Here is a 43,813-nt window from a genome sequence, read left to right on the forward strand (position 1 = left end):
ATATTTTGTTGAACCGCCAAGTCCCGTCCACATTTCGGTTCCGCCTATAAGTTTAGGATAGCCATGATATATCATCATTGCACCTAAACCTATCCGTATAATTAGCAAACCGGTGTTTCTGTAATTGTTTAACTTACTTAAGTATGCCATGTTTTTTATATTTGTTTATTGATAACTGATATTAACCCCATTGGTTTGTACCGATAAATTAATTGTTTTACCCAGTACAAGGCTGCAATTATTGGATATATGCCCTGCCGGGAAATCAAAACAAACCGGATAACTATAATCTGCAACTACATCCATAATAATCTCGGGCAGGGTTTGCCCAAAGGGGATGTCGTTATCCTTCATATCGGTAAAGCCACCCACAATTAAGCCCGTCAGATTTTTAAGCTTGCCTGCGCGTTTCAATGCGTACAGCATACGGTCTGCAGCATAAAGGTATTCGCCAACATCTTCAATAAATAATATTTTATTACTGTAGTCCATATCACTTACCGAGCCGGATATAGCTAAAAGTAAAGAAAGGTTGCCGCCTATTAGTATGCCACTGCTATTGCCAATGCGGTTTTGTGGGGTAGCATCAATTTGATATACTAATTCCTCGCCAAACAAGGCTTTCCTCAGGGTTTCTAATGAATAAGCCGAAGCATCCGGAATATTCAAAGGCATTTGCCCATGTATGCAGGGTAAATTATAATTACTAATGATATGCGAATGAAGCAATGTTATGTCACTAAAGCCTATCAGCCATTTTGGGTTTCTTTGCAGCCCGCTAAAATCAACCATATCTATCATCCGGATAGTACCGTAACCGCCACGTGCGGCTATAATGGCTTTCATGCTATCGTCATCAATAAAGCGTTGCATATCTGCGGCCCTAAATGCGTCATCGCCCGCAAACTGATGGTACGACGCGTGTACAGTATCACCCAGAACAACTTCAAGGCCCCAACTGGTTAACAGGTTCACCGCATCGGTCATGGGTATGGGCAGCTTTTTTGCCGGGCAGGTAATGGCTACCTTATCGCCTTTTTTTAGGTAAGGAATTGGAGTGTCCGAAAGTCCGTTAGTCGGCATAAGTCCGAAAGATTAAATTAAGATTTAAAACTGATTAACTTTCCGTCTTCCGGTCATCGGGGCTTTCCGTCTTACCGACTAAAAAGTTATCTTTGCAAATTAATAAACATCCCTGTTTAATGTCGCAACTTAATAAATTTAAAAGATACACTATAACATCGGCACTGCCCTATGCAAACGGGCCACTGCATATTGGCCATTTAGCGGGCGCATACCTGCCGGCAGATATTTTTGTACGCTACCTGCGGCTGATGAAAAAGGATGTGGTATACATTTGCGGCTCGGATGAACATGGTGCTGCTATTACCATAAAAGCCAAAAAGGAAGGGACTACCCCACAGGCTATTATTGATAAATACCATAACCAGATAAAAAATAGTTTTGAGGAATTTGGGATAGCGTTTGATATTTATCACCGCACCTCATCTGCCATACATCACGATCTTTCACAGGAGTTTTTCCTGAACCTGTATGAAAAGGGGGAGTTTATTGAGAAGTACTCTGAGCAATATTACGATGAGGATTTCGACCAGTTTTTGGCCGATCGTTACATTACCGGCACCTGCCCTGTTTGCAGCTACGATAAGGCCTACGGCGACCAATGTGAAAACTGCGGCACATCATTAAACCCCACAGATCTGATAGATCCTATATCAACTATAAGTAATAAGAAACCTGTTTTAAAACCAACTAAACATTGGTACCTGCCATTAGACAAGTACCAGCCATGGTTAGAGAAATGGATTGACGAGAAAGAGGGTGAGTGGAAAGTTAACGTGTTTGGCCAATGCCGCTCATGGTTAAAATCGGGCTTGCAGCCACGCTCCATGACCCGCGATTTAGATTGGGGCATTGACGTGCCATTAGAAGAAGCCAAAGGTAAAAAGCTTTATGTGTGGATGGATGCGCCTATTGGCTATATATCTGCCACCAAACAATGGGCAATAGATAAGGGCAAAGACTGGCAGCAGTATTGGAAAAAACAAGCCAATACCGAGGATGATGCCTGCCTGATGCACTTCATAGGTAAGGATAACATTGTGTTCCATTGCATCATATTCCCGGCGATATTGAAAGCGCACGGAGATTATATATTACCACAGAACGTACCGGCCAACGAATTTTTAAATTTAGAGGGCGATAAGCTATCGACCTCACGTAACCATGCGGTTTGGCTGCACGAGTACCTGGAAGAGTTTCCGGGGAAGCAGGATGAACTGCGTTACGTGTTAACATCGATATTACCAGAAACCAGCGATAGTGAGTTTACCTGGAAAGATTACCAGGCACGTGTAAATAACGAACTGGTTGCCATTTTAGGGAATTACGTTAACCGCGTAATGATACTAATGCACAAGTACTACGAGGGTAAAGTGGAAAGCGATGGCGCTATTATCGAATTAACCGATGCCAAGGTAAATGACGAATTAGGTGGGTACTATGATGAGCTGGGCAAAAACCTGGAAACCTACCGTTTCCGTGCAGCCCTGCAGAGCGTAATGGATATGGCCCGCTTAGGCAACCGCTACCTTACCGAACAAGAGCCATGGAAAACAATTAAAAGTGACCCTGCGGCCGCCAAAATAGCCTTACATAATAGTTTGATATTGATTGGCCACTTGGCTACCTGCCTGCAGCCATTTTTACCGGCCACGGCAACCAAAATATTTGGTATGTTGAATGTTGATGCCGTAACATTTGATCAGGAAATGGAGTTTGCCAATGGGCATCAATTAAACCCGGCTGCTCTACTGTTCGAGAAGGTAGAGGATGAGGTGATAGACATACAGATCCAGAAATTAGCAGATAAGAAGGCAGCATCAGCCGTGGTGCAGCAACCCATAGTGGCGCCGGCAAAGGCCAATATTACTTTTGATGAATTTGTTGGGTTGGATATCCGTACAGGCACTATCTTAACTGCCGAGAAGGTAGCCAAAACCAAAAAATTACTGAAGCTTACAATTGATACCGGGATTGACCAACGTACCGTAGTATCGGGCATTGCAGAGCATTACGAGCCGGAAGCGATCATTGGCAAACAGGTGAGCATTTTAGTAAACCTGGAGCCCAGAGAGATAAAAGGCATTATGTCGCAAGGGATGATATTGATGGCCGAAAACGCCGAAGGCAAGCTAAGTTTTGTAGCCCCTGCAGACGAAATGCCAAACGGATCGGTGATAAGATAAGTTGATTGTAGATGTGCAAATGTGTTTGACTAACTCATTCAAAATTTGCACCTTTGCATTTCTTAAAAGAACTGGTCCCGTAGTTCAACGGATAGAATAGGAGTTTCCTAAACTCTAGATATGAGTTCGATTCTCGTCGGGACCACTAAATATCCCATATGGGATTTTAAGTCAAAATGTTTTTTTATGAAATGTAAATGCCCACAATCGTGGGCATTTACATTTTGTTGGCAGTTTTTTTTATATTTCGATATGGAGAATGACTGTCGGGAAAAGATTGACATTCAAAGTAATTTATTTACCCTACATTTCATTACGTAAATTAATTCCTTCGGCTGTCTCCGGAACTAAAAATCCATTCCATTTAATATTGTTGCTTGTATGGTTTCTACAGTAGGATGGAAGATACTACTGTATTTTAAAAATGCAGATTGTAGTCACCATTTGCTGTCATCAATTCATCGGCTAATATAGTTGCGCCTCTGTACCTGCATAGTCGGCAAACAGGTTATTGGGCAACCTAATGTCTGATACGAGGTTGTTGGCAGCAATGGTAGGACAACACCCAACAAAGAGCGAGCATTATTTCCCGATAATTTTCTTTCGGTGTACAATTCCCCAATCTGTAAGATTGGTGATGATGGTTTGTAGCGTATCGCCGTGTTCCGTAAGTTCATATTGAACTGATATAGGTTGTGTATCTAAAACGGTTCGTTTTACCAGCTGGTTTATTTCTAATTCCTTTAATTCTTTGCTCAACATTCTGTTAGAAATTCCTTCTATATCATTCAAAATATCGGAAAAACGCCTTTTGCCGTAACAGCAAATAGACGAGATTATAGCAATCTTCCATTTACCGTTCAGCACGTCCATTGAATCTTGAACGGCTCTGATTCTTTTCTTTTGTTCCTGTTGAAACTCTTCTATTTTACATCCCATAATGTTACTTGGTTACACCGATGTTACTGTTATTTATCAGTACAAAGTTACTAAAAATAACTTTAGTAGTCTACCTTTGTCGCTCAATCTTTAAAAAAAGAAATAATGAATAGATTAAAAAATAAAGTAGCAGTTATTACAGGCGGCAATAGCGGCATTGGGTTTGGCATTGCTCAGGAATTTAAAAATGAAGGTGCTGTAGGAGCTATTGTCGGCAGAAATCAGGAAACTTTAGATAGTTCTGTAGCCCAACTGGGAGATGATTTTATAGCCATAAATGCGGATGTAACCAACCTTGCCGACCTGGAGAGAGTGTTTAAAGAAACATCTGAAAAATTTGGTAAAATAGACGTGATTGTAGCCAATGCAGGTGGTGCAGCTACAGGAGCAGCATTTGGCTCTGTGGCAGATATTGGCGAAGCCGACTATGACAAGACAATGGATTTAAACCTGAAAAGTGTTTACTTCACTGTTCATAAAGGACTGCCCTATATGAACGATGGTGGTTCTATTATTCTTATCGGGTCAAATGCAGCGCATCGGGCATATGCGAATTTTACGCTTTATGGTGCTACCAAGGCGGCTGTGATCCATTTTGCAAAAGGATTTTCAAACGACCTTTTAAGTAGAAAAATCAGGGCAAATGTAATATCGCCAGGTACAACAGATACACCGGTATTTGACAAGTTTGTTCCTGCAGAACAACTTGAAGCTGTAAAAAAATACTGGGCAGATGTAATGCCGATAGGCAGAATTGGGCAACCATCTGATATTGGTAAAACAGCGGTTTTCCTGGCTTCTGATGATTCTTCGTTTATGCTCGGTGCTGAACTCCTTGTTGATGGTGGCTTAAGCTATTTGTCTAAATAATTGACCCCATGCTGGCGCGGGTTTATAACCCGTGCCATTAAATAATTAAAATAATTTTCAAAATGAGTAAATCAGAAAACAACGTAGCAAGCTACGCAATTATCGGCTTCGGCAATATCGGCCGGGCTTTGGCTAAGGCGTTTGCCCGCAAAGGCATCGAAGTATCCGTTGCAACCACGCGCGATCCGGAAAGCTTTGCGGCCGATGCGGCTGCGATCGGATCCGGGATCATTCCCACAACACTGGCGGAAGCCGTAAAGGCGGACGTCGTCTTTTTGGCTGTGCGTTTTGAATCGCACCCGGATGTCGCGAAGGCGCTGCCCAACTGGCAGGGTAAGATTATCGTTGATGTGACCAATGCCTACGGCGTGCCCCTTGAGAAGTTGGGCGGACTGCCGTCTGCCAGGTTCGTCGCGCAGGCCTTTACTGGTGGTAGACTGGTTAAGGGCTTCAACCATTTGGTGGCTGCCATTCTTGAACAGGATCCGGCTGTACATGGTGGCAGGAGAGTAGTGTTCCTGGCGAGCGACGATGACGGCGCAGCAGCGGAGATTGGTGTGCTTGCGGAAAATCTTGGCTTCGCGCCAATCAAACTTGGCGGGCTTTCGGAAGGCGGACTCCTTGTGCAGGCGCACGGAAATAGCTGGGGTCAACTGATCTTTAAGGACCTGGTCAAGTTCGACTGATGAATCGTTATCGCAAATTCAATACGATCCTGCCTCGTGGACAAAGGGAACCACAGTCTCAAATCATAAATAGTAGAAATAATGAATAAATTAAAAAACAAAGTAGCCGTTGTTACGGGTGCATCAAAAGGAATAGGCGCATCTATCGCCAAACACTTTGCGGCAGAAGGCGCAAAGGTTGTTGTAAATTATGCTTCAAGTAAAGAAGGCGCAGATAGTGTAGTTAAGGAGATAACCGACAATGGAGGCATAGCCATTTCGGTACAGGCCGATGTATCGAAAGAAGCCGATGTGATCAGGCTGTTTGAAGAAACCAATACGGCTTTCGGCACGTTGGATATTTTGGTAAATAACGCGGTCTTTCAACAATTTCTACCTATTGAACAGGCATCGGTAGAAGCTTTTCATCGGCATTTCAATGTCAATGTTTTAGGCCCTGTACTTACTATTCAGGCATCTTTGAAAGCGTTTGGTGATAAGGGCGGCAATATTATCAATATCAGTTCGGGTGCAAGCAAATCGCCGATGGCAGGAGTTTCGTTATATTCTGCAACTAAAGCGGCATTAGATGCCATAACGATATCCTTGTCGAAAGAACTGGGTGCAAAAAATGTTCGTATCAATTCTATTTTGCCGGGCGCTACAGAAACAGAAGGTGCAACCAGTGCGGGTGTTACTCCTGGTAGTGAGTATGAAAAAATGTTTGTTACCAATACACCGCTTGGTCGCAGAGGCCAGCCCGAAGATATTGCGAAAGCTGCCGTATTTCTTGCTTCCGATGATGCAGCGTGGATTACGGGTGAGCAAATTTCCGTTTCTGGTGGTATGTATGGTTTTTAAATCATAAACTCCAAAAAAATGGAAGACAATGGGACGGAATTATTGGTTGACGGTGGTTTCACCAAAACGCACTAAAATAATTGTTTCAAAATAGTTTTAAACAATTCTCGTCGCCATTTTCGAAATCGGCCTTTATTGTACCGCCACGTCAATTAATAGTTGTAAATCCTCTATAAAATTATTGAAAATTGGAGCCTTTGAGATCACTTGTAAAATAACTTACTGATTATCAGTAAGTTATTTTTGTTTAAAAGAAATTCGAACCTTCCTTTTTATAATAACCGCTTTTTTGACTTAAAATGTCCTTTTCTACAAACCGGTCTGCCAGTTCCGGCAGGAAGCAAGCACAATATTGAATCAAACATAGCTATGCGGGCCGTCAACTTCAAATTCTTCCCTGGTTTTTTCCTATCTTCCCTTCGGCTTTAACATCCATAGTAACCTGACCATGACACAATCACAAATCAACGATCTTTCCGGACAGTATAAACAAATTCCTTCTTTCGCGGAATGGCCCAGCCTAACCTACGGGGCCCGCCTGCTGCCCGACGCTTTTGTGATTGATCTCCGGTTCGATACCACTCCGTATTTCACCGATGCCGGAACCGAAGGCCCTCCCATCAACACCGAAAAGGCCGTTACGGACCTTTACCGGTATTCTGATGTCGAAGACGCTCTTTCCCACGCCCCGCGTCTGCTGTTGGCAGTGCCGGATGTCGCGGCTTGGGACTCGGCCCACCACATCCTGTCTTTTGCCAGGGCCGTGCTGGATGCCTTCTATGCCATGCTCAACGACGGTAGTCGCCCTGAGCCGGTGACAAAATCGATCAGCCTGCCTTCCGCCGCGCTGTCGGGCGAGCTCAAAGGGCTGCGGCCGCTCGCATTGTATCTTTGGGACAGGCCCTGGCGCCCGGATCCTTTCGGGTCAATGCCGACCAGGGGAAATCCTGGCCTTGAGTTCCCTTTCGGTGTCATTCCGGATGCGGAACTCGAAGCATGGATGGCGACGTACGAAAACAAAACGCCCCATGTGAAGATGGGATACTCGCAGAACAACGGGCGAAAAATACTATGGCTGGTGCCTTTCCGGATGGTCGAAGGCGGGTGCTCGCTCTCGGGCCCTGCATTTTTCGGGCTACGGCCCTTATCGGCTACCTTGCAGTCGAGGCCGGATGTGCCGGTGCGGCAATACCTGAGCGGGCAATCGCTCTGGTCGAACGACACGGTCATCGGGAAGCGCTCAGTGAAGGACGTCGACCTCAACATACTGGCCGGAAGCTTCGTCGAAGCGCTCGACCGGCATCCTTCCGATGCCGTCACTGCCGCGCGCCAGGCCGTTGCCAACCAGCGTGCACGTAAGGAGCTCGCGACGCTTTTCACCGACACCGGGCATGAAGCCCTGCTCGCACAGGCCCAATGGTGGCTGCAGGGGTGGCTTGAGGAAAAGTCCGGCCGCGCCAATACGCTGGTAGCAGTGCTTGTTGCGGAACTTGGCGGCGTCGAATCCCCGGCGGGCGTCGGACTGCTGGCGGAAGCCGTCCAGGTCGATGCCGGACAAATACTTGCGGTGTCGCAGGGCTTTCTCAATTTCCGGGAAAACAAGACTTATTTTATCTCTGCCTGCTCGGCTGATACAGCCGACCGTGCCGACCATAAGGCGCTGCCGCTCGAGTGCAGCCTTCGGATCACGGGGGCCGGCAATCCGTTTTACGGAGAAGGCGACATCCGCCTCTACCATCCCGTTACATTGCCGACGAGCAACGGGCCGCTGCTGAAAGCCAGTGTTCCCGTCCTGCTTCAGACCCTGCCCATGCCGCCCCTCATTATGCAACAGCAGGCGCTGGCTTCGGAAGGCGACGCCGCAGCCGATGCGGCAGCAAAGCTGCTCGGATCACGACTGTGGGATTACCGCATCGCCTACGACCGCCAATCAGCCGTCCAGGACACCCTGATCGTGCGGCTCGATACCGGCGATACCGGTGCATCCGTAATGAACGCTACGTCGAGGCCCGACCTCTTCGACGCCCTGGTCGAATTCTCGGAGGCCTATGTGCAGCTGCGCACCGACCTGGAACAGGAAGACGTGATGCCACAGGCCCGCGAATCGTTCGAATGGCTGGCACTGAACGTATGCAATACCTGGATGTATCGCACCCAAATGATGAGGATGAAACAGCAGGCGTCGTATCGCATAGCGGAAGCCGAAGGAGAAGATGGTACATTGCGCGTCGCCATCACCGGGGCCGAAGGGCCGGGCGTGCCGCAGCTGTTACCGCGTTACGAAGGCTACACCGCCGAAAGGACAGGCGAAGACTGGAGGTTTCGTTCCGACGCCACACAGCGCTACCTGTCCTTTGCCGACCGCAACTGGCACTTGCGTAGTCTGGTTTTCGAAAAGCTGGATGTACTCGGGGTCGAAAGCGCCCGCGCCGAGTTGGCGCTCGAGCGCAACCTGCTGCCGGTTGACGGAAAGACGCCGAACCCCGACTTCGCCCTTCACACCGGGTTCATGGGCCCGGGTGCCGCCGCCGCGCCTTTCCTGGCCGCACCGGATCCGATCGACATATCGGGTTTCGGCCAAACGCTGGCCAAACGCATCGAGGGGTTTTTCGCCCGACTGTTCGGCGACACGACCGGTCGCTGGCTGCGGTTGACCGTCTCGTATAGTTATGAAGCTATTGCCGGGGCCGGAATACCGGTGACCGTGCCGGTGCTGCTGTTACCGAAAGAGGCATATGCCACAGGACTTGCCGCCAGTGTCGCCACCGCCATCGACGAATGGAAGCGGCGACACATGCCCGACGAGCCTCAAAGCGGCGCGTTCTTCGAACTCGATCTGACCGTGTTCGGGGTGTTGGAGCAGAGGGGTGTTTTGAGGGTTAGAGGCTCGATGCATCACCTACCTACAACGCAACATGTATAAGCCTTAACATATGTCGAGATCAATGCGCTCTAATTCGACAGCATTTTAGCTGTTCAAAACTGATTCTATTTGACCTCATATTAAAATTGTCCGACATTTATACTGTTGCCCACCTAAACGGTTTAATCAACGGGTCCGACAACACTAATACGGCTTCGGTGGACCACACAGATAAGTAAAAGCCTTTAGATGGAAATCTAAAGGCTTATTTAGTTAGATTTCTTTTTTTATTTAGTGGTGCGGTGATAGCATCGACCACAAGCTGAAGTTAAACCATCAAAATTCATATTATATGTTTAAGAAAGTTACTAATCTATTATTGCTGGCGGTTGTTTTAATGGTAACCCCGGCTATAGCTGCTATAACAATTACACGTGTGGAACCGGCCAACTGGTGGGTAGGCATGAAAAAATCTGAATTCCAGATCCTGGTTTATGGGCCCAATATTGGCAAGTCAATGGTAGTGATCAATTACCCGGGGGTAACTTTAAAACAAGCCGCTAAGGTGGAAAGCCCCAATTATATGTTTTTATACGTTAATGTGGCCAAAGGCGCCAAGCCGGGGATGGTACCTATAAAATTTACCAACGGGCAGGATAAATTTACTTATAGTTACCCGCTAAAAGCCCGTACCGATAAAAGTGGCGCGTTGGGCTTTAACGCATCGGATGTGTTGTACCTGATAACGCCCGATCGTTTTGCCAACGGCAAACCCGAAAACGATAACTGGGACGATGTAACCGTTAACCGCGAAAACCTCAATGCCCGCCATGGCGGTGATTTGGAAGGTGTAGCTAAAGAGCTGGATTACATGAAAGACCTGGGTATTACTACGGTATGGCTTAACCCTATCCAGGAAAATAAGATGCGGGGCGGATCGTACCACGGCTACGCCATAACCGATTTTTATAAGGTAGACCAGCGATTTGGCAGTAACGAGGAATTTCGCGAATTGACTAAAGCTACCCACCAAAAAGGCATGAAGATGGTAATGGATATGGTGCTGAACCATTGCGGTAGCTCGCACTGGTGGATGGCCGACCCGCCATCTAAAGATTGGATAAACAACAAAGGGGTGTTTTTGCAAACCAACCACGCTACCGTATCGGTTATGGATGTGCATGCTTCACAAACGGAAAGAAGCACGTTTCAAAACGGCTGGTTTACCCGTGGTATGCCCGATTTAAATCAAACTAACCCGCACCTGGCCACTTATCTGATACAAAACAGCATTTGGTGGATAGAGTACGCCCGTATTGACGGTATCAGGCAGGATACTTATTCGTATATGGATTTTGATTTTCTTACGCGTTGGAATAAAGAGGTGTATGCCGAGTATCCCAACTTTAACATAGTTGGCGAAACCTGGTATAAAAAAAGCACCTCATCTGCATGGTGGCAAAAACATTCTATCCTAAGCAAAAGAGATCCGTTCCTGAAAACACCTATGGATTTTTCATTGACGTTTATATCGCAAAAAGCTTTTGATAGCAAGGCCGATAACGGTTACCTGGGTGATATTTTTGAAGACATAGCCCAGGATTTTATCTACGCCAATCCTTATAATGTGCTTACTTTTTTAGATAATCATGACCTGAGTCGCTTTAACAGGAAAGAAGACACGGATTTAAAACGCTATAAACAAGGCCTTGCATTTTTGCTGACCATGCGTGGCATCCCGCAGTTATACTACGGTACCGAGATATTAATGAGCGGTACTAAGGAAGAAGGCGACGGGAGTTTACGTAAAGACTTCCCCGGCGGCTGGCCAGGCGACAAAAGTGACCAATTTACTAAGGCTGGCCGTACAGATTTGCAGAACGAGGCCTGGGATTATTTACAAAAACTGCTGCAATGGCGCAAAACTAACGATGCCATTACTAAAGGTACCATGATGCATTATGAGCCTAAAAACGGCATTTATGTGTATGGCCGCACTAAAGGTAATCACACCGTTATGGTGATATTAAACAGCGCCATAACCGATGAAACCGTAAAAATGGATCGTTTTACGGATATTATTGGCAAATATACTACCGGCAAAGATGTGATAACAGCCAAAACATTCCCGCTTAGTAATACCATCACTATACCTGCGAAAGGTGAATATGTATTGGAGTTAAGCAATTGATCAAATATAAAAAGGCATATCATATATACGCTGGCGGCGTTTGAATAACACCTACAGCCAAGGCTTATGAACACTGGTGATTTCTTGAAGTAAAAACAGTCAAAAAGGACCTTTAAAGCATATTGGACCGATAGGGTTCGATAGCGTAGAACCATATTAAGGCGAAGCATTAAAAGGTGCTTCGCCTTTGTTTTTAAAATAGTGTCTGATCACATAACGTAGTTTTCTTTCAAATCGTAATGATATCCAATTCTTTGGCTTTGTTGCACATTTTCAGCCGTTTATCAAACCCCTTTATTCTTTTATCAAATTAAATCGCTGTATTTTAGATAAGTAATTTTGCCTGCCTCTGGTAGGATTTTCTAGAAGGAACCACCAATTTATTAAACCGATAATTAATAAGAAAAAAATGGAACAGCAAACTAACCAACCATCGCCTGAAAACATTATGAAGATTGGCACAGGCTTTTGGGCCTCAAAAATTCTTTTGACTGCAGTGAGTTTTCAATTATTCACCAGGCTTGCTGAAAAGAAAACTATGATGGCTAAAGATGTCAAAGACATTTTAGAGCTTAAATGCACAGACAGGAATGTTTATGATTTTTTAGATGCTTTAACCGTGTTTGGTTTTTTAAAGCGTGAAGGTATTTTGGATACAGCTATTTATTCAAATACTTTGGACTCGGATACATTTTTAGATAAGAACAAACCATCATATATTGGAGGCATCCTTGAAATGATGAACAATCGTTTATATGGATTTTGGGGCAACTTGGGCGAGGGGCTGCTTACCGGGCTTCCGCAAAACGAAGCAAAAAGGAGCGAGGATTTCTTCGGTTTAATATACAAGGACCCTGAAAAATTAAAAGAATTTACCAATGCCATGAGCGGGATCCAAATGGGTAATTTTACGGCCTTTGCTCAAAAATTTGATTTTACAAAATATAAAACGCTAATTGATGTAGGCGGTTCGGCCGGGTTGCTATCACTTATGGTTGCAAAGCATAACCCTCATATGCATTGTACAAGTTTTGACCTGCCACCGGTTGAGCCTATTGCAAACGCTACCATACAGCAATTCGGGTTATTAGATCGCGTAAAAGCTGCAAGCGGCGACTTCTTCACTATGCCAATACCCAATGCAGACGTTGTTGTAATGGGAAATATCCTGCATGATTGGAACGAAGAAAATAAAATATCATTAATGAGAAAAGCTTATGATGCACTTCCCGCCAACGGAGCATTTGTGGCTATTGAAGGCATAATAGATGATGAAAGAAAGCAAAACGTTTTTGGTATGATGATGAGTTTGAATATGCTTATTGAAACAGGAACAGGATTTGATTACACATTTGCCGACTTTAACAGGTGGGCCAATATAGTCGGGTTTAAATCAACCTCACTTCTTCCGTTAGCAGGACCATCAAGTGCGGCAATAGCATACAAATAAAAGGAACAGTATAGGGTATGATTATAAAAGCCTTTTAGATAAAACTCTGAAGGCTTTTTTATCGTTACAGTGATCAAGTATGCTAAACTAATCTCTAAATGGATTTTATTGTAACCGCTATCATCATTATTTGTGTTGTTATTTGGCTTGTAATAGCTAGTAAGAATAAATCGAAATTTGGAATAAACTTAAAAAGGGTTTACTGCCCTGTCTGTAATACAAAACAACCGATAATAAGAATGCCGGGAAACGGAAATCAATTTATTTATGGAGGAACTACTTGCCCTAAGTGTCATGCAAGCCTCGACAAGTATGGAACCGTTATCCCATAAAATTCTCCCTACACTCTTTTTGCCTTACCTTCCAGCAAGTTAGTTGGTGCGTATCCAAATTGTTTTTTGAAAACGTATGAAAAATGAGACAAGTTTTCAAAACCAACCTCAAATATAACCTCAACTGGTTTTTTGTGCTTTTCGGTAATCATGTAATGTGCCAATCCCAGTCGCCTTTGAGTAAGCCATTTTTGAGGAGTTGTGTTGTAGGTTTTTTTGAAATCCCGCTTAAAAGTTGTTAAGCTTCGGCCTGTCAAATAACCGAATTTCTCCATGGTCATATTAAACATGTAATTTTTCTCCATAAAGCTGACCAGATCAACCTTCCCGGGTTCTTCAAAGTTTGCCAAAACACTATCAATATCAGGGTCGATGTTTCTTAGGATACTAATTGCCTCCGTAATTTTCAGGGAGGCAATGTGTCCAGGCAGGTCTTCTATTTCAAAATAGGGTATTAATGAAGCAAGACAACTTTGGAGTAGCGGATGATTATTGAAGCTACAGATTTTGGGTATCGGTGCGATAGCTGTCGTCACCTTAACATTTTCGTAAAAAGCACTCAGCCTTTTTGCCGATAAAAGCATCACAACGGTTTTATGCGGCAAGCCGTCTTTTGGATAATTGATGATTGTGGCCGGCTGGTTTCTTGGAATTAAAAATATATCACCCGTTTTAAAATTATAGCTCGCCCCCGCCTGGACTATTTTTGTCTCGCCCGAGATGAACCATATAAGCATGTGGTGGTCAAATACAATTTCCGATTTGAAAAGTTTATCTTCATAGCACGACAGCTTTATTTCGGGAGTGATGTATTTTGATGTATGTTCCATCGTTTCAGTTTGTTTTATGATCCGTTCAATTCCCATTATGAAAAAATACCTGTGCCGTGATCTTGCCATCTCAAAAATAGTGATCTAAGGCGGCATCTGCACGGCCAGGATAGGCTAAATATTATAAGGCGTATTAGTTTACCCGGAAGGTGATCCCTGTCATTTCCTCACTTAATTTCCAGAGCCTTTTGGCATTTTCTTCGTCTAACGAATAAGGCTGCACCCCACGAAGTGTCCAGGGTTCATCATATTTGTGCTCAATATTTCCCAGGTCCAGTTCTGCGATATCCGAGTCTTCACAATATACTCCTCCAATCGTGTCGAGTAGTGGGCTGGTAGCGCACCAAATGGTTGTGGCAGCACCCTGTGGTATTGATTTTAATTTCTCTGCTACCTCCTTCTTGATTATACCGTCCGCATCATGAGTTCCCATTTGCTGGAACAGCGCTATCGGCTCCTCTCTGCCCAGGTCGGTCCCATAAACTGCACCTGGGTGCAATGCGTATGCCCTTACATTGAATGCCTTCGCGAGATTGTCTAATTCAACGGAAAATAGATTACTGGCTGTTTTTGATTGCCCGTATCCCAGCAGGGTCTGATATTCGCGATTTTCAAAATTGGGATCGTCAAAGTTGAACGGGGACATTTGGTGGCCAAAAGATGAAACGTTTAAAACTCTTGCTCCATTGGCCTTCTTTAAGGCAGGCCACAACCTTGCCACAAGCTGGAACTGCCCCAGGTAGTTGGTGGCTAGTTGTGATTCGATGCCGCGGGTGTCTCTGCGCAAGGGCACCCACATGATACCCGCGTTGTTGATGAGTAAATGAAGCGGCCGGCCTGATGCCAGAAATTTTTCTGTAAACGCATTGATGGAATCCGGATTTATCAAATCCATTGCCTCCAGCTCTACATTGGCAATACCTTGCAGATTCTTCCTTGCCTTTTCAGTGTCTCTTGCCGGGACGATCACTGTTGCTCCTGCTGTTGCAAGTGCTTTAGTCGTTTCCAATCCGATACCTGCGTAACCGCCGGTTATGATGACGATTTTTCCTGTAAGATTAATGCCTTTAATTACATCACCCACTGTTGATGTGGCGTTAAAACCGGAACCGGTTGGTTGCTGTAACGCGCCTTGATAATTGTTCTGTGTCATGTCAATTTATTTTGTTGATACAAAAGTATATGGCAGGAAACTTTCCAACTTTGTTTTAAAGGCCTATTTTGCTTTGTTTTAAAGACCACCTTAATGTATGTCCCAGTTTAATAAATTTAAGGCCAGGCAGCTTTCCTATACCGCCTGGCTCTATAATTCTTATATCCATCATGGTTTTTAATTATTTTGTAATTCTACTTTAGGGTTCGGCTGGCCTTTACCCGTAGTGATCAGGCTTTGCAAACTACCTTTGATATAGCTGGTCCAGGCATCAAAGCAAATATCATAACATTCATATGCCGGAACCAGGCCCCTGTGGGTAAAATAGAGTTGCGTTTCCCCATCCTTTTCAGTGATCTCAAACTCAATTTTTGTACCTACCCATTCTGCTTGGTCTTGCGTGAAACTGAAGTAGTTGTCGAGGCAAAGCCAAACAACCTTTTTGTCTGGTATAACCTCTATTAATTTCATGGTACACTTGTGGAGGTCCCAGCGCTGGTAGGTAAACTCATCGTTCAGTTGTTCTGTACCGCCGTCAATCCTTTCGGACCACCATCCGCGAACATTAGTGACGGCCTTAAATACGTCATTCGGCGATTGGTGTACCGAAAACGTGGTGTTAAAATCTGATGTCATTTTGTTGATTTTTTAGTTGGGTAATTTGTTATTTAATAGGTTTTCTAACTTTTTAAGCCTCAATGTCCAGAACTGATCAAAGTAAGAGAGCCAGGCCTGCAGTTCTTCGAAGCCATCCTTTTTCAATGTGCAATACCGTTCCCTGCCCATGTCCTGAATAGAAATGAAGCCCGCAGTTTGCAGTATTTTAATGTGCTTAGATACCGCGGGGCGGCTCATATCGAAATTCTCTGCCAGGCTGTTTATGGTCAAACTATCCTCTGAGAGCAGCATCAGCATCTTTCTCCTGCTCGGATCGCCGATCACCTGGAATGTATCAAGCGTTGGTATGGCCATGTTGTGCAGCGTTTAAAAGGTTGTCGATGTTTTGGAGTTTCTCTACCCAGCCATGCAGCAAGCCATTGTAAAAATCCAGGTTTTCTTTTTTCGCGAAACCGCTGTGCTCTAAGAAAACCTCCGTGCCTTTGTCCCTGGGTTCCAATTTCCATATCACTACCGAATCAAGCGTGATCTTACCCTCGCCGGGGCCGCTCTTCCAGGAATAGGAAAGCTTTTTAAAAGGAACGACAGCTAATACTTTGCAGTAGAAGATGCCGTCGAAATTCAGGCTGGGTATTGGGCCTGTCCTGAATTGAAAGTCAAGGCCGACGATAGGCTGAAAATCGTTTTTCATGAGCCATTGCGCCATCAGTTCTGATTTTGTCAGGTATTCCCAAACCGTCTCTGGCGGATGAGGGAAGAAAAATTGGTGTTTAATGATTTTTTCCATAATGCGTAACTTGTAAGTTACTCAAATGTATAAGTAACTTATGGGTTACGCAAATATTTTAAAAAAATATTTTGTTATGCTTAATGGGGGATACCATTGAGGTAATGGACAAAGTAGGTTTACAAACGACCGGCCATTCAGGGGCAAAACCCGTTTTCAGGAAAGCGCGATACCCAAATTAATATGATCGATCTTTTGGCCAATTTCTTTTAGCAGCCAACGATCAAGGCCATCTTCGTTGCGTTGGAACCATTCTGTCCCGCATTTAAAAAGTACCGCTTCTTCACCGTCCTGGAACCTTACTTTCCATATCTTCAGGTTTTTAAAAGTATCTGTAATAAATTGTAAGGCTTGTTTGTACCCGTTCCGGTTTAATATGACTTCATAGTTCATCTTTTTCAATTTGGAGGTGAAACAATAGATGCTCTGATATAGTAAGGCAAAGTTCCTTTTTTGGTAAGTGTATTCCAAAGGTTTTTTTCAAACTTTTGTTGGCAAGATGGCTAACAAAAAGGTAATACAGGCTTAAAATCATGTTATTATGTAAGTGTTATACTTATCCAATAAAACAGATGGCCCTTATCCCTTATCCTATAAATACGTTTAATCATTTCCAAAACTGCCTGCCGGATATACTGGATGAGGAAATATCACGCACATCCATCCGGCTCCGGCTTCGTAATAGCCCTCAAACAGACGAGGAACGCAGGCTCTACCAAGAGGAACTGGACAGGCTAAGTGCCCTAAAATATATCAGCCAGTTACGAAAAGGGAAATTAAGCAAGGATGATTTCGGGCAAAAGGTTGAACTGACCGCTTTATAAAATAGCCCATCTTTTCAAGTGGTCTCAAAGACCCCGATTTCTGTTAGTAGAATGACCGCTAATTTATCGGAATATAAAAGGGTATGCTGCTGGCAATGAATATTCCTTACTAACACGACCATTATTTTCACCATCGTTTTTTTAGAGTGTAAAGCTAACTGTACGATCACTTGTGGACATAAGGTATAAAAAAGGAGAAATTCTCCCTTTTTTATACCTTATAATAATCACAGTCGGCTCAACCTTTAATCTAACCCCCATTCCTGTAGTATAGGATTGTTAAATACTTTAATAGTGTTCGCATCCAACAATTTGTTTCGTGCGGTTTTCCAGGAAGTGGCAGCGTCGCCATACATGTTATTGATCCTTGTTGGGGATAGCTCATTAACCTTGCCCCAATGAAAGGTGAAAGGGATATTGTTATCTTCCAGAATTTTCCAGATCTGCGAATAATAGTTATGCACCTTGTCTGAATAAGCTGCGTCCAGCTCCATCACGCAGGTGTGTTTGAATTTTGTGAAGCCCAGGGTTGCACTGGATTGCTTAACAAAGCGGAACGAAAAAAGCCCGGCAAAAGGGCCGAAATCGTCATTCGCTTTCAGCATCAGGTCAATAACCTGGTTCACCTTTTCGATAGGGAAGCCTACCGCCGCGCTAAGCAATTTGCCGCGCAGTGTGGTATTGTTAAAAATTTCGCCCACAGTCCCCAGCTTTTTTACCGGCTTGCCCTGGGCATCCAGGTCGCTGAGCGTTAAGCTTGCCCCCAGTATTTTATTGACCAGCATAGGCACCAGTGCCGGGATCGAATCTGTGAGCAAACCAATAAAGGAGGGCGCATCATCGCCCGGCCCAATACCGGCTTCATTAGCCACTGGTGGGCTGTAATCATTGGTATGGGTGCGTTTGTACATCGTTGTTACGTAAGCGCCCTTGGCCATATCATAAGGGTTAATCAGCACCGCGAAATGATAAGGGCGCTCGTTGCCGCAGGGCAAGTTGGCCGCACTAAAATCCAGCGTTTGCATCATTCCTTTTAATATCTTGCCACTGTCCGAATCATCATAAGGCAGTCGCTGCATATAAGTTTCCAGCAGGAACAGGTCCTCGGTTTCTATCATTACCCCATGGATAATGCCAAAGCTTCCGAAACTGACGAGTGCCGCATTAAACATGTTGTCATCCAGTATGTGCTCTGCCTGTATGTTTTGAATAAAAGTATCAGAAACTACAGGTGCTGATGCACGCTCCAGGTAAACATGCCGGGTAGCACCCACCACGATATGAAGACCCACTACGAATTCTGACACCGCGCCAAAATCAAAAGCTGCGCCATGCGCCCCGGTACTTAAAGCCCCAGCTATGGTTTGCCCGTTACTTGCCCCCGAAGTTTTCAACGATTGTTTTTTTGCCCGCAGGAAATCACCGAGCTCCTGGATGCTCATGCCACTTTGGACAAATAGCAGATGCCCGGGATCGCCGGGATAGTTGGGGGCCACGCTTGCAGCCGTAATGTTAAAGCGGGTGTTCAGCGGCTTAGTATCCAGCATTATGCCATTTGCGGCCGTTGCGATCTTAGCCCAGGACCAACCCGCCCCCAGGGAGCGTAAAGTTGTTTGTGTGGTTATAGCTTCGGCAATCATATTTAAAAAGCCTTTGGTGGCATCGTTATAGCTGTCAAGGGCGTCCAAATCATCCTCGTTACCCAGCTCGTAAAGGTCTTTGATGGTTTCTGTGAAGGTGTCATGCCGGTTAGTCCAGGCAATATTCCCTGTTTTAATGATTTTCATAACGTTTAGGTTTATAAGGTTCCGGTTTTAGGGCAGGGTTTACCGCATTTCCATTTTAAAGTACTTGGGTTATAAATGCCCAGGGTAACCGTACTGAGCAGATAATCCCCAAAATTTCGTCTGATATAAACCTCTGACATCCCTTGCGATCCCAATGAATCACAAACAGGGGTGGTCACAACTTTTGGGTTTTGAAGTATGCCCCAAAAAAGAGAGCTTACTCTTCGCTGCTCGTATTCGGAGCCTTCCAGTTTTTTGGTTTGGACGCGGTAAGTAACACAACTACTGAAGGATAAAGTAACCGTCAGCAAAATCACCACCAAACGGCAGCGATAAGGAATGGATTGAGGGGTAGGATGCATGATTGTGTGGTTTATTGGTTAATGGGGTATTGCCTGTTGGCAGATGTCATTATGGATCGGGGCTATAAACAGTCTTTGCCTGTAGTTAGTGGTATTAAGAATCGCGGCGCATAGCATCGCCGTCTTTTTAGAAATAATGACCGTAGATATCTGCAGGAGGGCAAAGCAAGTCATTGTCAGATGCTTAAGTTAAAACAATTTAAATACTATTATTAACAATACCAAATATTTATGTCTTTAATGGGTTAGTTTAGAGGTGGTTAATGCGAAATTCGAATGGGGGATTTGCTGGAGAACTTATTGTAGGATCTATCAGATATTACTAATAAATTATCGGCACTTTCAAATGGACGTTTTACCAATATAAGTTGACTTTTTTAACAAGGTTTTGGGTTGTTATTCCACCTTTCTTTGTGATATAAATTAAACAAAGAAAACATGAAAACAATATTTATTACCGGCACCTCTACCGGACTTGGAAAAGCAGCAGTTCATTTATTTCACAGCAAAGGATGGAATGTTATAGCCACCATGCGCAACACCGATAAGGCAAAAGATTTTGACAACCTGGAACGGGTTACCGTTTTACCACTTGATATAACTAATCCTGATGAAATTAAAACCACTGCTACTGCAGCAATTGCTTTGGGAGAAATAGATGTGGTACTTAATAATGCCGCCTATGGCGCCATAGGCCCGCTGGAAAGTGTAAGCGACGAGCAATTGCTGAAACAGGTTAACACTAATTTACTTGGTGCTATAAGGGTTACGCAGGCGTTTATCCCGCACTTCAGGGAAAAGAAAAGTGGTTTGTTCATCAATATTACCTCTATTGCCGGCCTGGTTACTTTTCCGTTCGATAGCTTGTACCATGCGGTAAAATGGGGCATAGAGGGTTGGAGTGAAGGCATGAGTTACGAATTGGCGGCCTTTGGCATCGGCATTAAGACAATAGCACCGGGATTTATCAGAACCGAATTTGGATCAAATGTGGTAATCACAAGTACCGAACCTTATAAAAAAGCTATGGATCATTACTTAGGCGTTGTTTCAAGTATGATGGACCCTAACACCAGCGGTTCAACTGCCGAACAAATTGCAGAGGTAATATATGAAGCAGCAACTGATGGGAAAGACCAGGTACATTATACTGCAGGTGCCGATTCAAAGCAGATGCATGAGCGACGTTTAGAGATAGGGGCAGAAGCATCAAGAAAAGAAATGTCGGCGATATTCCTTGGGAAATAATTTAGGCAGATACCCAAACAGGGCTGGTATGCTTTGGTATATGAGCCCTGTTTACCATATATTTGATTTGAAATGGCTAACACCACTAATCCGAATTTCCCACAGATCGTTTATTCCTGCATTTCAAAGCGAATGGTGGAAGGGGAGCTTTTTATCCGGCAACATGTAGTCGATTATATTATTTCGGGTACGTCGGAAGTACATTTTGGTGGTAAATCTCAACTATATAAAGCAGGCGATTTTAGGTTCGCGGTTAAGAACCGGTTAAGCAAGTTTGTAAAGCAGCCCGAACCAGGCGGCGAATACCGCTCTATAGCTATCTGTATAGATCAGGACACTTTACTGGAGTTAAAAGATCAATTCCGGCGTGGTATAACCGCTGCCGGTCGTAACAACGACAATGTTTTTCCATTAAAGCCCAACCACCTTTTTAACAATTACATTGATTCCCTTTTACCATATCTGGAATATAGCCAACACATGGGCGGCGAATTGGTCAAGGCCAAAATAAAGGAAGCGGTACTTGTTTTCCTTGGTACTAACCCAGAGTTAAAGGATCTGCTGTTTGATTTTAGCGAGCCCGGCAAAATAGACCTTCAGGCTTATATGGATGAGCATTACCAATACAATGGCGACCTGCAGCACTTTGCATATCTTACCGGCAGAAGTCTTTCTACCTTTAAGCGCGATTTTGAAAAAATATACCATACCACACCAAGCCGTTGGTTATTAAAAAAGCGACTTGAAGACGCGCATTATCTCTTAAAAGAAAAAAAGGTTAGGGCCTCAGAAGTCTACCTGGAGGTTGGTTTTAAGGATTACGCGCATTTCTTCGTAGCATTTAAAAAGCTATTTGGCTTATCGCCATCAATGGTTTAGGCTAAAGCTATTTAATCGATCCACTTTTTGTTTTATCTATTTCGCCCAAGCCAATTCTAAACTTAAACTCCGCCAACCAAAAATTAACGAAATGAACACAGCCAAAAATCAATGGTCAAAATTTAACAAAGTCCTCGTCGCGGATTGTTCTAAATTCTCCGGGGCCGTATGTTATATTCTGCCGTGTAAGCGCGGTGGCAGTTAATACGAACACGGTAAATATTAATGGCTTATCACCTGCCGACCGGGGCAATGTATATTCCGTATCGATGCTGTCGATAAAACTATAGGTAAAATCAACCTTGCTGCCCTTCAACATTGATAGGCCCGTGCCATCTGCATTGTATTGCAGGAAATCATTGTCGGTATAATCCGTAATCACATCCTCAGATAATATCGTGCCTTGCGAATCCATAAACAGGCTGCGCGATTTTTTGTACTTCCATTTACCAACAATTGTAACTTTTGCAGGAGGGGGGATGTGGTTGTTTTTTTTGCACGAACCAAAAAGCAGCCCGAATACTATAACTATCAGCAGCGCCTTTTTCATAACATACTGTATTACAAATGCCCAATGCAATATACCAATTCTGATTTTAAAATAATATTAACTTTAATATTGTGGATAACAAGTATAACCTACATTTAAATCTGGTTTTTATATTTACATAGTGCCCCACCTAAATATTAATAACAGGTATAACAATTCTCAACTATACTTTTCACTTATTAATTAAAACCTAAAATGGAAACAAACACATCCTCCAAATTTGCTGCCGAATTTTTTGGCACGCTTGTTCTTGTTTTAATGGGCTGCGGCAGTGCGGTAATTGCCGGTGCAAATGGCACAACCGGTGTAGGCTTACTGGGCATTGCTTTCGCCTTTGGCCTATCAGTAGTGGCAATGGCCTATGCTATCGGGCATATTTCTGGCTGTCATATTAATCCGGCTATTTCTATAGGCATGGTTGTAGCCGGCCGTATGAAAGCAAGTGAGGCCGTAATTTATATTGTAGCGCAAATATTAGGTGCGCTTGCGGGGGCAGGTATCTTGTTGCTTATTGCATCAGGTAAAGATGGGTATGATATTGCTGTTAATGGTTTAGGGCAAAATGGCTATGCTGCTTCTTCGCCTGCACATTATAACCTGCAGGCAGGTTTTATTGCCGAAACAGTTTTTACTTTTATATTCCTGTTTGTTATTTTCGGGTCAACATCTACCAAAAATATACACGGCGGTTTCGCGGGCATATCTATAGGTTTAAGTTTGGTGCTTATTCATATTGTGGGGATACCTGTTACAGGTGTATCTGTTAACCCAGCAAGAAGCATAGGCCCGGGCTTGCTGGTTGGTGGTGCAGCAATAAGCCAGTTATGGTTGTTTATTGTTGCCCCAATTTTGGGCAGTATATTAAGCGCGGTTGTATGGCGATATATGTTAGAGCGGAAATAATAAGATAAGGGTCTGTGGCACTCAGTACAGTATCCTGATAATATCAAATAAGAAGGGGAAAGATGTGAATCGCATCTTTCCCCTTTTGTTTAACCTATTTTAGTTTAAATGAATGCTGCTAAGGCCTTTTTCTAAAGCGGTATCTTGTATACCCGGGATAGATGTGCCTTCAACCCTGAAAACGGTAATATCTGTTAAGCCAATAAAGCCCAGCATGTGTTTTAGGTAAGGTACTGCAAAATCGAAGCCAGCCATGGGGCCTTCAGAAAAAATACCACCTGATGCTAACGCCAGGTAAACCTTTTTACCTGGTAGTAAGCCCTGTGGACCATTTTCGTCGTACTTAAAAGTAACGCCCCGCCTAACAATATGGTCTATCCATGCTTTTAGGGTAGAGTGAATGTTAAAGTTGTAAATAGGCACTCCAATCACAATAATATCGGCATCCTGTATTTCTGATATCGCATCTTCAGAGTGTTTAATAGCCACTAAGTTTTCTGGCGTTCTGTTTTCTGCGGGTGTGAAAAAGGAAGTAAGATGGGCTTCTTCCAGGTGTGGAAATTGTTGCTTTACCAAATTAGTTTCTTTTACGGTACTGCCGGGGTAAGCCGCCTGTATTTTTTCAACAACAGCATTACCAAGCTTTATGCTCAAAGAAGCATCGCCTCTTGGGCTTGAAATGATATGAAGGATCTTTTTCATCGTTTTTAATATTTTATATGGTCAAATCTATGTATATTTGGTTATAAAATATTAGTAGTATACAAAAGGTTAGTGATAACCTTTTTGTTAGTTTTTTGAAAATCAATTAGTTATGAATAGAACGATTAGCCCAACCTCTGAGGCGTGCACTAACAGGCTTACCTCTATTGGCGATGCCCTTTATGTTATTGGCGGTAAGTGGAAACTGCGGGTAATAGTTGCTTTACTTGAAGGCAGTAAACGCTTTAACGAGATACAGCGTTCAATAGATGGCATATCGGCCCGTGTATTATCCAGCGAACTAAAAGAGCTGGAATTGAATGGTTTTGTAACCCGTATTGTGCATACAGGAACACCTATAGTGGTAGAATATCAGATCACCGAGTATGCCGACACGTTAAGTGGGGTTTTAAATTCCCTGTCAAGCTGGGGGGCTATGCACCGCGATAAACTTAGACGGGAAAGATAGATCATAAATATGCAGATCTAATACAGAAACGCTATATTGGTTTGCCATTTAAATCTATCTTACTTGTATGAAAAGAATCATCAGCCTGTATGTACTGTGTTTGGTCATCATATCTGCTGCATCTGCCCAAAAAAAGAAGGTCAGCATTAAAAAGCCTACCGAGCTTACTTCAATTGCCCCGGTTGGCATTATCAAAAATATTAGCGACTCGGCCCTGCTTGATATTGTGCAGCGCCAAACATTCAGATATTTCTGGCATTTTGCCCACCCGATTAGCGGCCTGGCGCGCGAACGGGACAACACCGTTAAGGGCCAGTATTACTGGGATTACATAAACGAGGCATACGACGAGCCCAACTTAAGTAAAGGTACCTTTGGCCCCGAAGCCTGCGCGATAGGTGGCACCGGTATGGGCATCCTGGCTACAGTTGTTGCAACAAACCGAGGCTGGATAGGAAGGGATACGGCCCTTAAACGGCTTATAAAAATTGTAGATTTCTTGATCAAGGCCGACTGCTACCATGGCATATATCCGCATTTTATGAATGGTGCCACAGGTAAAACAATTGCTTTTGACAGATTAGATGATGGTGCAGATATTGTAGAAACATCATACCTGATGATGGGCCTTTTGGGCGCTAAAGAGTATTTTAATGGCAATACCAAGGCCGAAAAATATTTCCAGAAGCGGGTACAGCAAATGTGGGATGCAGCTAACTGGAACTGGCACAGTAAAGAAGATAACAAGCACCTGTACTGGCACTGGAGCCCAACCAACGATTTTGATATGAACTTCCCCGTTGGCGGGTACGACGAAGCTTTGATAACTTACATTGTTTCGGCGTCATCACCAAGGCACCCCATATCAAAAGAACTTTACGAAAATAGCTGGGTTAAATCTGATAGCTGGAAAAACGGCAAAACCTATTACGGTCACGAGTTGCCTTTAGGGAATTTTGACAGGGGCGGCCCGCTGTTTTTTGAACAATATACCTACATGGGTATCGACCCTAACGGGCTAACTGACGACCATGGAATTGACTACGCGGTACAAACAAAAAATCACACTTTAATAAACCGCGCCTATTGTATCGAGAACCCTAAAAAGTATAAAGGTTACGGCGAAAACTGCTGGGGTTTAACTGCCGGGGATAGTTATAAAGGTTATGTTGCCCATTGCCCCGAGGTTGATTATGGCGTGATACAGCCTACGGCAGCCCTATCATCATTCCCTTATACGCCGCAGTATTCTATGCAGGCGCTTAAACATTTTTATTATGACCTGGGCGATAAAATTTGGGGGCCATATGGTTTTGCCGATGGCTTTAGCGAATCGCATAACTGGTACGCAAAAACACATTTGGCGATAGACCAGGGGCCGATTGTGGTAATGATAGAAAACTATCGCAGCGGGCTTATATGGAAACTATTGATGAACAACCCCGATATCCGTAACGGCTTAAAACGCCTGGGCTTTAAAAGTAAATGGATAAAGGAATAAGTTTTTAGAAAAGCCATTCCTGTAATTTTTGTAGTATTGCTATTCAACATCGCACCTCTATGAAAAAATATTTTATAGCCTTGTCTTTTATATTAATATCCTGCGCGGCATCGGCACAAAACAATAAAGCAATGAAATGGCTTAACGAACCAAAGAAATGGGAAGGTAACGCCCAGAAACTGACCATGACAGTTGACCCGGGTACAGATTATTGGCGCATAACCCATTATGGTTTCATTCGCGATTCGGGGCCATTTTATTTTCAGGAGGCCGAGGGCAACTTTGAAGCATCGGTAAAAATAACCGGGAACTACCAGGAGCTTTTTCACCAGGCAGGTTTAATGATACGTATTGATAACAAAAATTGGATTAAAACCGGTATTGAGTATGTGGATGGTGTGCAAAATGTAAGCGCTGTAGTAACCCGCGAAGTATCGGATTGGTCGGTAGTGCCGCGTACGGATAGCCCTAAATCTATCTGGCTTAAATTGCTGCGTAAAGGCGATTATGTAGAGATTCGTTATTCTTTCGATAACAAAGATTTTAAAATGCTGAGACTGGCTTATTTCCCGCCGAACGTAAAGGCCGAAATAGGCATGGTGGCCGCTGCACCGGGTAAATTAAGCTTCCCGGTTGTATTTGAAAATTTTGTTGTAAAGAAGGTAGAGTAGAACGAAATAATGATTAAAAAAGAAAGCCTTCAGCATAATACCGAAGGCTTTTTTATTACATAGGCAATGAGCCGGCCAGTACAGGGTCGACCGGGGTAATGAGATTGTTAGGGTCGTGCGCGTAACCCAGTATATATAAGGTTTTTTCGCCACCGCCGGCACCGCCATACAAGTGCGTTTTATCCATATGCAGGGCAGTTATTCCATTACCAACCTTCATGGTTTTTTGTGAAACGCCCGATTTTGGTGCCCAGTAAATTACCATCAGGTCGCCACGTGTATCCTCCATATTGCTGTGGCTGTTAATGTATATCAGGTTGCCATCAACAATAATATTCTGCATAAAAATATTGATGTTACTTAGTAAGGTTAAAGCCGGTGGGCTTTGGTTCAGATCGTAAACTCTTAGCTGGGTATCGTAGGCTGCACAAAACAACAGATCATCTTTAATGGTAATTGGGGCCATAGCGCCGTTGGCGCTTCGCGGTTCGGCTTTAATGGTATCTGTAACTTTTTTGGTTTTTATATCAATAACCTTTAAACTGGTAAAGCTATCGCTGTTAAACCAGGCCATAATATAAAGTTTTCCATTTTTAACCCTTAACCCGTTACCGCGCGGGCTGCCGGCAGATTGTAACGGGTCTGGAAAGTAAAGATCATCTTCAAAAGCAAACGTTTTAAGATTTATAACTTTGATGGTAAAGCCCTTAACACCCATAGCCATAAACATGGCGTACAGGTAATCGCCATCAATATCATAACCCATTAAAAACGCGCCTTTAAACCAGCCGGATCCCGGCGGGGAATAGCTAAGGCAGCCAACAATGTTTGGTGTATTACCCAGGGCTATTTTGTTAATATCCCACCGCGATGAGTCGCTTTCCGACATGGAGGCCGTGTAGGCAAAACCATCCTTTTCGGCCAGTGTCCAGTTCAGGCGCACATCCGGAATAATGAGTTCATTTAGCTTTTGCGCGTCTTTGGTACGTATAGTAATAAATTTAGGGTTGGTTACCTGCATACCGCACTGCAGATAAACATTATCGCCTTTTGGCAAAATATCTATTACATCGGTATCCAGTTCAATTTTATTTTGCAGCGATGTTTTAGGTACAAAGTTAACGTACACTTTTACCTCGTCGTTCATGTTGCCTACGTAAGTATTGTAATAGTTTTGGGCTACTGCAGGCGTTCCGTTATAGTGGTAAGCCTCTATGATAAGCATCAACGCTTTTAGCTGTAAGCCATAGTAGTACATAAATTGCATATGTATCATTTCGGCATACTCATCTACGCTTTTGGCTGCTTTAAAGGCAACGCGTGTTCCCAACGAGGTCATATTTTCGCCGCCGGATGGTGTGCCGATCAAATTGTTTTTTATGGCAATAAATGCATTGGGTATAGTAGCACGTATAGTGGCAGCCAGCTCATCCATTTCCAGTTTAGAACCTGCACCTGGTTCTAAGCGCGCATACATCTGCAAACGCTCAAATGCAGCATCAATATTTGCGGCAACAGGGTTAAGGGCCTGGGTTGCGGTGTAGTATTTGGCGCCATCTATTTCGGTTTTAAATACTTCAATGGCTTCGTTTAGTTTAGAGCTTAATGCGTCTATCTTGCCTTCAATAACCTTTAGCTCCTGGTATTGCTTTTCAAGTGCCTCTTTAACTTCGTCCTTTGGTTCGGGGCCGGGGCCAAGGCCCACCAGGTTCATTATCCAGCCGGTGGCTTTCTTTTTTACTTTAGATATAACAGCATCTTTTAAATCGCCTAAAATAGATTGGAAGATATCCGTGTCTTTATCGCCCGCTAAAAGCGCACGTTGCTGGGGCTGCTCTTTTTGGAGAGCAAAGAGCGCCTCCATTTCTTTTTCAATATTCATAATTGTGATGGTTAATGCAACTAATTTACAACAAAAGCGCATTGAAAATTGGATTTATAACGGATAATGGGCATTTATTGGAAAAAGGGGCATAATAGCTTTTCAGGATAGTAATTTTAGCCTGATGGGCACCCAAATTTCTTCTTCAGATCCCGGGTCATCATTTTTATACTTCTCGCCCAATATTTCAAAATGCGGGCGGTTATCTACTTCGTAAAGGGATGCAGGGAGCCAGGTATTAAAAATGTAATTAAATGTTGGTCCAAAAGCAGCCGGGGCGCCTTTGTATAAGAATACCGCATACATGCCACCTTGTAATGTAAAGATTTCCATGTCATCGGGTACTAAGTTAAAATCAGTAACCTCAACAGCAGCCCATTTTTGGTGGACGGTGTTTGGCGTGAAATCTTTAAAATTAAGCGATGTGTTATAAACCTGCATGCAAATTACATCAGCATTTACTTTGTTTTTTATTTGATGGCGACCAGGCATAAAGCTTTGAAATAGCGCGCGGGTTTTGTTATCGGCCAAACTCATTTGTATCTTTTTGCCCATTAACTTTTTTGCTGGTATGGTTTCTATCTTTGGTTGTAGCATATCATATTATGATTGCAAATATACTTCCTACCTTTGCAAAATATTATGGCAGATCAATCAACCCCTCAACCCGACGAAAAAACAAACCTGCACCCGCGCAACGCGCACCGTAACCGGTACGATTTTGCATCGCTTGTAAAAGCCTTGCCCGGGTTGCGTGAGTTTGTTTCGCAGAACGAACACGATGATCTGTCTATTGATTTTACCGATCCGGATGCTGTTAAAACGCTTAACCAGGCTTTACTAAAACAGCACTATGGTGTGAACACCTGGGATATCCCCGAAGGCTTTTTGTGCCCACCCATTCCCGGTCGGGCGGATTATATCCACTACATTGCCGATGTACTGGCCGAAGGCAATAATGGCGAAGTGCCAACAGGGAATAGCATTAAAGTACTTGATGTTGGCGTTGGGGCAAACTGTATTTACCCGTTAATAGGGCACAAAACTTATGGTTGGAGTTTTGTAGGAAGCGAAGTGGATTACATAGCGGCTGCTTCGGCAAAAAAGATAGTTGAAGATAATGGATTGGCCGGGGCTATCGAGATCCGTAAGCAAACAACCTATGCAAATATTTTCGACGGCATTATAAAGCCCGGCGAAAAGTTTGATATGACCATGTGCAACCCACCATTTCACTCATCATCCAAAGAGGTTAACGAAAAATCCAGCCGCAAATGGAAAAACCTGGGGCAAGACAAAGGGACTGACCTCAACTTCGGCGGCCGCAATAACGAACTTTGGTACGAAGGTGGCGAACCGCGTTTCCTGAATAAAATGATAACCGAGAGTAAACAATTTGCAAGATCATGTAAGTGGTTTTCCTCGTTGATATCAAAGAAAACAACATTAGATGGCTGCTATAAATCGCTTGATTATTACAAGGCGGCCGATGTAAAAACCATCACCATGTCGCAGGGCCAAAAAACCAGCAGGGTGCTGGTGTGGCGGTTTTAGCAAAGTAAACCATAGCCAGCCGGTCATTACAAACGGGTGGAAGTGTTCACGTTCACCACACACACAAACACCATGAACGCACATAAGTATCTAATAATCAGAAACTTAATTTTATTGGTGTAACAAGCATGACACCAAATCAGCAACTGATACATTTTATCGGATGCTGATTTGGCTTATTCGGTATCTTCGAAGCACCTATACCTCTGTCATCTAACCCTTCCGCCGGGTGGAATTAAAACCTGTCCCAAAACGCAGGCGGCTCTATACCCAGCGCGCGTAGATAAACATAACCCTGGCCGCGGTGATGGATCTCGTTATCAAAAAGATACTGTAGTGTGTTTATAATAGTGTTTGGGTATTGGCCAAAAGCGGCTTCTGTTTCAGAAAAACGTTCGGCAGGTATTTGCGGCCATAACACATCTATTTGTTCGGTCACATCGTCCCAGGCTTCCAATAGTTCGGCTTTGGTGGCAATGGTTACTTCATCATTAAAGTGATCAAGGGCAGGGGTGGTTTCCCATTTGCCAGTTACAATGCCATTCATTCCTGCACTGGCCAGGCCTATCATTTCGCCTGCAAGGTGGTTATAGGCGCGCATGCCGCCTATGGTAAATTCAAAAAGCTCTTTCTCGGGGAAGGCAGCCAGTACCCTGCGGCTTAACGCACGATGCGCCTGCCAGTTTTTCAAAAAAGCATCAGATGTTATTACCGGTGTGTTAGTTGTTGCTGTTGTGTTTGTCATGGCTTATAGTTTTAAGTTTATGATACAAAGAAACTATAGGCCAATGACAGCAGTATGTCAGCAGGAATTAAATGTTTTAAAAATAAAGAGAGCTATGATTGGAGAATTTTCTTTACCCATGCAATAGCTTTTATTATTGAAGCTTTAGTGGTGGGCCTACAACTTGCATCTCATTGTCAGAAAATATCTTAGCCAACTCTTCTTGTGATGGCTCATGATCAAGTGCAGCTATTGTTACAAAAAAGCTTTCTAATTTGCCGGCTGGTTGCAAAGTCACAGTCATTTTTCCTGTTTCAGAAACCTGAGTCCACGCATGTGGTACTTTCATGGGTAAAAATATACTATCACCGGCTTTAAGATGGTAATTATCATCCCCTACCTTAAACTGATATTCGCCTTCTAAAACATAAAAAACTTCATCTTGCGAGTGATGGATATGTAAGGGTGTCCCTTTACCTTGAGATAGGCTGGTTTGTTCAAATATGGCAAATTGTCCGTTAGTATCACTACCAGATACTTTCACATCAAGAACATTTTGATTGACACCTTTCAGTTTAATATGGCCGTGTATCCTGCCCTCGCCGGCCGCAGCCTTAAAGCCTTTCCCTGTCCTAACAATGTTTTTGTAATTAAATGATTTTCCAATCAGCGGAATTGCCGCAGTAGCTAATAATGCCCCAAGAAACTTATTTCTTTTCATAACCATACATTTTAGTGAACAATAGCTACTCAAAGCTAAATATAAATACTTAATAATGAGTGGGTAAGTGCTGTTGGTGGTGAATGGTATTACTTCTTAATGCCCTGTATCAGCCCCCGCCAGGTTCCTGCCAACCTAATGCTACATATGCTATACCTTATAAAAAAAAGCTTGTAAGTAGATAGCAATCTTTGACTTTCAGGCACGTTCATTGTACATATAACTACATGCAAATCAACTATTTCACACTTGGCATAATAGTAGTGGTGCTATTAGCATTGGTAATATGGTTAGTATGGCGTAACCGTAAAGACGAAAAAGCTTTTGAAAAGGATGAGATAGATTCATCAATAGTAGATCCTGAAGACCCGGAGAAGGAATAACATCAACCCCGGGTTCGGTGTCCTCACCGAATTATAGCTCATCCGCCAAAAACTCATTCACCATGGCCACAAACAGGTCTGGTATTTTACTTTCGGGCTTGGGCATAAAAGCTTCGCCTATGTAGCTGCCATGTGTTCCTGGCAATATAGCTAAACGGCCATGCGGTAGAGTGCGGCTCATTTGGGCGGCATGCTCTGGTGTGGGCAGGTCCTGGTCGCCTATTACAACAAGTGATGGTGCCTGTATCTTTTGCAGATCCTCGTCCGTCCAGCCTTTAAACGTATACATACGCTGCACATCCTTGTTAAACATATTCATCAGGCCTGCTTGAGTACCTATTTTCAGATATTCATCTTTATAAATCTGTGGCATGTGGCTAAAGTCGGGCTTCTCAAAACCTTTCCAAAAGGCTTCGGGTGCGGCATCCCTTTTATAAAAGGCCGAGGCGATTACCAATTTACGCACTTTATCCGGGTGGCGAATGCCCAGCTCTAAACAGGTCTGGCCGCCATTACTAAATCCTAATATATCTGCTTTGGGTATATTTAATTGCTTTAATAGTTCTGCTACATCGTCGGCGTCCTGTATAAATGATTCGGGCGCATCGCGGTCGCCGCTGTGGCCGTGGGCTTGCAGTTCAACCGCTATAACCTGATGGGTTTTGGCCAAAATGGGTATTATCCGGCTAAAATTTGTTTTTATGGTAGAGCCGCCGCCATGTATCAAAACCAGCGGGCTGCCCGTTCCGTGTATCTCATAATACATTTTTATGCCGTTAACATTGGCATATTTGCCCGTAGTTTGGGCTTCTGTTGTATTAACTGTCATGATCAATATCAAATTAAAAATGAATATTTTGATGTGCCGCATAATTTATCTTCTTTGTTTGAGGGTGGAGGTGAGGCTCTACGCCGCTACATCCTTACTGTACTTATTCCTGTATTCTGCCGGCGATAGGCCGGTTATCTTTTTAAATATCATCCGGAAGGCTTTGGTATCGGTATAACCAACGTTGTACATCACTTCGTTCACGTTTTCGCGGATAGTTTCCAGGCTCATTTTCGCGGCTTCTATACGTACGCGCTGCATATATTCTACCACGGTGTTTGATGTAGCTTTTTTAAAGCGGCGCTCTAAGTGCCTGCGACTTAGGGCAAGCATTGATGCAAGGTGATCTACCGTAATTTTTCCCTGGTAGTTGTGCTCAATAAAATCTTGCGCTTTTTTAATTACATCGTCATCATGGTCCTTTTGCCCGTGAAAAATGATGAACAGCGATTGGCTGTTGCGTTCTATATCTATCTCAAATATTTTTGATGAGTTAATAGCCATATCCCTGCCGGCAAATTTCTCAACCAGGTATAAAAGCAAATTAAGAGATGAGTAGGCGCCCCCACTGGTATAAATGCCGCCCTCGTCTGTAATTATCTTATAGGGCATTAAGTTTACATCAGGGAACATCTTTCTAAATTCATCGGCCATTAGCCAATGTGTAGTACAGCTACGCCCCTTTAGTAACCCTGTAGAGGCCAGTATAAAGGCGCCTATGCAAAGCGATACCACTTCTGCACCCGTTTTATACTGTTTTATTATCCAGGGGATAAAATCGCTATTGTCGCTTAGCACTTTATTTATATCGCCATGCACCGCAGGGATAATAATGAGGTCGGTTTTAGCAATCTCATCAAAGGCAAATTCGGGCTTAATGGTGAACAAGCCATTAGTTAAAGCGGTTTCTTTATTTAAACCAACCAATTGTATCTTAAACAGCGGCGCTTTCTTCATCCTGTCAAGCGTTTGATTTACCATCGAGAACATCTTATAGGTGGCCTCTATGTTGCTCAGGCTGGTTTCGCCCTGCGGGATAAGTATTGATATATGTTTCATGGTATCAAAGTTAGATGGTATCATCGTCGCAATCAACCCCTTAGATTGTCGTAATTACCCCCCTTTAAATATACTAAAGACACGCACCTTTGTATCGTATCAAATAATTAATTTTATGATGATCGAGGTTTTTAAAACAAATGTGCAGGAGATGGATAGGTCAAGGATACTTATTCAAAAGCTATTAGAACAATTCCCGGCCAGTAAAATTAACTTCGACCTGGAAGATTGCGACAAGATACTACGGGTAGAAGGGAAGGACTTTTGTGCCAACCGTGTAATAGAATTGCTTAAATTGAACGGACATTATTGCGAAGTACTTACATAACCTATTTATAAACCATTAAAAGATAGAAACCATGTCAAAAATTAATGCCTACATCAACTTCAGGGATAATAACTGTCGCGAAGCCATGAACTTTTATAAAGAATGCCTTGGCGGCGAGTTGAGCTTAATTGTAGTTAAAGAATCGCCCATGAAAGATATGTTCCCGCCGCAACTGCAGGATATTATTTTACATGCCGACCTTACAAAAGGCGACCTAACCCTGCTTGGTTCTGATATGCCAAATGATGATATTACATCAGATAGTGGCCCGGTATCATTAACGCTAACCTGCGACAGCAAAGCTGAGGCATCGGCCATGTTTGATAAACTTAGCGCGGGCGGCAAAATAGTGCACCCCATGAGCACATTTTTTGCCGGCACAATGGGCAACATAATTGATAAATTTGGGAGCCGCTGGGGTATATTTACTGCAGAACAATAACCATAACCTAACCTTATCATGAAAACAAAAACAATAAAAATAATTTACTGGGTACTCACCGTCATCTTTGTTTTGTTTATGGCGATGGATGGCGGAGCTGGTATTGCCCGTGAAAAAACCGGCCAGGAAGTTATGAGGCACCTGGGGTACCCCATTTACATAATGGTAATAACAGGTGTATTTAAAGTGTTAGGGGCCATAGCAATAGCTCAAAATAGTTTAAAAACTATTAAAGAGTGGGCGTTTGCAGGCTTCTTTATCACCTTTGTTGGCGCATCTGCATCAAGAGCTTTTGTTGGTGATAGTATTGGTTTACTGATGTTTCCATTGGTAATTCTTGTTGTAATGTTTATCTTGTACTACTTCTGGAAACGATACGAAACCATTAAAACCGCATAATTATGAATGATACTATAACGACCATCCTCGGCATTTTTGCAGGCATAATTGTAGTAGTGCTTGTATTAGCTTTAATTGCACCAAAAGCATATACCGTTCAGCGTAGCATTATTATTAATGCGCCCCGCCAGCAAGTATTCGATTATATTAAATACCTGCGCAACATGGATCACTACAGCAAATGGGTGATGACCGACCCAAACAAACGCATGACCTATACCGGTACAGACGGAACAGAGGGTTTCAATGCCGCCTGGGATAGCGATATGAAGCAAGCGGGAAAAGGCCACCAAACTTTGGAAAAAATTGTAGACGGCGAAAGGATAGATATCCGCGTGGTATTTATAAAACCGTTTGCCGGCGTAGCTGATACTTATATATCAACACAAACCGTAACCGATGATACTACTACGGTAAAATGGAGTTTTGATAGTAAAATGGCTTTCCCAATGAATGCTATGCTGCTGTTTATGAATATGGATAAAATGCTGGGTAAGGATATGGAGATAAGCCTGAATAATTTGAAACAGATACTGGAAAAGCAATAAACTAAACACACAAACCTAAAACTAAATACTATGAAAATTGCAATGATCATTGTTCGTACACTGATGGGGCTTATGTTCCTGTTCGCATCGGTTGTAGTGCTTTTTAAAATTGATATGGGTAAAATGCCCGAAATGAGCGAGGCCAATAAAACTTTTATGGCGGGTATAATGGCATCCGGTTATTTACTGACTTTTATAAAGGTAACAGAACTGGTATGCTCCATCGCGTTTTTAACTGGCAGGTTTGTTACACTTGCCGCTGTTGTGATCTTCCCGATCATCATCAACATACTGTTAACACACATCTTCGTAGCACCATCCGGGATACCTACCGCGGCGTTGCTTTTAATTGGAGATTTGTTCCTGGCGTATTACTATCGTAAAAATTACGTTTCGCTATTTGCGGTGAAATAAGCATTTAATTTTTACCACTAAGGACACAAAGATTTTCACAGAGGGTGCAGAGAAATAATCTCTGTGCCCTCTGTGTTTAAACGGGATGCAAATCCTCCGTGTTCTCTGTGGTGAAAAATTAATAAATTAGCACATGCAAAAACTGGCTTTCTTTATTTTGTTCCTGTCGATAATTAGCATTGGCGATAATTAGCTTACGCACCGTACCGATGATGTCCCTACTATGTTCAAAGGCAATTTCGTAGATGATTATGGCATCCGTTATACCATTAATGATACCTTGTTTATACAGCAGCCACGCACCAAATATCACATCATAAAATGGAATGTTAAAGACCAGTATATTGTTGCCCGCAATGATGATCAAAACCCCGGAGAAGGTGGCCTGTATACCCGGATAGATTACATGCAGTTCAGCAATATGGAGCCTTGGAAATGGGGTTTCTGCCTGAGCATTTACGACGCAAAAACGGATATTATCGCCCAAAATACGGCCAAAACCGACCGTCAGAATCCCAAGAAAGGGTGTAACGGCTTTCCTTTTTCAAGAATGAAGAGGAAGGAGTAAGGCTAATTTAGATTTACCACAGAGGGCACAAAGGATTTGCTGTTTTTAACTACAAAGAGCACAGAGCTTGTCTCTTGATTTCTCTCTGTGCACTTTGTGACTAATACATTTTATGTCTTTGTGTACTCTGTGGTTAAATAACCTCCAAGTAGAAAGCCGCACCAAACTGGCGCGGCCTCTTTATGCAAACTAATATCTGCAAACTTATTTTAGCCGGCTCTTCAATTCGCTGATCGGCATGGTGATCATACGACCAACTGGTTTTTTGCCACGGTAAGTAATAACCCTTAGCTGCGTAGCATCAATAGGGATATTAAGTACACCGATATATTTTGGATAGAAATTATCGGGGTACGAATTATCGAAACTGTAGTAAATATCCAGCCCCGGTACCTCGGTAGTAAGTGTGACATTTAAAGTGCTATCGGCATTGCGGCCCGGTTTAAAATCCGGATCATAAACACTTGGCGCGTATTTGATCTCGGCTTGGTTAAAACGGTCGAAATGTTTCTCTACTTTGGTAAAAAAGGTATTAAAATTCTTTTTAGCCGGCGGCGACCATACACTCTCTGCCAGTGCAAAACCACGCGGCCAGGTCATATACTCGGCCTGGCGAATGTTGTACACTTGCTCGGTCCAAAGGTTGGCTTGCCCGCCTTTTATAAGCTTGGCATCAACACCTGCCGGAACCGGGTCAAACTCATACGTTTTGCTCAGGCGTAATGTGGCATATACATGCGGCTCCATTACACGGTCGCTTTGCATGTAATCAAGGTAAACAAAGGTAGTTGGGCTCATTACCACCTCGTGGCCAAGCTTGGCCGCTTCAATACCACCCTTAACCCCGCGCCAGCTCATCAGCGCAGCATTAGGGCCAATGCCACCTTCCAGTATCTCATCCCAACCCATAAACTTTTTACCTTTCGATTCTACTATCTTTTCAAGTCGCTTTTCAAAATAGCTTTGTACCTCTTCCTGGGTTTTCAGGTTTTCTTTAGCCATTAAAGCTTTAACAGCATCGCTTTGCTCCCAAAAGTTTTTGGCACATTCATCGCCACCCATGTGGATATACGGGAAAGGGAATAGCGCTGCTATCTCGCCAACTACCTTGTCTAAAAAGGTATAGGTGAACTCGCCTGCTGGGTTTAGTGTATTATCTACCAACGCAGGGTGGCCGGGTTTTGACCAGTCCATTATCTTTTCGCCTGAACGTACCGCATATTTATCTGCACCGGCCGTGGCCGATAACTCGGGATATGCTACAACAGCGGCAAGGCTGTGGCCGGGCACATCAACCTCGGGCATAATGTTTACAAACCTGTCTTGCGCGTATTTAATCACTTCACGGATATCGTCCTGTGTATAATAACCGCCGTAGGTGCGTGGTTCATCAGGTTTTGGTGGGATGAAATTCCCAAATTCGCCCTCGCGCTTAGCATTGTAAGCACCAACCGTAGTTAGCTTAGGGTAGCTTTTAATTTCAACACGCCAGCCCTCATCATCTGTTAGGTGCCAGTGGAAAAGGTTAAGCTTGTATTTTGCCATGTTATCAATATAGCTCATTACCTCTTTTTTGGTGAAGAAATGGCGGGATACATCAAACATTAAACCTCTCCACTCAAAACGAGGGTAATCGGTTATATCAACAATGGGTACAGCCCAGGTTACATTCTTAGCAATCTCTTTACCTTCAATTTGGTTGGGCAGCAATTGCAATAAGGTTTGTACACCGTAATATAAACCGGCTTCGGCATTGGCCCTTATGGTAATGCTTTTTGCTTTAACAGACAGGTAGTAGCCCTCTTTGCCAATTACATTATCGGGTGTTTTGTTGAGCACCAGTTTAATTGTAGCATTAGGTGCCGCTGCCCTTACACGAATAATTTTACCTGTAGCGGTAGAAAACTTGTTTTTAATAAGATTAAGCACCGGTGTCATGGCATCCTGCGAAGCCGCTTGTACAACCAAAACCTTTGGCAGTACAAACCTGCCGGTGTGTTGGGTTATTTTAACAGGTTCGGGGATAATGGCAATTGTTGTGTTTGCCTGGCCAAAGGCGAGCGTTCCTATAAGGCAGGAGCATACCAGTAAGCATAATTTTTTCATGTAGTATAATTGATGGTTTATAACTGAGGTATCAACATGCAATTTATAACTTTTTAAATAATATTAAAAAGTTTAGGAAACATATTTTCATTATGGTTTTTTTATTAAATTGCCTTTCGTAACTACAACTGCGCCTGCAGTTAATTAACCAATTATTAAAGCTTAACTAATTAGAATCATGTCAACCGACCGTAGGAAATTTTTGAAGCATTTGGGTACCTCAGTTTTACTGACATCGGCCTCGCTTACCAGCTTAGCAGCTAAAGAAGAAAACGAAGTAAGGATATTACGCGAACAGAAACGTGTAGGCCCGAACGATAAAATACGGATAGCCACTATTGGCATGGGTATAATGGGCTTTAATGATACAAAGGCCGCGTTAACTGTTCCCGGTGTGGAGCTGGTTGGTGTTTGCGACTTGTACAAAGGCCGCCTGGATCGTTCTAAAGAGGTTTATGGCAAAGATTTGTATACTACTAACGACTACCGCAATTTATTAGAACGTAAAGATATTGATGCGGTTATTATAGCCACCAGCGATAACTGGCATAGCCAGATAGCTATTGATGCCATGCACAAAGGCAAAGCAGTGTACAGCGAAAAACCAATGGTACACCTGATAAGTCAGGGCCTTGCCGAAATACAGGCGCAAAAGGATACCAAAATGGTTTTCCAGGTGGGCAGCCAAAGGGTGAGCAGTATTGCTTACCGCAAGGCTAAAGAGATGTACGAAGCCGGCGCTATAGGTAAGATCAATTCTATCGAAGCATCGTTTAATCGCCAGAGCGCTTTGGGTGCCTGGCAGTATACCATCCCTACTGATGGTAATATACAGAATGTAGATTGGGCACGCTTTCAGTCTAACGCGAAAGTGAAACATGACTTTGACCAGAACCGCTTTTTTAGATGGAGAAATTATCGCGAGTATGGCACTGGTGTAGCCGGCGACTTATTTGTGCACCTGTTAAGCGGGATCCACTTTATTACCGGTTCAAAGGGCCCCGAGCGTATTTATGCCATAGGCGATCTTACTTTTTGGAAAGATGGCCGTAACGTGCCCGATGTAATGAGCGCTGTGATACATTATGGCGATACAAAAGAGCATCCGGCTTTCCAGGTTACGCTGCGGGTTAACTTTATAAGCGGCGAGGGCGACCACGGAACCACTAAAATAGTAGGATCGGAGGGGGTGATAGATCTTGGGGGCGAAGGAGAAAGCTTTACTATCCGTAAAAACAAAATGTCGGTAGCCCCGGGTATAGGCGGTTGGGATTCGTTATTTACTTATACAGAAGCCGAGCAAAAGGCTTTGATGGACGATTACAATAAGCGTTTTTCGCAGACCGATCAGGAAACACCACATATCCCGGATATCACTTATCGCGCACCTGACGACTATAACGCCTCAAACGATCACTTTGCCAACTTTATGGAATCGGTACGTACCGGTAAACCTGTTGTGGAAGATGCTGTATTTGGATTTAGGGCCGCTGCCCCATGCCTGGCATGTAACGATAGTTATTTCCAAAATAAAGTTATTCACTGGGATGCCGAGAAGATGAAAATTGTTTAACGCTATCTTGAAATAGGAACAAAAAAAGAGCCCCGATCAAAAATCGAGGCTCTCTTTTTATGCAAGGATATGTCATGCCGAATTTCGGCATCTCTCAAGCAAAATTGACTACCTGTCCTGTGGGATCCTGAACAAGTTCATGATGGTGATTATTATGAATGTCAGTCTGAGCTTGTCGAAGACCTGAACGCCTGGCTAATGGTTCGACAGGCTCACCATGACAATATGGACTATTTTATCTTATTTGCCGTAACCCCTTCATTGGTGATCTTCACCGGGTTTATTAAACCATCATTATCAAAGGTCATTTTATCAATACAGGTTACACGGTGGTTGCCATCGGTTTCGGTAAGGGGGCGGCGGTGGTAAATAATATACCATTCATCTTTACCCGGCACTTGTATCACCGAATGGTGGCCTGCGCCTGTAGCCACTGCAGGGTCTTGTTTTAGTACAACACCTATCTTTTTAAACGGACCGTTTATATTATCGCCAACGGCATAAGCTACGCGGTAATCGGGGCCTGTCCATCCACCTTCACTCCACATAAAGTAGTATTTGCCTTTACGGATAAACATAATAGGACCTTCCACATAACCCTCAGGTGTCATTTCCTTAAAGGTTTTGCCATCTGGGGCGGGTTCAATACCTGTAAAATCATTCTTTAGCTTCGCGATGTTGCAATGGCCCCATCCGCCATAAATAATATAATACTGGCCGTCGGTATCTTTAAACACAAACTGATCAATAGGCTGTGCGCCATTTACTATTTTATCAATAAGTGGTTTGCCTAAATAATCTTTAAAAGGACCTTCGGGTTTATCGGCGACAGCTACACCAATGCCACCATATTCTTTATCGCTTTGTATATCGTTTGCACCAAAAAAGAAATAATACTTGCCACCCTTTTCAACTATTGCCGGTGCCCACATGGCGCGTTTAGCCCACTTCACGTTTGACGAATCAAGCACGTTATTGTGTTTGGTCCAGTTCACCAGGTCGGGCGATGAGAAGGCGTCAAAATGCACCTGCTTGTTATATTTATCAGAATAGGTTGGATAAACCCAATATTGCTTGCCAAATATGGTGGCTTCCGGGTCGGCATACCAACCTTCGGCTATAGGGTTGCCCGATGTGGTTTTCTTTGGGGTTTGTGCATAAGCGGCCTGTAGCATAAATGCAGGCAGTAGTGTTAATAGCAGTGTTTTTTTCATAAGTATTATTTTAGGCAGGTAACAATATAACCAATCATCTCTTTAATATACAAATTGCATTTGCCAAAGGCTTCTTCGCCGGGTACAAAGTTGGTTGGCATTATTACGCCATTAGTTGTATAATCGCAAGGGTAGGCAACCACATCCAAACCGGATTTTTCAAATATATGTCTGGCCCTGCGCATGTGGTAGGCCGAGGTAACCAATAGGTAAGGCGGCTTTAAGTTTGCCTTTTGCAATAGGATTTTCGCGTTAGCGGTATTTTCCAGCGTATTGCGGGCCTTACCATCTAAAAGGATAAGGCTATCGGCAATATTTAGTTTTCTCAGTTCTTCGCCAACAAAAGTGGCCTCGCTAAAACCATCGGGATTAAGATCTGCATTGCCGCCGCTAAACAGGATATGTTTGGCCGTGCCTTTGGCTATTAATGTTGTAGCGGTTTTCCAGCGGTCTGCGGCACCGTTAAAGTATCCCTTCCCGTCTTTACCCTCAGATACAAAACCACCCAAAACTATTACAGTGCTGTATGTTTTTGCCGAAGGCTTATATGGGCCAACATCCCACATATTGGCTATGGCATTGGCTGTAAATTGGTTGCCAAAAAACCAGAATATTATAAAAGCACTTACTAATACCCGTTGTTTTATTTTATGATTTTTGGCGAAAATAGCATAAGCCAGTAACGCGAACACCCAGGTTAGTGGCAAAATAAACACGTATAATAGTTTCGAAAGTATAAAAAACATGTATCGTAAATGTAGGCGCAAATTAATTCAAATTTTATTAATGATGCGTGTACCCGATATTTTTCCGGACATAACCTGTATTTAGGCTTAATGTCTTTTGTTGGTATTAATGTAATATACCACCCGCCAGGTGATGCGGGGTTAATCTATTTTATTGATTTAAAGCATTGTATAAAATTTCCTGCGTGTAAAATACCGTATAGGCGGTATTGTGTAGTCCGAATTATTATTGTTGCTTAGTATTTATTATTAAACCTAAATCCTAAAACAATGAAAAAACTTTTTACTCTCGCGTTCATCATGGTGGCTACTTTAGCCACTTCAAACCTGTTTGCACAGGCTGGTTTTAAACTTGGCCTGGCCGCAGAAGGGGCCTTGCCTTTAGGCACACTAAAATCTGCCTACAATATTGGTGCGGGCTTAACTATACGTGCTGCCTTTGGGCTTAATGAAAAAAGTGCGATCACTTTAACATCAGGTGCAATTGCTTTTTTGCCTAAGGACTTTTCTGACATAGATTTAGATACCAAAGCGCAATTGAACATCCCGGTAAAGGCGGGTTACAAATACATGTTAACCAGTAATTTGTATGCCATTGGCGAAGCAGGTATGACAATTGTAAGATCATATTATGGCGATGAAAACGGCGATCTGCAATCTGTAAGCAGCTCGCATTTTACTTATGCACCGGGTATTGGTGTACAATTAGGCGGCTTTGATGCCAGTATCAGGTATGAAGGTTATCAGGGCCAGGGGTTTATGGGCTTACGTGTAGGTTTTAACTTCTGATGTGAATACCCCTAATACTGAATTAAATAAAAAGGGCTGCTTAATTTAAGCAGCCCTTCTTATTTAATTATACTTTAACGTTTTCCATGCCGTATTGCTTCAATACATCAGCCGGTACACCCAGCCATTTATTTGGGGCGTTACCTGCATAGCCAATATCCTTAGTGCCCATTTCACTGCTCCAGAAGCCTGAAGCTGTCAAATCGCGCATGCGGTTAAAAAAGGCTACGCCTTGCGCCATTTCGGCTTTAGCTTTGTATGGATAAGCTATCTGGTCTAACAGTTCTGTTTTTTGCGAGCTGCTGCATTTAATAAAAGTATTGCCGTAGCGGTTAAGGCATTGCATATCCAGCCATTTTAGGCCGCCACGCATAGGCAGTTTATGGCTCGGGATATCCTTTACAATAAACTCAATAAACTCCGGCACTTTGGCATCAGATGCACTGCCGGATTTGTCATCCTTTGGGATAATAATATCAGCCAGTACCGTGATAGTAGCCATTTCATGGTCATCAAAATACTTTTCGGCTTTTATTTTATTTTCACGTTCTACTTCTTCGGGCATGCGGCCGGGTACGGCTGCTGCTTTCTCAGGGGTAGTTTCTGTAGCTGCTTTATCACTTGGTTTACAACCAACGCCTATTAATAAGCCGGTTGTTAAAGTTCCTAAACCTATTGCTTTAAGGGAGTCGCGTCTGTTCATGATGCGTTATACATTAAGTTTTTTACGTTCTTGTAATATATATTCGGCTGTGCGCATGCTTAGGGCCAAAATGGTCCACGTAGCATTTTTATCGCCCTGTTGCACAA

Annotated in this window: 47 protein-coding genes and 1 tRNA gene; 25 read left to right on the plus strand and 23 right to left on the minus strand. The window is 43.3% G+C overall.

Features of this window, described 5'->3' with window-relative positions; translation table 11 throughout:
• Together JWQ85_RS21920 and JWQ85_RS10110 are read right to left on the minus strand one after the other, a co-directional pair.
• The coding region (locus JWQ85_RS21920) for a DoxX family membrane protein (RefSeq protein ID WP_367186200.1) at window positions 1–150 on the minus strand (150 nt) is incomplete at its 3' end.
• A 15-nt stretch (window positions 151–165) separates the two neighbouring features.
• On the minus strand, window positions 166–1,083 hold the full coding sequence (locus tag JWQ85_RS10110) for an LD-carboxypeptidase (RefSeq protein ID WP_299467511.1): 918 nt from the start codon (window positions 1,081–1,083) through the stop codon (window positions 166–168).
• 119 nt (window positions 1,084–1,202) lie between these two features.
• Here JWQ85_RS10110 and metG point away from each other — a divergent pair, with 119 nt between their 5' ends.
• Together metG and JWQ85_RS10120 are read left to right on the plus strand one after the other, a co-directional pair.
• The gene (metG, locus tag JWQ85_RS10115) at window positions 1,203–3,269 is read left to right on the plus strand and encodes a methionine--tRNA ligase (protein ID WP_299467513.1); all 2,067 of its coding nucleotides are present in this window, start codon (window positions 1,203–1,205) and stop codon (window positions 3,267–3,269) included.
• 73 nt (window positions 3,270–3,342) lie between these two features.
• Window positions 3,343–3,414 (plus strand) — tRNA-Arg (locus tag JWQ85_RS10120).
• A gap of 437 nt (window positions 3,415–3,851) precedes the next feature.
• On the opposite strand, the gene JWQ85_RS10125 is transcribed toward JWQ85_RS10120, so the two are convergent.
• Complete coding sequence (locus tag JWQ85_RS10125) at window positions 3,852–4,208, minus strand: helix-turn-helix domain-containing protein (RefSeq protein ID WP_299467515.1); 357 nt, start codon at window positions 4,206–4,208, stop codon at window positions 3,852–3,854.
• 105 nt (window positions 4,209–4,313) lie between these two features.
• Here JWQ85_RS10125 and JWQ85_RS10130 point away from each other — a divergent pair, with 105 nt between their 5' ends.
• From JWQ85_RS10130 to JWQ85_RS10155, 6 genes are all read left to right on the plus strand, one after another.
• Window positions 4,314–5,078 carry an SDR family NAD(P)-dependent oxidoreductase gene (locus JWQ85_RS10130; RefSeq protein ID WP_299467517.1) on the plus strand — a complete coding sequence of 255 codons (765 nt, stop codon included), beginning with the start codon at window positions 4,314–4,316 and terminating at the stop codon, window positions 5,076–5,078.
• 62 nt (window positions 5,079–5,140) lie between these two features.
• The gene (locus tag JWQ85_RS10135; protein WP_299467519.1) at window positions 5,141–5,764 is read left to right on the plus strand and encodes an NADPH-dependent F420 reductase; all 624 of its coding nucleotides are present in this window, start codon (window positions 5,141–5,143) and stop codon (window positions 5,762–5,764) included.
• 81 nt (window positions 5,765–5,845) lie between these two features.
• Window positions 5,846–6,604 (plus strand): SDR family NAD(P)-dependent oxidoreductase, encoded by a 759-nt coding sequence (locus tag JWQ85_RS10140; RefSeq protein WP_299467521.1) that lies wholly within the window; start codon window positions 5,846–5,848, stop codon window positions 6,602–6,604.
• 448 nt (window positions 6,605–7,052) lie between these two features.
• On the plus strand, window positions 7,053–9,527 hold the full coding sequence (locus JWQ85_RS10145; protein WP_299467523.1) for a hypothetical protein: 2,475 nt from the start codon (window positions 7,053–7,055) through the stop codon (window positions 9,525–9,527).
• A 292-nt stretch (window positions 9,528–9,819) separates the two neighbouring features.
• Window positions 9,820–11,658: a glycoside hydrolase family 13 protein gene (locus tag JWQ85_RS10150; RefSeq protein WP_299467525.1), complete on the plus strand. Its 1,839-nt coding sequence runs from the start codon at window positions 9,820–9,822 to the stop codon at window positions 11,656–11,658.
• A gap of 409 nt (window positions 11,659–12,067) precedes the next feature.
• Window positions 12,068–13,108, plus strand: a complete 1,041-nt coding sequence (locus JWQ85_RS10155; protein WP_299467527.1) for a methyltransferase — start codon at window positions 12,068–12,070, stop codon at window positions 13,106–13,108.
• Between the two features lie 340 nt (window positions 13,109–13,448).
• Here JWQ85_RS10155 and JWQ85_RS10160 read toward each other — a convergent pair whose 3' ends face one another.
• The 6 genes from JWQ85_RS10160 to JWQ85_RS10185 all read right to left on the minus strand — a co-directional run bounded on the left by JWQ85_RS10160 (window position 13,449) and on the right by JWQ85_RS10185 (window position 17,221).
• Window positions 13,449–14,177 carry a helix-turn-helix domain-containing protein gene (locus tag JWQ85_RS10160; protein WP_299467529.1) on the minus strand — a complete coding sequence of 243 codons (729 nt, stop codon included), beginning with the start codon at window positions 14,175–14,177 and terminating at the stop codon, window positions 13,449–13,451.
• Between the two features lie 226 nt (window positions 14,178–14,403).
• Complete coding sequence (locus JWQ85_RS10165) at window positions 14,404–15,423, minus strand: SDR family NAD(P)-dependent oxidoreductase (RefSeq protein WP_299467531.1); 1,020 nt, start codon at window positions 15,421–15,423, stop codon at window positions 14,404–14,406.
• A gap of 177 nt (window positions 15,424–15,600) precedes the next feature.
• A complete protein-coding gene (locus JWQ85_RS10170; RefSeq protein ID WP_299467533.1) occupies window positions 15,601–16,059 on the minus strand; it encodes an SRPBCC domain-containing protein in 459 nt (152 codons plus the stop codon).
• Window positions 16,060–16,071: 12 nt separating this feature from the next.
• A complete protein-coding gene (locus JWQ85_RS10175) occupies window positions 16,072–16,395 on the minus strand; it encodes a helix-turn-helix transcriptional regulator (RefSeq protein ID WP_299467535.1) in 324 nt (107 codons plus the stop codon).
• A complete protein-coding gene (locus JWQ85_RS10180; RefSeq protein ID WP_299467537.1) occupies window positions 16,376–16,828 on the minus strand; it encodes an SRPBCC domain-containing protein in 453 nt (150 codons plus the stop codon). The genes JWQ85_RS10175 and JWQ85_RS10180 overlap by 20 nt, the downstream gene beginning before the upstream one ends.
• Before the next feature lie 156 nt (window positions 16,829–16,984).
• Window positions 16,985–17,221 carry a hypothetical protein gene (locus JWQ85_RS10185; RefSeq protein WP_299467539.1) on the minus strand — a complete coding sequence of 79 codons (237 nt, stop codon included), beginning with the start codon at window positions 17,219–17,221 and terminating at the stop codon, window positions 16,985–16,987.
• A 140-nt stretch (window positions 17,222–17,361) separates the two neighbouring features.
• Here JWQ85_RS10185 and JWQ85_RS10190 point away from each other — a divergent pair, with 140 nt between their 5' ends.
• Entirely contained in the window at window positions 17,362–17,652 is a 291-nt protein-coding gene (locus tag JWQ85_RS10190) for a hypothetical protein (RefSeq protein ID WP_299467541.1), read from the plus strand.
• Between the two features lie 245 nt (window positions 17,653–17,897).
• Here the strand turns inward: JWQ85_RS10190 and JWQ85_RS10195 are convergent, their stop codons facing one another.
• Entirely contained in the window at window positions 17,898–19,439 is a 1,542-nt protein-coding gene (locus JWQ85_RS10195; protein WP_299467543.1) for an FAD-binding protein, read from the minus strand.
• 11 nt (window positions 19,440–19,450) lie between these two features.
• Window positions 19,451–19,801, minus strand: coding sequence for a hypothetical protein (locus tag JWQ85_RS10200; RefSeq protein ID WP_299467545.1), 351 nt, complete (start codon window positions 19,799–19,801; stop codon window positions 19,451–19,453).
• A 438-nt stretch (window positions 19,802–20,239) separates the two neighbouring features.
• Between JWQ85_RS10200 and JWQ85_RS10205 the strand changes: the two genes are divergently transcribed.
• Window positions 20,240–21,049 (plus strand): SDR family oxidoreductase, encoded by an 810-nt coding sequence (locus JWQ85_RS10205; protein WP_299467547.1) that lies wholly within the window; start codon window positions 20,240–20,242, stop codon window positions 21,047–21,049.
• 72 nt (window positions 21,050–21,121) lie between these two features.
• Window positions 21,122–21,928, plus strand: a complete 807-nt coding sequence (locus tag JWQ85_RS10210; RefSeq protein WP_299467549.1) for an AraC family transcriptional regulator — start codon at window positions 21,122–21,124, stop codon at window positions 21,926–21,928.
• 115 nt (window positions 21,929–22,043) lie between these two features.
• On the opposite strand, the gene JWQ85_RS10215 is transcribed toward JWQ85_RS10210, so the two are convergent.
• Window positions 22,044–22,478, minus strand: a complete 435-nt coding sequence (locus tag JWQ85_RS10215) for a hypothetical protein (protein ID WP_299467551.1) — start codon at window positions 22,476–22,478, stop codon at window positions 22,044–22,046.
• A 195-nt stretch (window positions 22,479–22,673) separates the two neighbouring features.
• On the opposite strand from JWQ85_RS10215, the gene aqpZ reads away from it, so the two are divergent.
• Window positions 22,674–23,381 (plus strand): aquaporin Z, encoded by a 708-nt coding sequence (gene aqpZ / locus JWQ85_RS10220; protein ID WP_299467553.1) that lies wholly within the window; start codon window positions 22,674–22,676, stop codon window positions 23,379–23,381.
• A 99-nt stretch (window positions 23,382–23,480) separates the two neighbouring features.
• Here the strand turns inward: aqpZ and JWQ85_RS10225 are convergent, their stop codons facing one another.
• A complete protein-coding gene (locus JWQ85_RS10225) occupies window positions 23,481–24,083 on the minus strand; it encodes an NAD(P)H-dependent oxidoreductase (RefSeq protein WP_299467555.1) in 603 nt (200 codons plus the stop codon).
• A 112-nt stretch (window positions 24,084–24,195) separates the two neighbouring features.
• Between JWQ85_RS10225 and JWQ85_RS10230 the strand changes: the two genes are divergently transcribed.
• The 3 genes from JWQ85_RS10230 to JWQ85_RS10240 all read left to right on the plus strand — a co-directional run bounded on the left by JWQ85_RS10230 (window position 24,196) and on the right by JWQ85_RS10240 (window position 26,724).
• Window positions 24,196–24,552, plus strand: a complete 357-nt coding sequence (locus JWQ85_RS10230; protein ID WP_299467557.1) for a helix-turn-helix domain-containing protein — start codon at window positions 24,196–24,198, stop codon at window positions 24,550–24,552.
• A gap of 67 nt (window positions 24,553–24,619) precedes the next feature.
• On the plus strand, window positions 24,620–26,053 hold the full coding sequence (locus tag JWQ85_RS10235) for a glucoamylase family protein (RefSeq protein WP_299467559.1): 1,434 nt from the start codon (window positions 24,620–24,622) through the stop codon (window positions 26,051–26,053).
• Window positions 26,054–26,112: 59 nt separating this feature from the next.
• Entirely contained in the window at window positions 26,113–26,724 is a 612-nt protein-coding gene (locus JWQ85_RS10240) for a DUF1349 domain-containing protein (protein WP_299467561.1), read from the plus strand.
• Between the two features lie 55 nt (window positions 26,725–26,779).
• On the opposite strand, the gene JWQ85_RS10245 is transcribed toward JWQ85_RS10240, so the two are convergent.
• Together JWQ85_RS10245 and JWQ85_RS10250 are read right to left on the minus strand one after the other, a co-directional pair.
• Window positions 26,780–28,606, minus strand: coding sequence for a hypothetical protein (locus tag JWQ85_RS10245; RefSeq protein WP_299467563.1), 1,827 nt, complete (start codon window positions 28,604–28,606; stop codon window positions 26,780–26,782).
• Between the two features lie 102 nt (window positions 28,607–28,708).
• A complete protein-coding gene (locus JWQ85_RS10250; RefSeq protein WP_299467565.1) occupies window positions 28,709–29,203 on the minus strand; it encodes a GyrI-like domain-containing protein in 495 nt (164 codons plus the stop codon).
• Window positions 29,204–29,248: 45 nt separating this feature from the next.
• Here JWQ85_RS10250 and rlmF point away from each other — a divergent pair, with 45 nt between their 5' ends.
• Window positions 29,249–30,160, plus strand: coding sequence for a 23S rRNA (adenine(1618)-N(6))-methyltransferase RlmF (gene rlmF, locus JWQ85_RS10255; RefSeq protein ID WP_299467567.1), 912 nt, complete (start codon window positions 29,249–29,251; stop codon window positions 30,158–30,160).
• Between the two features lie 235 nt (window positions 30,161–30,395).
• Here the strand turns inward: rlmF and JWQ85_RS10260 are convergent, their stop codons facing one another.
• Window positions 30,396–30,905: a DinB family protein gene (locus JWQ85_RS10260; protein WP_299467569.1), complete on the minus strand. Its 510-nt coding sequence runs from the start codon at window positions 30,903–30,905 to the stop codon at window positions 30,396–30,398.
• 133 nt (window positions 30,906–31,038) lie between these two features.
• Window positions 31,039–31,605 (minus strand): cupin domain-containing protein, encoded by a 567-nt coding sequence (locus tag JWQ85_RS10265; protein ID WP_299467571.1) that lies wholly within the window; start codon window positions 31,603–31,605, stop codon window positions 31,039–31,041.
• Between the two features lie 227 nt (window positions 31,606–31,832).
• On the opposite strand from JWQ85_RS10265, the gene JWQ85_RS10270 reads away from it, so the two are divergent.
• Complete coding sequence (locus JWQ85_RS10270) at window positions 31,833–31,988, plus strand: hypothetical protein (RefSeq protein ID WP_299467573.1); 156 nt, start codon at window positions 31,833–31,835, stop codon at window positions 31,986–31,988.
• 31 nt (window positions 31,989–32,019) lie between these two features.
• On the opposite strand, the gene JWQ85_RS10275 is transcribed toward JWQ85_RS10270, so the two are convergent.
• Together JWQ85_RS10275 and JWQ85_RS10280 are read right to left on the minus strand one after the other, a co-directional pair.
• Window positions 32,020–32,817: an alpha/beta hydrolase gene (locus JWQ85_RS10275; RefSeq protein ID WP_299467575.1), complete on the minus strand. Its 798-nt coding sequence runs from the start codon at window positions 32,815–32,817 to the stop codon at window positions 32,020–32,022.
• A gap of 78 nt (window positions 32,818–32,895) precedes the next feature.
• On the minus strand, window positions 32,896–33,876 hold the full coding sequence (locus JWQ85_RS10280) for a GlxA family transcriptional regulator (protein ID WP_299467577.1): 981 nt from the start codon (window positions 33,874–33,876) through the stop codon (window positions 32,896–32,898).
• A 115-nt stretch (window positions 33,877–33,991) separates the two neighbouring features.
• Here JWQ85_RS10280 and JWQ85_RS10285 point away from each other — a divergent pair, with 115 nt between their 5' ends.
• The 6 genes from JWQ85_RS10285 to JWQ85_RS10310 all read left to right on the plus strand — a co-directional run bounded on the left by JWQ85_RS10285 (window position 33,992) and on the right by JWQ85_RS10310 (window position 36,575).
• Window positions 33,992–34,204, plus strand: a complete 213-nt coding sequence (locus tag JWQ85_RS10285) for a hypothetical protein (RefSeq protein WP_299467579.1) — start codon at window positions 33,992–33,994, stop codon at window positions 34,202–34,204.
• A gap of 31 nt (window positions 34,205–34,235) precedes the next feature.
• Window positions 34,236–34,646 (plus strand): VOC family protein, encoded by a 411-nt coding sequence (locus JWQ85_RS10290; RefSeq protein WP_299467581.1) that lies wholly within the window; start codon window positions 34,236–34,238, stop codon window positions 34,644–34,646.
• A gap of 18 nt (window positions 34,647–34,664) precedes the next feature.
• Entirely contained in the window at window positions 34,665–35,045 is a 381-nt protein-coding gene (locus tag JWQ85_RS10295; RefSeq protein WP_299467583.1) for a DoxX family protein, read from the plus strand.
• Window positions 35,046–35,047: 2 nt separating this feature from the next.
• Complete coding sequence (locus JWQ85_RS10300) at window positions 35,048–35,593, plus strand: SRPBCC family protein (RefSeq protein ID WP_299467585.1); 546 nt, start codon at window positions 35,048–35,050, stop codon at window positions 35,591–35,593.
• A gap of 30 nt (window positions 35,594–35,623) precedes the next feature.
• Complete coding sequence (locus JWQ85_RS10305) at window positions 35,624–36,007, plus strand: DoxX family membrane protein (protein WP_299467587.1); 384 nt, start codon at window positions 35,624–35,626, stop codon at window positions 36,005–36,007.
• A 223-nt stretch (window positions 36,008–36,230) separates the two neighbouring features.
• A complete protein-coding gene (locus tag JWQ85_RS10310; RefSeq protein ID WP_299467589.1) occupies window positions 36,231–36,575 on the plus strand; it encodes a hypothetical protein in 345 nt (114 codons plus the stop codon).
• Between the two features lie 204 nt (window positions 36,576–36,779).
• On the opposite strand, the gene JWQ85_RS10315 is transcribed toward JWQ85_RS10310, so the two are convergent.
• On the minus strand, window positions 36,780–38,681 hold the full coding sequence (locus tag JWQ85_RS10315; protein ID WP_299467591.1) for a family 20 glycosylhydrolase: 1,902 nt from the start codon (window positions 38,679–38,681) through the stop codon (window positions 36,780–36,782).
• 178 nt (window positions 38,682–38,859) lie between these two features.
• On the opposite strand from JWQ85_RS10315, the gene JWQ85_RS10320 reads away from it, so the two are divergent.
• The gene (locus tag JWQ85_RS10320; RefSeq protein ID WP_299467593.1) at window positions 38,860–40,254 is read left to right on the plus strand and encodes a Gfo/Idh/MocA family oxidoreductase; all 1,395 of its coding nucleotides are present in this window, start codon (window positions 38,860–38,862) and stop codon (window positions 40,252–40,254) included.
• A 230-nt stretch (window positions 40,255–40,484) separates the two neighbouring features.
• On the opposite strand, the gene JWQ85_RS10325 is transcribed toward JWQ85_RS10320, so the two are convergent.
• Window positions 40,485–41,468 carry a glycoside hydrolase family 43 protein gene (locus tag JWQ85_RS10325; protein WP_299467595.1) on the minus strand — a complete coding sequence of 328 codons (984 nt, stop codon included), beginning with the start codon at window positions 41,466–41,468 and terminating at the stop codon, window positions 40,485–40,487.
• A 5-nt stretch (window positions 41,469–41,473) separates the two neighbouring features.
• Entirely contained in the window at window positions 41,474–42,214 is a 741-nt protein-coding gene (locus tag JWQ85_RS10330) for a YdcF family protein (protein ID WP_299467597.1), read from the minus strand.
• A gap of 270 nt (window positions 42,215–42,484) precedes the next feature.
• Here JWQ85_RS10330 and JWQ85_RS10335 point away from each other — a divergent pair, with 270 nt between their 5' ends.
• Window positions 42,485–43,003 carry a hypothetical protein gene (locus tag JWQ85_RS10335; RefSeq protein WP_299467599.1) on the plus strand — a complete coding sequence of 173 codons (519 nt, stop codon included), beginning with the start codon at window positions 42,485–42,487 and terminating at the stop codon, window positions 43,001–43,003.
• 67 nt (window positions 43,004–43,070) lie between these two features.
• Here JWQ85_RS10335 and JWQ85_RS10340 read toward each other — a convergent pair whose 3' ends face one another.
• Window positions 43,071–43,706 carry a gluconate 2-dehydrogenase subunit 3 family protein gene (locus JWQ85_RS10340; protein WP_299467601.1) on the minus strand — a complete coding sequence of 212 codons (636 nt, stop codon included), beginning with the start codon at window positions 43,704–43,706 and terminating at the stop codon, window positions 43,071–43,073.
• Window positions 43,707–43,813: the final 107 nt, after the last annotated feature.

The sequence above is a fragment of the Mucilaginibacter sp. genome (assembly GCF_028288105.1).
Lineage (GTDB): Bacteria > Bacteroidota > Bacteroidia > Sphingobacteriales > Sphingobacteriaceae > Mucilaginibacter.

Coding starts and splice junctions, on each gene's coding strand:
- JWQ85_RS10225 (WP_299467555.1), bottom strand. CDS start 24,083: ATGAAAAAGATCCTTCATATCATTTCAAGCCCAAGAGGCGATGCTTCT.
- JWQ85_RS10170 (WP_299467533.1), bottom strand. CDS start 16,059: ATGACATCAGATTTTAACACCACGTTTTCGGTACACCAATCGCCGAAT.
- JWQ85_RS10315 (WP_299467591.1), bottom strand. CDS start 38,681: ATGAAAAAATTATGCTTACTGGTATGCTCCTGCCTTATAGGAACGCTC.
- JWQ85_RS10210 (WP_299467549.1), top strand. CDS start 21,122: ATGGCTAACACCACTAATCCGAATTTCCCACAGATCGTTTATTCCTGC.
- JWQ85_RS10205 (WP_299467547.1), top strand. CDS start 20,240: ATGAAAACAATATTTATTACCGGCACCTCTACCGGACTTGGAAAAGCA.
- JWQ85_RS10300 (WP_299467585.1), top strand. CDS start 35,048: ATGAATGATACTATAACGACCATCCTCGGCATTTTTGCAGGCATAATT.
- JWQ85_RS10145 (WP_299467523.1), top strand. CDS start 7,053: ATGACACAATCACAAATCAACGATCTTTCCGGACAGTATAAACAAATT.
- metG (WP_299467513.1), top strand. CDS start 1,203: ATGTCGCAACTTAATAAATTTAAAAGATACACTATAACATCGGCACTG.
- JWQ85_RS10310 (WP_299467589.1), top strand. CDS start 36,231: ATGTTCAAAGGCAATTTCGTAGATGATTATGGCATCCGTTATACCATT.
- JWQ85_RS10320 (WP_299467593.1), top strand. CDS start 38,860: ATGTCAACCGACCGTAGGAAATTTTTGAAGCATTTGGGTACCTCAGTT.
- JWQ85_RS10165 (WP_299467531.1), bottom strand. CDS start 15,423: ATGACACAGAACAATTATCAAGGCGCGTTACAGCAACCAACCGGTTCC.
- JWQ85_RS10130 (WP_299467517.1), top strand. CDS start 4,314: ATGAATAGATTAAAAAATAAAGTAGCAGTTATTACAGGCGGCAATAGC.
- rlmF (WP_299467567.1), top strand. CDS start 29,249: ATGGCAGATCAATCAACCCCTCAACCCGACGAAAAAACAAACCTGCAC.
- JWQ85_RS10340 (WP_299467601.1), bottom strand. CDS start 43,706: ATGAACAGACGCGACTCCCTTAAAGCAATAGGTTTAGGAACTTTAACA.
- JWQ85_RS10295 (WP_299467583.1), top strand. CDS start 34,665: ATGAAAACAAAAACAATAAAAATAATTTACTGGGTACTCACCGTCATC.
- JWQ85_RS10180 (WP_299467537.1), bottom strand. CDS start 16,828: ATGGAAAAAATCATTAAACACCAATTTTTCTTCCCTCATCCGCCAGAG.
- JWQ85_RS10215 (WP_299467551.1), bottom strand. CDS start 22,478: ATGAAAAAGGCGCTGCTGATAGTTATAGTATTCGGGCTGCTTTTTGGT.
- JWQ85_RS10160 (WP_299467529.1), bottom strand. CDS start 14,177: ATGCTTATATGGTTCATCTCGGGCGAGACAAAAATAGTCCAGGCGGGG.
- JWQ85_RS10185 (WP_299467539.1), bottom strand. CDS start 17,221: ATGAACTATGAAGTCATATTAAACCGGAACGGGTACAAACAAGCCTTA.
- JWQ85_RS10200 (WP_299467545.1), bottom strand. CDS start 19,801: ATGCATCCTACCCCTCAATCCATTCCTTATCGCTGCCGTTTGGTGGTG.
- JWQ85_RS10270 (WP_299467573.1), top strand. CDS start 31,833: ATGCAAATCAACTATTTCACACTTGGCATAATAGTAGTGGTGCTATTA.
- JWQ85_RS10325 (WP_299467595.1), bottom strand. CDS start 41,468: ATGAAAAAAACACTGCTATTAACACTACTGCCTGCATTTATGCTACAG.
- aqpZ (WP_299467553.1), top strand. CDS start 22,674: ATGGAAACAAACACATCCTCCAAATTTGCTGCCGAATTTTTTGGCACG.
- JWQ85_RS10155 (WP_299467527.1), top strand. CDS start 12,068: ATGGAACAGCAAACTAACCAACCATCGCCTGAAAACATTATGAAGATT.
- JWQ85_RS10240 (WP_299467561.1), top strand. CDS start 26,113: ATGAAAAAATATTTTATAGCCTTGTCTTTTATATTAATATCCTGCGCG.
- JWQ85_RS10335 (WP_299467599.1), top strand. CDS start 42,485: ATGAAAAAACTTTTTACTCTCGCGTTCATCATGGTGGCTACTTTAGCC.
- JWQ85_RS10235 (WP_299467559.1), top strand. CDS start 24,620: ATGAAAAGAATCATCAGCCTGTATGTACTGTGTTTGGTCATCATATCT.
- JWQ85_RS10280 (WP_299467577.1), bottom strand. CDS start 33,876: ATGAAACATATATCAATACTTATCCCGCAGGGCGAAACCAGCCTGAGC.
- JWQ85_RS10290 (WP_299467581.1), top strand. CDS start 34,236: ATGTCAAAAATTAATGCCTACATCAACTTCAGGGATAATAACTGTCGC.
- JWQ85_RS10330 (WP_299467597.1), bottom strand. CDS start 42,214: ATGTTTTTTATACTTTCGAAACTATTATACGTGTTTATTTTGCCACTA.
- JWQ85_RS10260 (WP_299467569.1), bottom strand. CDS start 30,905: ATGACAAACACAACAGCAACAACTAACACACCGGTAATAACATCTGAT.
- JWQ85_RS10125 (WP_299467515.1), bottom strand. CDS start 4,208: ATGGGATGTAAAATAGAAGAGTTTCAACAGGAACAAAAGAAAAGAATC.
- JWQ85_RS10230 (WP_299467557.1), top strand. CDS start 24,196: ATGAATAGAACGATTAGCCCAACCTCTGAGGCGTGCACTAACAGGCTT.
- JWQ85_RS10195 (WP_299467543.1), bottom strand. CDS start 19,439: ATGAAAATCATTAAAACAGGGAATATTGCCTGGACTAACCGGCATGAC.
- JWQ85_RS10135 (WP_299467519.1), top strand. CDS start 5,141: ATGAGTAAATCAGAAAACAACGTAGCAAGCTACGCAATTATCGGCTTC.
- JWQ85_RS10245 (WP_299467563.1), bottom strand. CDS start 28,606: ATGAATATTGAAAAAGAAATGGAGGCGCTCTTTGCTCTCCAAAAAGAG.
- JWQ85_RS10285 (WP_299467579.1), top strand. CDS start 33,992: ATGATGATCGAGGTTTTTAAAACAAATGTGCAGGAGATGGATAGGTCA.
- JWQ85_RS10110 (WP_299467511.1), bottom strand. CDS start 1,083: ATGCCGACTAACGGACTTTCGGACACTCCAATTCCTTACCTAAAAAAA.
- JWQ85_RS10265 (WP_299467571.1), bottom strand. CDS start 31,605: ATGAAAAGAAATAAGTTTCTTGGGGCATTATTAGCTACTGCGGCAATT.
- JWQ85_RS10150 (WP_299467525.1), top strand. CDS start 9,820: ATGTTTAAGAAAGTTACTAATCTATTATTGCTGGCGGTTGTTTTAATG.
- JWQ85_RS10190 (WP_299467541.1), top strand. CDS start 17,362: ATGTTATTATGTAAGTGTTATACTTATCCAATAAAACAGATGGCCCTT.
- JWQ85_RS10250 (WP_299467565.1), bottom strand. CDS start 29,203: ATGCTACAACCAAAGATAGAAACCATACCAGCAAAAAAGTTAATGGGC.
- JWQ85_RS10140 (WP_299467521.1), top strand. CDS start 5,846: ATGAATAAATTAAAAAACAAAGTAGCCGTTGTTACGGGTGCATCAAAA.
- JWQ85_RS10175 (WP_299467535.1), bottom strand. CDS start 16,395: ATGGCCATACCAACGCTTGATACATTCCAGGTGATCGGCGATCCGAGC.
- JWQ85_RS10275 (WP_299467575.1), bottom strand. CDS start 32,817: ATGACAGTTAATACAACAGAAGCCCAAACTACGGGCAAATATGCCAAT.
- JWQ85_RS10305 (WP_299467587.1), top strand. CDS start 35,624: ATGAAAATTGCAATGATCATTGTTCGTACACTGATGGGGCTTATGTTC.